This window comes from Coriobacteriaceae bacterium, from assembly GCA_025757745.1.
Classification (GTDB): domain Bacteria; phylum Actinomycetota; class Coriobacteriia; order Coriobacteriales; family Coriobacteriaceae; genus Collinsella.
Genome location: CP107217.1, coordinates 346,029 through 403,699 on the forward strand (window position 1 = coordinate 346,029; position 57,671 = coordinate 403,699).

General features: G+C 60.5%; 47 protein-coding genes, 1 tRNA gene and 1 pseudogene (2 of these 49 cut by a window edge). 36 read left to right on the top strand and 13 right to left on the bottom strand.

Annotated elements, in window-relative coordinates:
* The 8 genes from OGM60_01365 to OGM60_01400 form a co-directional block, all read left to right on the top strand.
* Positions 1–252, top strand: partial view of a PTS system mannose/fructose/sorbose family transporter subunit IID gene (locus OGM60_01365; GenBank protein UYI99470.1) — the end only. Its footprint begins 582 nt before the window's first position; 252 of the gene's 834 nt are visible here — the last part of the coding sequence; the start codon falls outside the window, past its left edge; its stop codon occupies positions 250–252.
* Between the two features lie 200 nt (positions 253–452).
* Positions 453–1,436: an SIS domain-containing protein gene (locus OGM60_01370; protein UYI99471.1), complete on the top strand. Its 984-nt coding sequence runs from the start codon at positions 453–455 to the stop codon at positions 1,434–1,436.
* Positions 1,437–1,596: 160 nt separating this feature from the next.
* Complete coding sequence (locus tag OGM60_01375; protein UYI99472.1) at positions 1,597–2,226, top strand: HAD family phosphatase; 630 nt, start codon at positions 1,597–1,599, stop codon at positions 2,224–2,226.
* Between the two features lie 354 nt (positions 2,227–2,580).
* Positions 2,581–3,588 (top strand): YitT family protein, encoded by a 1,008-nt coding sequence (locus tag OGM60_01380; protein ID UYI99473.1) that lies wholly within the window; start codon positions 2,581–2,583, stop codon positions 3,586–3,588.
* Between the two features lie 219 nt (positions 3,589–3,807).
* Complete coding sequence (locus OGM60_01385; protein ID UYI99474.1) at positions 3,808–4,527, top strand: GntR family transcriptional regulator; 720 nt, start codon at positions 3,808–3,810, stop codon at positions 4,525–4,527.
* A gap of 358 nt (positions 4,528–4,885) precedes the next feature.
* Entirely contained in the window at positions 4,886–6,868 is a 1,983-nt protein-coding gene (locus OGM60_01390; GenBank protein UYI99475.1) for an ATP-dependent DNA helicase, read from the top strand.
* A 2-nt stretch (positions 6,869–6,870) separates the two neighbouring features.
* Positions 6,871–7,626, top strand: coding sequence for a GntR family transcriptional regulator (locus tag OGM60_01395; GenBank protein ID UYI99476.1), 756 nt, complete (start codon positions 6,871–6,873; stop codon positions 7,624–7,626).
* A gap of 144 nt (positions 7,627–7,770) precedes the next feature.
* A complete protein-coding gene (locus OGM60_01400; protein ID UYI99477.1) occupies positions 7,771–8,739 on the top strand; it encodes an SIS domain-containing protein in 969 nt (322 codons plus the stop codon).
* Positions 8,740–9,117: 378 nt separating this feature from the next.
* On the opposite strand, the gene OGM60_01405 is transcribed toward OGM60_01400, so the two are convergent.
* Complete coding sequence (locus OGM60_01405; protein UYI99478.1) at positions 9,118–10,095, bottom strand: L-lactate dehydrogenase; 978 nt, start codon at positions 10,093–10,095, stop codon at positions 9,118–9,120.
* 211 nt (positions 10,096–10,306) lie between these two features.
* On the opposite strand from OGM60_01405, the gene metA reads away from it, so the two are divergent.
* Entirely contained in the window at positions 10,307–11,233 is a 927-nt protein-coding gene (gene metA / locus OGM60_01410) for a homoserine O-succinyltransferase (GenBank protein UYI99479.1), read from the top strand.
* Between the two features lie 513 nt (positions 11,234–11,746).
* Positions 11,747–12,649, top strand: coding sequence for a hypothetical protein (locus OGM60_01415; protein UYI99480.1), 903 nt, complete (start codon positions 11,747–11,749; stop codon positions 12,647–12,649).
* Between the two features lie 138 nt (positions 12,650–12,787).
* On the opposite strand, the gene OGM60_01420 is transcribed toward OGM60_01415, so the two are convergent.
* From OGM60_01420 to OGM60_01430, 3 genes are all read right to left on the bottom strand, one after another.
* Positions 12,788–13,384, bottom strand: a complete 597-nt coding sequence (locus tag OGM60_01420) for a 5-formyltetrahydrofolate cyclo-ligase (protein UYI99481.1) — start codon at positions 13,382–13,384, stop codon at positions 12,788–12,790.
* A 146-nt stretch (positions 13,385–13,530) separates the two neighbouring features.
* The gene (locus tag OGM60_01425; protein UYI99482.1) at positions 13,531–13,860 is read right to left on the bottom strand and encodes a type II toxin-antitoxin system HicB family antitoxin; all 330 of its coding nucleotides are present in this window, start codon (positions 13,858–13,860) and stop codon (positions 13,531–13,533) included.
* Positions 13,861–14,489: 629 nt separating this feature from the next.
* Positions 14,490–17,552 (bottom strand): insulinase family protein, encoded by a 3,063-nt coding sequence (locus OGM60_01430; GenBank protein UYI99483.1) that lies wholly within the window; start codon positions 17,550–17,552, stop codon positions 14,490–14,492.
* 622 nt (positions 17,553–18,174) lie between these two features.
* On the opposite strand from OGM60_01430, the gene OGM60_01435 reads away from it, so the two are divergent.
* The 3 genes from OGM60_01435 to OGM60_01445 all read left to right on the top strand — a co-directional run bounded on the left by OGM60_01435 (position 18,175) and on the right by OGM60_01445 (position 21,745).
* Complete coding sequence (locus OGM60_01435) at positions 18,175–19,641, top strand: putative DNA binding domain-containing protein (protein UYI99484.1); 1,467 nt, start codon at positions 18,175–18,177, stop codon at positions 19,639–19,641.
* Positions 19,642–19,922: 281 nt separating this feature from the next.
* A complete protein-coding gene (locus OGM60_01440) occupies positions 19,923–20,588 on the top strand; it encodes a PilZ domain-containing protein (protein UYI99485.1) in 666 nt (221 codons plus the stop codon).
* 5 nt (positions 20,589–20,593) lie between these two features.
* A complete protein-coding gene (locus OGM60_01445; protein UYI99486.1) occupies positions 20,594–21,745 on the top strand; it encodes a hypothetical protein in 1,152 nt (383 codons plus the stop codon).
* 48 nt (positions 21,746–21,793) lie between these two features.
* Here the strand turns inward: OGM60_01445 and OGM60_01450 are convergent, their stop codons facing one another.
* Positions 21,794–22,306 (bottom strand): hypothetical protein, encoded by a 513-nt coding sequence (locus tag OGM60_01450; GenBank protein ID UYI99487.1) that lies wholly within the window; start codon positions 22,304–22,306, stop codon positions 21,794–21,796.
* 396 nt (positions 22,307–22,702) lie between these two features.
* On the opposite strand from OGM60_01450, the gene OGM60_01455 reads away from it, so the two are divergent.
* Both OGM60_01455 and OGM60_01460 read left to right on the top strand, forming a co-directional pair.
* On the top strand, positions 22,703–23,482 hold the full coding sequence (locus tag OGM60_01455) for a hypothetical protein (protein ID UYI99488.1): 780 nt from the start codon (positions 22,703–22,705) through the stop codon (positions 23,480–23,482).
* 82 nt (positions 23,483–23,564) lie between these two features.
* Positions 23,565–24,515 carry a hypothetical protein gene (locus OGM60_01460; protein UYI99489.1) on the top strand — a complete coding sequence of 317 codons (951 nt, stop codon included), beginning with the start codon at positions 23,565–23,567 and terminating at the stop codon, positions 24,513–24,515.
* A 305-nt stretch (positions 24,516–24,820) separates the two neighbouring features.
* On the opposite strand, the gene OGM60_01465 is transcribed toward OGM60_01460, so the two are convergent.
* Entirely contained in the window at positions 24,821–25,519 is a 699-nt protein-coding gene (locus OGM60_01465) for a DUF5710 domain-containing protein (GenBank protein UYI99490.1), read from the bottom strand.
* Between the two features lie 321 nt (positions 25,520–25,840).
* Between OGM60_01465 and OGM60_01470 the strand changes: the two genes are divergently transcribed.
* The 3 genes from OGM60_01470 to OGM60_01480 all read left to right on the top strand — a co-directional run bounded on the left by OGM60_01470 (position 25,841) and on the right by OGM60_01480 (position 27,859).
* Positions 25,841–26,086: a helix-turn-helix domain-containing protein gene (locus OGM60_01470; protein UYI99491.1), complete on the top strand. Its 246-nt coding sequence runs from the start codon at positions 25,841–25,843 to the stop codon at positions 26,084–26,086.
* A gap of 162 nt (positions 26,087–26,248) precedes the next feature.
* A complete protein-coding gene (locus tag OGM60_01475) occupies positions 26,249–26,497 on the top strand; it encodes a PriCT-2 domain-containing protein (GenBank protein ID UYI99492.1) in 249 nt (82 codons plus the stop codon).
* Positions 26,498–26,782: 285 nt separating this feature from the next.
* Entirely contained in the window at positions 26,783–27,859 is a 1,077-nt protein-coding gene (locus OGM60_01480; protein UYI99493.1) for a DNA cytosine methyltransferase, read from the top strand.
* Here OGM60_01480 and OGM60_01485 read toward each other — a convergent pair.
* Together OGM60_01485 and OGM60_01490 are read right to left on the bottom strand one after the other, a co-directional pair.
* Positions 27,856–28,662 carry an MAE_28990/MAE_18760 family HEPN-like nuclease gene (locus OGM60_01485; protein ID UYI99494.1) on the bottom strand — a complete coding sequence of 269 codons (807 nt, stop codon included), beginning with the start codon at positions 28,660–28,662 and terminating at the stop codon, positions 27,856–27,858. The two genes, OGM60_01480 and OGM60_01485, sit on opposite strands and share 4 nt — an antisense overlap.
* 5 nt (positions 28,663–28,667) lie before the next feature.
* On the bottom strand, positions 28,668–29,726 hold the full coding sequence (locus tag OGM60_01490; protein ID UYI99495.1) for a DUF262 domain-containing protein: 1,059 nt from the start codon (positions 29,724–29,726) through the stop codon (positions 28,668–28,670).
* Positions 29,727–29,950: 224 nt separating this feature from the next.
* Between OGM60_01490 and OGM60_01495 the strand changes: the two genes are divergently transcribed.
* Positions 29,951–30,100 carry a hypothetical protein gene (locus OGM60_01495; protein ID UYI99496.1) on the top strand — a complete coding sequence of 50 codons (150 nt, stop codon included), beginning with the start codon at positions 29,951–29,953 and terminating at the stop codon, positions 30,098–30,100.
* A 228-nt stretch (positions 30,101–30,328) separates the two neighbouring features.
* Here the strand turns inward: OGM60_01495 and OGM60_01500 are convergent.
* Together OGM60_01500 and OGM60_01505 are read right to left on the bottom strand one after the other, a co-directional pair.
* A pseudogene (locus OGM60_01500) lies at positions 30,329–30,652 on the bottom strand (ATP-binding protein).
* Between the two features lie 78 nt (positions 30,653–30,730).
* Positions 30,731–30,805: transfer RNA gene (locus OGM60_01505), tRNA-Val, on the bottom strand.
* 230 nt (positions 30,806–31,035) lie between these two features.
* Here OGM60_01505 and OGM60_01510 point away from each other — a divergent pair.
* The 11 genes from OGM60_01510 (at position 31,036) to glmM (ending at position 45,124) form a co-directional block, all read left to right on the top strand.
* A complete protein-coding gene (locus OGM60_01510; GenBank protein ID UYI99497.1) occupies positions 31,036–31,866 on the top strand; it encodes a hypothetical protein in 831 nt (276 codons plus the stop codon).
* Between the two features lie 64 nt (positions 31,867–31,930).
* On the top strand, positions 31,931–32,767 hold the full coding sequence (locus OGM60_01515) for a hypothetical protein (protein UYI99498.1): 837 nt from the start codon (positions 31,931–31,933) through the stop codon (positions 32,765–32,767).
* A 13-nt stretch (positions 32,768–32,780) separates the two neighbouring features.
* Positions 32,781–33,767 (top strand): hypothetical protein, encoded by a 987-nt coding sequence (locus OGM60_01520; GenBank protein UYI99499.1) that lies wholly within the window; start codon positions 32,781–32,783, stop codon positions 33,765–33,767.
* 2 nt (positions 33,768–33,769) lie between these two features.
* On the top strand, positions 33,770–34,597 hold the full coding sequence (locus OGM60_01525) for a hypothetical protein (GenBank protein UYI99500.1): 828 nt from the start codon (positions 33,770–33,772) through the stop codon (positions 34,595–34,597).
* A gap of 60 nt (positions 34,598–34,657) precedes the next feature.
* Positions 34,658–35,404, top strand: coding sequence for a signal peptidase I (locus OGM60_01530; protein ID UYI99501.1), 747 nt, complete (start codon positions 34,658–34,660; stop codon positions 35,402–35,404).
* A complete protein-coding gene (locus OGM60_01535) occupies positions 35,397–37,094 on the top strand; it encodes a hypothetical protein (protein UYI99502.1) in 1,698 nt (565 codons plus the stop codon). Before OGM60_01530 ends, OGM60_01535 begins: the two co-directional genes overlap by 8 nt.
* Before the next feature lie 99 nt (positions 37,095–37,193).
* A complete protein-coding gene (locus tag OGM60_01540; protein ID UYI99503.1) occupies positions 37,194–39,440 on the top strand; it encodes a DUF2357 domain-containing protein in 2,247 nt (748 codons plus the stop codon).
* The gene (locus OGM60_01545) at positions 39,440–40,144 is read left to right on the top strand and encodes a signal peptidase I (protein ID UYI99504.1); all 705 of its coding nucleotides are present in this window, start codon (positions 39,440–39,442) and stop codon (positions 40,142–40,144) included. Before OGM60_01540 ends, OGM60_01545 begins: the two co-directional genes overlap by 1 nt.
* A 125-nt stretch (positions 40,145–40,269) precedes the next feature.
* Positions 40,270–41,292, top strand: coding sequence for an EamA family transporter (locus tag OGM60_01550; GenBank protein ID UYI99505.1), 1,023 nt, complete (start codon positions 40,270–40,272; stop codon positions 41,290–41,292).
* 139 nt (positions 41,293–41,431) lie between these two features.
* Positions 41,432–43,789: a DUF4012 domain-containing protein gene (locus tag OGM60_01555; GenBank protein ID UYI99506.1), complete on the top strand. Its 2,358-nt coding sequence runs from the start codon at positions 41,432–41,434 to the stop codon at positions 43,787–43,789.
* Positions 43,790–43,792: 3 nt separating this feature from the next.
* Positions 43,793–45,124 carry a phosphoglucosamine mutase gene (glmM, locus tag OGM60_01560; GenBank protein UYI99507.1) on the top strand — a complete coding sequence of 444 codons (1,332 nt, stop codon included), beginning with the start codon at positions 43,793–43,795 and terminating at the stop codon, positions 45,122–45,124.
* A 217-nt stretch (positions 45,125–45,341) separates the two neighbouring features.
* Here the strand turns inward: glmM and OGM60_01565 are convergent, their stop codons facing one another.
* Positions 45,342–46,916 (bottom strand): carboxypeptidase M32, encoded by a 1,575-nt coding sequence (locus tag OGM60_01565; GenBank protein ID UYI99508.1) that lies wholly within the window; start codon positions 46,914–46,916, stop codon positions 45,342–45,344.
* A gap of 505 nt (positions 46,917–47,421) precedes the next feature.
* On the opposite strand from OGM60_01565, the gene pheS reads away from it, so the two are divergent.
* From pheS to OGM60_01595, 6 genes are all read left to right on the top strand, one after another.
* A complete protein-coding gene (gene pheS / locus OGM60_01570) occupies positions 47,422–48,498 on the top strand; it encodes a phenylalanine--tRNA ligase subunit alpha (GenBank protein ID UYI99509.1) in 1,077 nt (358 codons plus the stop codon).
* A 162-nt stretch (positions 48,499–48,660) separates the two neighbouring features.
* Complete coding sequence (pheT, locus tag OGM60_01575; protein UYI99510.1) at positions 48,661–51,114, top strand: phenylalanine--tRNA ligase subunit beta; 2,454 nt, start codon at positions 48,661–48,663, stop codon at positions 51,112–51,114.
* A 245-nt stretch (positions 51,115–51,359) separates the two neighbouring features.
* Complete coding sequence (cbiM, locus tag OGM60_01580; GenBank protein ID UYI99511.1) at positions 51,360–52,418, top strand: cobalt transporter CbiM; 1,059 nt, start codon at positions 51,360–51,362, stop codon at positions 52,416–52,418.
* 4 nt (positions 52,419–52,422) lie between these two features.
* Positions 52,423–53,259, top strand: a complete 837-nt coding sequence (locus OGM60_01585; protein ID UYI99512.1) for an energy-coupling factor transporter transmembrane protein EcfT — start codon at positions 52,423–52,425, stop codon at positions 53,257–53,259.
* A gap of 44 nt (positions 53,260–53,303) precedes the next feature.
* Positions 53,304–54,074 (top strand): energy-coupling factor ABC transporter ATP-binding protein, encoded by a 771-nt coding sequence (locus OGM60_01590; GenBank protein UYI99513.1) that lies wholly within the window; start codon positions 53,304–53,306, stop codon positions 54,072–54,074.
* A gap of 79 nt (positions 54,075–54,153) precedes the next feature.
* Complete coding sequence (locus OGM60_01595; GenBank protein UYI99514.1) at positions 54,154–55,002, top strand: hypothetical protein; 849 nt, start codon at positions 54,154–54,156, stop codon at positions 55,000–55,002.
* On the opposite strand, the gene OGM60_01600 is transcribed toward OGM60_01595, so the two are convergent.
* Positions 54,999–55,736 (bottom strand): endonuclease domain-containing protein, encoded by a 738-nt coding sequence (locus OGM60_01600; protein UYI99515.1) that lies wholly within the window; start codon positions 55,734–55,736, stop codon positions 54,999–55,001. The genes OGM60_01595 and OGM60_01600 overlap by 4 nt on opposite strands.
* Positions 55,737–56,490: 754 nt before the next feature.
* Positions 56,491–57,671 carry the 3' portion of a pyruvate kinase gene (gene pyk, locus OGM60_01605; GenBank protein UYI99516.1) on the bottom strand. It continues 280 nt past the right edge of the window, so 1,181 of the gene's 1,461 nt are visible here — the last part of the coding sequence; its start codon lies beyond the right edge, outside the window; it ends in the stop codon at positions 56,491–56,493.

The following is a 57,671-nucleotide window of genomic DNA, read 5'->3' on the forward strand; positions in this document are numbered from 1 at the left end:
TGCGGCATCGTGGGTCTTATGTCCGTGGGCGGCATGATCGCTACGCTGATCGGCGCTACTACCCCGCTGCAGTTCGCTGAGGGTACCGTCGTGATCCAGGACATCCTGGACGGCATGATGCCCCAGATGATCTCCCTCGGCCTCACCGGCCTTATGTACTGGCTCATCAAGAAGAACGTCAACACCGGTTGGCTTCTCGTGATCGCCATCGTGGGCGGCATCGCCCTCTCCGCGGCCGGCATCCTGGCCTAGTCGCGACTAAGCGCCTAACCGCTTTCCCCCGGGGGCCTGCCTGGCATCCCATACCCCAGGCAGGCTTCCATCCCCAATAATGTGACAAAGGGACAGTTCCTTTGTCGCATCCTCAACGGGCCGGCGACTCGGTCCAAACCACGGTAACCCTGCGAGCGCCCGGCAATGTGGCGCCGCAAAAATCGAAAGGAATGTGTCAGATGTACGAGATCGACCTTAACCTCCCTAAGCAGATCGTCGCTGACGTCCTGTCCAACCACGAGATCCACAGCGTCGCCTTCGTCGGCTGCGGCGCTTCCATGTCCGACCTGTACCCCGCCAAGTACTTCCTGGCCAACAACACGGACAAGCTGAACGTTCAGATCTTCACCGCTAACGAGTTCAACTACGACACGCCCTCCTGGGTCAACGAGCACACCTTCGTGATCACCTGCTCCCTCGGTGGCTCCACGCCCGAGACCGTCGAGGCCAACAAGACCGCCAAGAAGCACAACTGCCCGGTCGTCTCCCTCACCAACAAGGCTGGCTCCGCTCTGACCGTTGACGCCGACCACGTCATCGTTCACGGCTTCCACGCCAACTACGCTGCCAAGTGCGAGAAGCCCGGCTATGCTATCGCTCTTGCTCTCGAGATCCTTCAGCAGACCGAGGGCTATGACCACTACGAGGACATGATCACCGGCCTCACCAACATCTTCGATCTCTGCGAGAACGCCGCTCAGCACTGCAAGAAGCTCGCCAAGAAGTTCGCCGAGGACTTCAAGGACGACAAGATGATTTACTTCATGGCTTCCGGTGCCTCCGAGAAGATGGCTTATTCTCACGCCGCCTTCCTGTTCACCGAGATGCAGTGGATCGACGCCGCCGCCTACAACACCGGCGAGTACTTCCACGGCCCGTTCGAGGTTTCCACCGAGGGTAAGCCCTACGTCTTCTTCATGTCCGATGGCGCCACCCGTCCGATGGACGCCCGCGCCCTCACCTTCCTTGAGCGCATGGGCGCCAAGGTCGCTCTGATCGACTCCAAGGACTACGGCCTGGCTGACGCCGTGCCCGCGAGCGTCATCACCTACTTCAACCCGCTGCTGCACCTCGCCGTTATGCGTGAGTACGGCAACCAGATCGCCGAGGCCCGTCAGCACCCGCTGACCATGCGTCGCTACATGTGGAAGCTTTCCTACTAATCACAAGTAAGTAGACCTTACGGGTTGATTGAGAGGGGATGGGGTTTGTGCCCCGTCCCCTTTTTTGCTCTGGGGAGGGCGTGTTCGTCGTTCCATAAAACCCCAGATAAAACCTACCAAAATAAACCTGTCCCTTTTTGGCAGGTGGGAGGAGATGCGTATGATCAAGGCAGTGCTGTTTGACATGGACGGCGTGCTGGTCGATACCGAGTGGTTCTACAACCGTCGCCGCGTGGCGTTTATGGAAGAGAAGGGGTTCCACTTTGACGAGATTCCCGATCTTTCGGGGTCTAACGAGCCCGCCATTTGGGAGGCGCTGGTGCCCGACGATATTGAGCTGCGCGAGCGTTTGCGCGTGGAGTACAAGCAGGTCTATAGCCCGGACCATCCCGTTCCGTATGCCGAGCTGCTCAACGAGCAGACGGAGCCGGTGATGCGCGAGCTGCACGAGCGTGGCGTGAAGTGCGCTATCGCGAGCTCGTCCTATCGCGAGCTCATCGACGAGCTGGTGGAGATTGCCGGCATCGCCGACGTGCTAGACTACACCATCAGCGGTCACGAGTGCAGTGCGTTTAAGCCCGATCCCGAGATCTACCTGCGTGCCATGGAGGCGTTGGGGGTGGAGCCTACCGAGTGCCTGGTTATCGAGGACTCGCCTTTGGGTATCGAGGCCGGCAAGCGCTCCGGCGCCCGCGTCCTGGCGCTGCGCCCGCACGAAGGCGTCAACCTGGACCAGTCCGCCGCCGACGCTATCATCGACAACCTGACCGACATTTTGACTGCTCTGTAGCGTCGATTCACCGCAAGAAGCACGGGTTCAAACGTTTTTTGCGGTGGACTGGCTCAATTTGGTTTCGATTTTGATCTGTTTGGCTTCGATTCGGGCTAAGTGAGTAGACTTTTTGGCGCAGGCCGAGCACAAAACATATCTTCCTTTGTAAAACCGCAGGTCACAGGGGTGGCGGTTTTGGGTGTGCTCTGCAGGTCGCGTAAAGTCTACTCACTTGTAATTTGGGCCTTTGGTCGTGGGGCTGCTGGTCTCGTTTTGGTTGTCGAGGGAGGGTGAATTGAAGCGCCTCCTCTCGCTCCATGCTACAATCGCGGGCATGCCTCACAACTAGATCTGCCTTCGAAAGGAGCCTCCGTGGCGAACGCCATCGATCAGCTCACGGACCGCGTGCTCGTGCTCGGCCGCCTCACCATCGTCCGCCGCGCCATCACCGCCGTGGCGGTCACCATTTCCGCCGTTCTCCAGACATTTCTGATCCAGGCGTTCATTCGGCCCGCCGACCTGCTTCCGAGTGGTCTCACCGGCGTCGCGGTCCTGCTCGATCGCGTTACCTCGCTTGGCGGCGTTCACATCGACATCTCGCTCGGTATGCTTGCGCTCAACATCCCCGTGGCGCTCCTATGCTGGAGCGGCATTAGCAAGCGCTTCGTCATCTTCTCGATGATGCAGGTCGTGCTCTCGTCGCTGTTCCTCAACGTCTTTCACTTCGCCCCGTTTTTGGGCGACAAGATCATGCTCATCATTTTTGGCGGCGTGGTCTCGGGTCTGGGCGCTGCCATCGCGCTCAAGTCCGGCGCATCCACCGGCGGCACCGACTTTATCGCGCTGTGGGTCTCCAACCACACGGGCAAGACCATCTGGGGCGTCATCTTTGGTTTCAACTGCTTTATCCTGGCGATCTTTGGCTTTATGTTTGGCTGGGACAAGGCGGCGTACTCCATCGTGTTCCAGTTTATTTCGACCAAGACCATTGACAGCTTCTATCGTCGCTACGATCGCGTGACGCTGCAGATCACGACGCGCAAGGCGGACGAGGTCATGACCGCCTATGTTGACCATTTTCAGCACGGCATTAGCTGCGCCGAGGTCATCGGCGGATACAGCCGCGAAAAGATGTACCTGCTGCACGCCGTTGTCTCGACCTACGAGAGTCAGGACATTATCAAGCTGGTGTGCGACATTGATCCCGGCGCCGTGATCAATGTGTTCCACACGCTCAACTTTGTGGGCGGCTGGTGGGGCGGTCATGTCGACGAGCCCATGCCCACGGCCGTTCCCGATCCCGACAAGCCCGCACGCATGGCCAGCAGGCAGGCGCGCCTCAGCGAGCAGGACAGCCTGCAGCAGGACGACGGCAGGTAGGGTATTGGCATTTTGCCGGCCTGGCGCAACCCTTCCGAACGAGCCCCTCGAAAGCCTCGCTGCTTTCGAGGGGCTTTCGTTTTCCCAGATAAAACCTACCAAAATGAAGCTGTCGCTTTTTGGTAGGGAGGGTGTATCGTTTTATCATTATGAGGTAACATGAAACTAGACGTTATATACGTATTAGTTATTTCGATATTTCGATAAGAGTGATTAGATATGCCTGCGCCTAAAAATGCACCGCTTTACCAGCAGATTTACGACGAAATCAAGGATGCGATCGAGAAAGGTGTTTATGCGCCCAAGGAGCGTATTCCGTCCGAGCTTGAGCTGGCCGAGCAGTACGAGGTGAGCCGAATTACGGTGCGCCGCGCCGTCGAGGAGCTGTGCTCTGATGGCTACCTGGTTAAGCAGCAGGGCCGTGGCACCTTTGTTTCCACGCCGCACATCAATCGCCAGTTTCACGCCTCGACGCTGCAGACGTTTACCGCGCTGTGTGCCGATAATGGCATGAAGGCGGGCGCGCATGTGGTCGATCGCCAGATTGTGCCGGCACGTCAAAACGAGATGGAGTTCTTTGGCCTGCAAAAGGACGCGCTGCTGCTGCATATTAAGCGCGTGCGTACAGCCGACGGCGAGCCCATCTTTGAGGAGAACATCTTTGTGCCGTTTGATGCCTACCGTGAGCTGTTGACGGCCGATCTTGAGGACAAGTCGATTTTTGCCGAGGTCGAGCGTGTTGGCGGAACGCCGATTGTCTCGGTTGGCTACCGCACGGTCGAGGCCGTTCGTGCCAATACCGAGCAGGCGGCCGAGTTGGGCGTTGCTCCGCACGATCCGCTGCTCAACCTGCGTGCCAGCTTTACCGGTCCCAATGGCGAGCCGGTCCTGATGGGTAAGCAGTACTACGTGGGATCGCGCTACGTTATGGTGATGTAGGGTTGGTTCCGCCGTTCTGACGAACGGCGGACCGGCCGACGCTGCAAGCCCGCCAGAGCGGCAATCTGCCTTTCAACTTCGGCGGCATGACCAGAAGGTTCCGCCGTTCTAACGAACGGCGGACCGGTCGACGCTGTAAACGCCCCTAAGCGGCAATCTGCAGAATGAGCGTGGATAATCTCCCGTTTTTGGTTTGGTGACGGGTTCAAAGTGGGAGATTATCCACACTTATCCGGAAAGTGCCCAAAAATCCACACTCATTCGCCTTGGATTGCATCGCCCGTGGCCGACAGCCACGCGGCACCGGTCCGCGTGGCGGCGTATAATCGGCGGCAGATGACTTAGACGTTAGGAAACCATGACCGATAGCATGCAGCAGATGGCGCTCGACACGCTCGGCGCTTATTTTGGCTACACCTCGTTTCGCCCGGGACAGGACCGCATGGTCGATGCGATCCTTGCCGGTCGCGATGCGCTGGGTGTTATGCCCACGGGCGCCGGCAAGTCCATTTGCTACCAAGTTCCCGCGCTCATGCTGCCCGGCATCACCTTTGTGGTGAGTCCGCTGCTGTCGCTTATGGAGGACCAGACCCGTGCGTTGCTCGCGGCAGGTGCGCGACCCAGCTATCTCAACTCCAGCCTTACCCCGGCCCAGCAAAACACTGTGCTCAAGCGGGCGCGCGAGGGTCGCTATCAGCTTATGTACGTGGCGCCTGAGCGTCTGCTCGAGCCGCGCTTTTTAGCCTTTGCGCAGGAGGCCGCGGCGGACGGCGGCATTGGCGTGCCGCTCGTGGCCATTGACGAGGCCCACTGCGTGAGCCAATGGGGCCAGGATTTCCGCCCCGCCTACCTGCAGATTCGCGAGTTCATCGATTCCCTGCCGCAGCGCCCCATCGTGGCGGCCTTTACCGCTACGGCGACCGAGCGTGTGCGCGCGGACATTCAGCAGATACTCGGCCTGCAAAATCCCGCGACGGTGGTGACGGGCTTCGATCGCAAGAACCTCTACTTTGGTTGCGAGGAGATGGGCGACAAGGCCAAGACCGCCTGGGTGCGCGACTATGTGATTGCGCATTCGGGCGAGAGCGGCATCGTGTATTGCTCGACCCGCAAGACGGTCGATGCGCTGGCAGGCGAGCTTGCCGAGGCGCTGGGCCCCAGCGGCATTCGCGTTGGCCGCTACCATGCCGGCATGGGCAACGACGCCCGCCGCCAAAGCCAGCGCGCCTTTATCGACGACGATATCCAGGTGATGGTTGCCACCAACGCCTTTGGCATGGGTATCGACAAGCCCAACGTGCGCTATGTGATCCACAACAACGTGCCCGAGAGCATCGAGGCCTACTACCAGGAGGCGGGCCGCGCCGGCCGCGATGGCGATCCGGCCAGCTGCCATTTGCTGTGGAACGGCAACGATTTTCGTATGCGTCGCTTTCTGATCGACCGCGGCGATGCTGCCGATGAGGCACTCGACGACGAGCAGCGCGCGTGGGCGCTCCAGAATCGATATCGTCTGCTCAACCAGATGGAGGGCTACTGCAGTACCACCGGCTGCCTGCGCGAATACATGCTGCGCTACTTTGGCGACGAGGCCGCGGCCGAGCATGCTGCTTCGGCTGGTGCGGGCGCCACCGCCATGGATGACGCCGAGGGCTGCGGCAACTGCAGCAACTGCCTCACGCAGTTCGAGGTCGAGGACGTCACCGATATGGCCCGCGCCGCCGTGCGCTATGTGGCCGCGCGACCCATGCGCTTTGGCAAGTCGCTCATCGCCGACGTGCTTCACGGCGGCAATACCGAGCGCATTCGCCAGATGCATCTGGACGAGGACCGCGGCTACGGTGAGCTGTCGAGCGAATCGGTCGGGCGCATCAAGGGCATCATCGGCCAGCTGTGCGGCCGCGGTTATCTGGCCACCTCGCAGGGGCAGTACCCGGTCGTGGGACTGGGCCCGCGCGCCGGCGAGGTCGAGGACGAGGCGTTTGCCTTTACCGTTAAGCGTCGCGCGTCCAAGCGCAAGGCCTCGGCCCGCGCTCGCCGTGCGGTGGATCTGCTGCGCGAGGAAGCCGAGCTGGATCAGCGCCCGCGCGTGGGTGACGATGCCGAGCTGTTCGAGCGCCTGCGCGCCCTGCGCAAGGAGATCTCGACCGAGCTGGAGATGGCGCCGTACATGGTCTTTTCCGACAAGGCCCTGCGCGGCCTGTGCCGCCTACGTCCGCAGGCGCGCGACGAGCTTATCCAGGTCAACGGCATCGGCGAGAAAAAGGCCGACGCCTTTGGTGAGCAGTTTATGGCGGCGATTGAAGAGTTCGAGTCCGAGCATGCACGGAATGGAGCATAACGATGGCATCCGACGATAAAACCGAGCGCACTGAGGTGTCCGCTGTTCCGCTGTACCAGCAGGTTATGGACGACCTGAAGGGCGAGATCGCGCGTGGCGTGTACGCATCCGGCTCGCGCATTCCTTCCGAGATGGAGCTCGCGAAGTCTTATGGCGTGGGGCGCGTCACCGTGCGCCGCGCCATCGAGGAGCTGTCGCGCGCGGGGTATCTCAACCGCCAGCAGGGGAGGGGCACGTTTGTGTGCGCGCCCAAGCTCAAGCGCAAGATTGTCCAGAAGGGCGACGTTCAGAGCTTTTCTGAGGGTTGCGCTGCCAACGACATGGTGGCCGGAGCACGCCTGGTGTCGCGCACGGTGGTTGCGGCGACGCGCGAGGACGCGGCGTTTTTTGGGGCGGAACCCGGCTGCGAGCTCATCGTTGTCGAGCGCGTGCGCACGGCAGACGGCGTGCCCGTCATGCTCGAGAACAACGCCTTTGTGCTGGCCGACCATCCCTATCTGCAGACGCTTGCCGACAAGGACCTCACGGACAATTCCATCTTTGCGCTCGTTGCCGAGCATTCGGGCCGCGCGCCGCTCAAGTCCGACCCCTGTACTGTGGAGATTGCGCTTGCCGATGCTCAGGCAGCCCCGCTGTTGGAGGTGCCGGTCGGCGAGCCGCTGTTTTATATGGAGGCGTACTTTACCGATGAGGACGAGCGGCCCTTGCTGCTCGGGCGCCAAAAGATCGTGGGCTCGCGCTACGTGTTCGACATCTAACGTCCACAGATAGAACAATATAGAACAAATTTGGTGAAATGACTTCACGGGTGTCGTCGTGCGTGCTATATATAGGACAACATAGAACGACAGCAGGTACGAGCTGTCGTCGTTCTAAACCGCCACACAAGGAGGGGCACCACCATGAACGCACATGATCTGGTTCAGGAAATTATCGAGCGCAAGGGCAAGATCGAAAACGTCTTTTGGATCGCTTGTGGCGGTTCGATGATCGACCTGATGCCGGCCAACGAGCTGCTCAAGCGCGAGGCCACCACGTTTACCTCGACGGTCTACACGGCACGCGAGTTTTGCCTGATGGCCCCCAAGAGCTTAGGGCCGAAGTCGCTCGTTATTGCCTGCAGCCACAGCGGCAACACGCAGGAGGTCGTCGACGGCTGCGAGATGGCACTGGCCGCCGGCGCCGAGGTCGTCGCCCTCACCGACTGCGAGGGCTCCAAGATCGATAACGGCAAGTGGACTACCTGGGTCTACCCCTGGGGCGAGGGCGTGTCGCAGGCCGAGGTGCCGCAGGGCATCGGCGCCCTGATCGCTGCCGAGCTGCTCGACCAGCAGGAAGGCTACGAGGCGCTCGCCGACATGTACGAGGGCCTCAAGCAGATGGATGTGCTGCTGCCCGCCGCCCGCGAGAAGGTCAACGCCGAGCTGGGCGCCCGCTTTGCCGAGCTCTGCCAGCAGCACAAGTTCTTCTATATCCTGGGGTCCGGCCCCAACTTTAGTCAGACCTACGCCATGGCCATCTGCTCGCTCATGGAGATGCAGTGGCAGCACTGCTGCTATATCCACTCCGGCGAGTACTTCCACGGCCCCTTCGAGGCTACCGAGCCCGGCGTGTTCTACTTTGTGCAGCTCGGATCGGGCGAGTGCCGCCCCATGGAGGAGCGTGCACTCGCGTTCCTCAACACGCACACCGATACGGTCATGGTGCTCGATGCGCTCGAATACGGCGTGGGCGAGGTGCCCGCCAGCGTCCGTTCGTTCCTGGAGCCGATCTTCTTCTACGCGATGAGCTGCGAGCTGCGCGCCGCCCGCGGCAAGGTGTTCGACCACAGCCCCGAGATCCGTCGCTACATGGGCATCGAGCAGTACTAGGTAACGGGAATCATCTTTTTGACGGGGTCTGCGCTGCGCGCGGGCCCCGTTTTGCGTTGTGGCGGCCGGATTTGTGTTTGCGCGAAAACGAAGGTGAATACTTTTCCGCGATGTGAACGACCTATTTTGGACCCCCGAAGCATCCACACTTTTTGGCGGCAAAACTGCAGGAAAAACCCGACGGAACCGCAGGAAACAGCGCCTGAAAAATGTCGATGCTTCGGGGGCTCGATTTTACTCGTTCACTTCTCGGGAAAAGTATTAGACCTAAATGTGCGAGGGTGTTGCATGAGCAAAAAAAGCGGGCCGCGCCGGGGATTTCCGGCGCGGCCCGCTTAGTATCGCGCTTAGATTCGCAAGGTTGCGGCAGCCGGCGGCCTACTTCGCGTCGTATGCCTCGGCGTCCCACCAGTCGAGCTGGGCGATGTTGTCGCGAATGTGCTGGCAGCTCTTGTGGAAGCCCTCGAGCTCATACTCGGAAAGGTCGAGCGTGTAGACCTCCTCGACGCCCTCGGCACCGATCACACACGGCAGGGAGGTGAAGATGCCCTCCTCGCCATACTGGCCGGTCATGAGCGTGGAGGCGGAAAGCACGGCGTACTCGTTGTGAAGCACAGCGGCGCAGACGCGCGCGGCGGAGTTGGCGACGGCGTACTCGGTGCACTGCTTGCCCTGGTAGGTCACATAGCCGCCCTTGCGTGCAAGCTCCTCGACCTCCATGTGGTCGAAGGCGTACTTGTCGGGGTTCTCGGCCTGAAGCTCGTTAAGGCTCTTGCCGGCGATGGTCGCGGCCTTAAAGGCTGCAAGCTGGCTAAAGCCGTGCTCGCCGATCATATAGGCGTCGATGGACTTGGGGCTCACGCCGACCTTCTTGGAGATCTCGGTGCGCAGGCGGGCGGAGTCCAGGCCGCAGCCCGAGCCGATGATCTTCTTGGGATCGTAGCCGGTCAGGTGCCACAACTCGGTGCACACGACGTCGCAGGGGTTGGAGATGCTCACGAAGATGCCGTCAAAGCCGGCGTCGACGATGCGCTTGGCAAAGGTGCGGGCGGCATCGGTGGTAAAGAACAGCTCGCCGTCGCGGTTGCCGGCGGCCAGCGCGACCTTGCCGGCGGCGTTGACGATGACGTCGCAGCAGGCCAGCTCCTCGTAGTGGTCGTAGCAGTTGACGATTTTGGTATTGTACGGGACAAACGAAAGGGAGTCGCGCAGGTCCTGGACCTCGGACGTCACCTTGGCCTCGTTGATATCGCACAGGTACAGCTCATCGGCAATGCCCTGCATAAGCAGGCTGTTGGCGACATGTGCTCCTACGTGGCCCTGGCCGACCACACCGATCTTACGCGTCTGGTACATATACGTATCCTTTCGGCCGAGTTTTTCGCGTCGAACCATTGTAGCGTCCTGCCACCACTTTGCTAGACTAAAGCGCCGCAGATTTTTGGGACATGCCTTAATCTCTACTTTTGGAGTGATTTGGGCCGCTGACGGCATCGCTGGGCGATGCGCTCGCGCGGATGGGGCCGGTCGTTGTACCATAGCTGCAACTGACTCGTAAGGAGCATCCATGCCCATTCGCATTCCCGACGCCCTCCCTGCCGCCGCGCAGCTCGAGAGCGAGAACATCTTTGTCATGACCGAGTACCGCGCGCTGCACCAGGACATCCGTCCGCTGCGCGTGCTCATCCTCAACCTCATGCCCACCAAGATCGCCACCGAGACGCAGATCATGCGCAAGCTCTCCAACACGCCGCTGCAGGTGGAGGTGGACCTGCTGCGCACCAAGACGCACGAGGCCACGCACGTGAGCGCCGGCCATCTGGAGACGTTCTACCGCACGTTCGACGACATCCGCGACATCCACTACGACGGCCTGATCATCACGGGCGCGCCGGTGGAGCAGATGCCGTTCGAGGAGGTCGACTACTGGCCCGAGCTCTGCCAGATCATGGATTGGTCCACCACGCATGTGCACTCTACGCTGCATATTTGTTGGGGCGCGCAGGCGGGGCTCTACCATCATTACGGTATCCAGAAGTACGATCTGCCGGCAAAGGCGAGCGGCGTTTTCGAGCATTATCTGGTGAAGCCGCAAAGCCCGCTGGTCCGCGGCTTCGACGACCGTTTCTATGCCGTGCACTCGCGCAACACCGATGTGCGCCGCGAGGACGTGGAGGCCGAGCCGCAGCTTGAGGTCGTGGCCGTGTCCGACGAGGTGGGCCTGTATATCGTCAAGTCGACCGACAGCCGCCGCTTCTTTGTCTTTGGCCATCCCGAGTACGATACCGACACGCTGCGTTTGGAGTACGAGCGCGACGTGAAGCGCGGGCTTAACCCTCAGGTGCCGGCGCATTACTTCCCGAACGACGACCCCACCGCCGAGCCGCGCAACGTCTGGCGCAGTCAGGCTCAGCTGTTCTACACCAACTGGCTCAACTACTACGTCTACCAGACCACGCCCTACGACCTGGCCCGCGCCGGCGAGGAGCACTAGGCTGCGGCCGTGGCTGCGACTGTGGCTGTGCTCACGGCATGACGAGCGTGGATTATCGGACACGCGAGCGTGGATTTTCGGACGTTTACAAATCGAGCGTGGATAATCTCCCACTTTTGGCTTGAAACTAGGCTCAAAACGGGAGATTATCCACGCTCATTTTTTATATGTAGATGCCGATGGCTCGGCTAAGAGACGGTGCGCGCAGAGGCAAGTTCGCATTTGGCGTGGTCTTGAATCTCGACGGGTTTTTCTTTCTGATAATCCGATGGACCAAGGCATCAAATTGTGGAGACAGGGACCTCTCGACAACCGCCCTACCTGCAGATATAAGCCATCAGCCTAAAACGTCCAAAACCGTCAAGCATTTGGTCAGCGCCTGGACAGCATTTGGTCAGACTTCGCATGAAACCGTCTGGTACGTTTGCGCCGTTCCAAGATTTGGGAGGCGACATGGGAAACATGACGGCGAATCAAAGACTTGCAAGTCACATTAAAGCATGCGAACAGCAGATGAGCTGCGTGTACGCACGCACGGCGGCGGAGGCAAAGCAGATTGAGCGGCGTGTGGCGGCGGGAAGTCTAGAGGCGGTCATGCCGGGGCTGTATGCGCGTCCGGATTATTGGTCCGAGCTCAAGTTTCGGCAGCGTTATCTGCATCGGGTGCGGGCCCTTGCGCAAAAGCATCCCGACTGGACGTTTTGCTCCTATACGGCGGCTGTTATCTATGGCCTTTCGGTTTCGCATGCCAATTTGACGCACATCCATATCGCCGCGGCGCCGGCGCAATCGACGACGCCCGGCTCTCAGGTGATTCGCCATCGTTATGCTCGTCAAACACGGGCAATCCAGATGGATATTGCCGTGACCGATATCAATCAAACGATTACGGATTGCCTGGTCGATGCATCGTTTGTCGAGGGACTGATCATTGCGGACTCGGCGCTTCATGAGCAGCTGTTGTCGAAGGAGCATCTCGTTGAGGCAGTCGACAAGCTTGGCTTAAATCGTCGCGGTGTTGTGACGGCGCGAAGTGTTGCGCGGTGTGCCGATGGCCTATCGGAAAGCGGTGGCGAGTCCAAGGCGCGTGCTCTGATGATTGAGCGCGGCTGGCAGACGCCGGAGCTGCAAGTTGAGCTGTTCGACCCGGTTGAACCGGGGCGGCCGTATCGAGTTGACTACTTGTGGCGTGTGGGCGACCGGCTGATTATCGGAGAGTTCGACGGATTCGTTAAAAGCGAGAAGGCAGCGGAGGAGGGCAAGCTCGCGAAGGCGCAGTTTGATGAGCGCCAGCGCGAGTCGAGGCTTTCGCTGCTTGATAACTGCAAGATCGTGCGCTTGTGCTGGGATGATTTGAGGGACCCGTCAAAGCTCGATCGCAAACTCAAAGTTGCCGGCGTGCCGCGTGCGTGTTGAGGCGGTTGCAGGACGTTGAGCCGCACGAGCGCGGAAATCCAGACGGACGAGCGTGGATAATCTCCCACTTTTGGCTCGTAAGGGGGCTCAAAGCGGGAGATTATCCACGCTCATCTTGCGGGTGCGATACAGCGGCGATCAGGCGCTGATGATGTGGGGTAGCGGCAGGTCGTGGGCGTCGGTGGGAACGTGGTCGACACGCTGCTCGTCAAAGGCAATGCCGATGATTTGGCATGCGGGCGAGAGCGTGGGCAGATAGCGGTCGTAGCAGCCGCCGCCGTAGCCTAGGCGCGCGCCGGCGCGGTCGAAGGCTACAAGCGGCACGATGGCCATGTCGAGGGCCTCGGCAGGCACGATAGGGAAGCGGTCGTTGTCGATGTCCACGGCCGCAAAGACCCGCGTGGGGTGGGCGATAAACGGCGCCGCGGACGCATCGCCGGCGGCAACTGCCCGCATGCACATGCGCTGGCCACAAGCTGCGGCGTCTGTTGCCGAGAGCATGCACGGATAGGCCACGCGCCAGCCGCGTTTGGCGGCCGCTGCGGCAAACGCGGCAGGATCGACTTCGGAACCCATCGCGGCATAGACGGCAACGATGCGCGGCGCCGCGGCATCCGAGCGATCCAACAGCTCAACAAGTCGCGCACAGATAACGGCAGACTTCGCAGCACGCACATCCAAATCAAGAGCATCGCGCCGAGCAATCATCGCCCGTCGCAACTCAGCCTTGTCCATCCCAGCCTCCTCTAGCAAACCTGCCAAAAAGGGACAGGTTTATTTTGGCAGGTTTTATCTGGGCAAACGCGATATGGGCAGTAAAGCCACCGCAAATATGCCTGTGAACTGCGCCCTTTGTGGTTGTTTGGGCCTATGCGTTAATGCTATAACGCTGCAGCGATTGCTTCAGTCACAAACTTATTGAGTGACTCACCCTTCTTTGCCGCTGCCAGCGCCGCTTGTTTGTGGAGCTCAGAGCCCGTTCTTACGTTGAACGAGCCCTTAAAAGCCCGCTCGGGTTCCTTGCCTTTCTCGGCGCAAAACTCAAGGTAATCGTCGACGGCGTCGTGGAAGCACTGCTCCACCTCTTCAGCTGTGGAGCCTTCAAATACGATTGCGTCCCTAATGCCGGTGACCATACCTGTTAGCACATGCTGTTCGGCATCGAACTCGACTGGGGCGAAATAACCCTTGTATGCCAAAACGTTACTCATGACTACCTCCGACATCTTGCAGAAATCGAACGATGTTTCGAATGGTCCCCGCCGTCAATTCGTCAGATGGATGTGGCGCGTGCATTACGAACATCCTGCCATCTGATGGCCTGTAGAAGCGAATGCGCGATCCGGATGTCTTGCCTTTGTTGTCCATTTCAAAGCCATATGAAGCCATGACTTTTAAAAAATCGGTATACCGATACGTCGAAGGGCAGCTAAGCAGTTGGGCGATGAGTTTATCGGTCCGAGTCATCCCGCCTCACATTCTGCAACTATATCTTAGTTGCAATTTAAGTCCGATGCAAGCACCCCTAATATAGAACATGTGTACGTATAGAACAAGTGTTCGAACCAACGCAAAGGCACCTGCCCCTTCGTGGGGTTTTGCTGGGGGGGGGCGGGTGTCTGCAGCGGTTTGTCTCGATCTGTAACAGTAACTCGGCAAAATCGGACCTAGATGTTACAGATTGAGACAAAGGGCCGGCGTCATCCGGAAACGTCTCGATTTGTAACATCTGGATCCAATATTGCCGTCTTGGCGTTACAGATCGAGACAAACCGGCAGACTGCGGCAAAAGAAAAGGTAGATTTTCAGGCATGTCCCAAAAATCTACCTTTGCTGTGCGTTAGCCCATCAGGTCGACGACGTTAAAGCCGGCGTTGCTCTTGGCGATGACGTCGCGGCCACCAAAGACGCAGGTCGGCGACTCGGCTGCGATGCGTGTTACGTCGGCGCCGAGCGAGCGCAGCTCAGCGGGTGTGGCGGCGAGCATCTGAGCGCGACGCTTTTCGCGTGCATGCGGATCGAGCCCGGCCAGGTAGGTCGTGTTGCGGCGCTTGGTGAGCGCGTACGGCTTCACCGGCGCGTCCATGCCGCTTACGCAGCTCACAATAAAGCCCTCAAAGGCGGCCTCGTCGGGCTCAAAGCTGCCGAGCCATTCGCCCGCGCGCGCCACGCGCTCAATCGAGGGGTCGATCGCTGGGTCGCGGTAGGTGTAGAACGCCGCCTGACGCTCGCCGGCCGCGCGGAATCCGCAGCCGTACGCACCGCCCTTCACGCGGATCTCGTTCCACAGGTAGTCGTAGGAGAGCGCGTTGGCAGCCACGGCCCAAGCGCCTGTCACGTCAATGCCCAAGCGACGCGGATCGCACGCGCGCGCGGCAAAGCAGATGTCGCTGGGGATCACGAAAGCCTCGTGGCGGTCGCACGGCGCCGGCACCACGAGCGCGTCGCTGCCAGCGCCGCCGTGGCCCGCGCCCAGCCCCAGGTCGCCCGCGGCGGCCCAGTACGCGTTAAAGTCATCATCACTGCCGGTAAAGCTCGCCATGCAGCCTTCGGCCACAAAGATGCGGCCCGCCAGCTCAGCAAGCTTGGCGCGCAGGTCGTCCAGTCGCTCGTCAAAGTGCTCGAGCAGATCGCGCAGGAACAGGTAGAAGTCCACGCCCGAGAGCTGCTCGCGCACCACGGCCGAAGGCGAGCTGTAGCTCATCGCGCGACCCAGCGCCGCCGAGTGGCCGTTGTTGATAAAGCCCTGCTCAAGCCCAATGCGAATCTGCGTGAGCACGTCGCGCACGCGGTCGGCGTCGGCCTCGAGCAACAGGCTCTGCGACCACACCTCGCGCGGCAGGCTCGCCAGCGCATCGATCTTCTCGGACAGGGCGCCGGCGCTCACCAGCAGGTAGGGGCGCACGCCGTCCACGTCGGGCTGGGTCATGACCTCGGTCGTAAAGCTCAAAAAGCCCAGCTTGCCGGCAAGCAAGTTGTCGAGCTCCTCGGCCGAGTGCTCGCTCGTGGGCAGCTGTTTGAGCAGGCGGCAGAGCAGCGTCACATAGGGCAGGTCCTCAAACGCGACGCAGCTCAGGTCGAAATACTGCATGGCGTAGGCCAGACGGTTGGTGGGAATGCCGTGGCGCAGGCAGGGGATGGGTGCGGTGGTGTCCACGACCAGTGGCGGCTCAGGGCGCGCCTCGCCAATGTCGGACACGCGCAGGCGCGGCAGCGTGGCCTTGTCCTCGGGCGTGTCCTCGGCCTCCTGCGCGGCACGCAGCGAGGCCGTGCGCTCGACCACGTCGGCCAGCTCGGCCTCGGTCATGGCATCGCGCTTGGCTGCCAGCTCGGCTGCCTCGGCGCCCTCCGAACCCTCGGCGGCGTCCACCGGCACCAGCTCAACGAGCGCCATGTGGTCGTTCTGCAGCACTAGCTCGCGCAGCAGGTCCTCAAAATAGCTGCCGTCCAGCTCGCCACGCAGCTCCTCGTACACCGGGCCGTACTTGAGCGCCAGCGTCGCGGCGTCGTCATCGTAGAGCCAGGTGCTCAGCGCGTCGCACGCAATGGCCACGCCGTCGGCGATGCCGTAGTCGCGCTGGCGCAGGTCGTACTCGTTGCTGCTGATGATGGCTTCCAGGCGCTCGCGCGGAACGCCGTGTTCGCACAGGTCGCGGCAGGCGTCCTGGAACACGCGACGCAGCTCGCGCGCCACGCCGGGCTGTGCGTTTTGCAGCATGATGAGCTCGTAGGGCTGCAGGCTCTCGGCCGCGGTGTAGCTCACTACGTTGCCGCCCAGGCCGGCGGCCAGAATGGCCTTCTTAACCGGCGCCTCGTTGGAGCCCAGCAGCGCCTCGAACAGGATATCCGCCGCGATCGTGCGCTTGCGGTCGAGCGCGGATCCCAGCACAAGGCCCAGGCCCACTAGGGCGTTCTCGGGCGTGGTTGCCATCTCGACGCGCTTATACTCGCAGGTCACGGGCGCCTGCACGTCCAGCGGATTGGGTGCCAGCGTGGACGGGTCCTCGCCGGCGGCGACGGCTGCGTCCATGCGGCGGCTCGCGGCGCTCGGCTGCGACAGATAGCGCTCGTCCAAAAAGGCCAGTGCGCGGTCCACGTCCAGGTCGCCGTAGAGCGTGATGTAGGAGTTGGAAGGATTGTAGTGGCGAGCGTGCGTGTCCAGGAACTGCTCGTAAGTGAGCGCGGGAATCGCGCGCGGGTCGCCGCCGCTCTCGTGCGCATAGGCGGTATCGGGATAGAGCACGGCGTTGACGGCGTCGTCCAGCACGCTCATGGGGTCGGACAGCGCGCCCTTCATCTCGTTGAACACCACGCCGTTATAGCGCAGCGTCCCCTCGCGTAGATTTTTGGGACATGCCTCAAAATCTACCTCGCCGGCGTCGCCTTCGGCCCCGGCGTCCTCCGGCAGGTCCAGCTCGTAGTGCCAGCCCTCCTGCTCAAAGATGGTGGGCTTGGTATAGATGGCCGGGTTGAACACCGCGTCCAAGTACACGTCCATCAGGTTATAGAGGTCCTGCTCGTTGGTGGTGGCAACGGGGTAGATGGTCTTGTCGGGGTAGGTCATGGCGTTGAGAAACGTCTGCATGGAGCTCTTGATCAGATCGACAAACGGCTCCTTGACGGGGAACTTGGCCGATCCGCACAGCACCGAGTGCTCAAGAATGTGGAACACGCCGGTGGAATCGGCCGGCGGCGTCTTAAAGCCAATGGCAAAGGCCTTGTTTTCGTCGTCGCACGCCAGGTACAGCAGGCGAGCGCCCGAGGCGGTGTGGCGCAGCACGTAGGCGTCCGAGTCGAGCTCGGGCACGGTCTCGCGGCGCTCGACGGCAAAGCCGTGGCAGGTGGTGCCGGGCACCAGCAGCGCGGCAGCAGCGGCGCGCGGGTCGGTTGAGGTGGTGGGCATATGCAGTCTCCTTTGACGCCCCAACGGGGGCGAATCGAGTCGAATCCACGTGAGTATACCCATATGGAGCCGTAGCCCTGCGACGAACTGCAGACGATGCCGGCGGATTGGGTAGCGCTTTCTGTGCGTCCGTCGCACGAGCAAGGATTTTCGGACGCCCGCTGCTCGAGAGTGGAAATCCGGACACACGAGCGTGGATATCCGGACGCCTGGAGCGCGAGAGTGGATTTTCGGACGAAATCAGCCTCAAAACGCTCAAAAACTGTCCGATAATCCACTCTCGTTTCCCGACCGTCCGATAATCCACGCTCACGCACCACTCACGTATCTCTCGTCTCTCACTCATCTCTCATGCGAGAGATAACAGAAAAATGAGAGATAATTATGAGAGATAACTGAGCAGCAAAGAGACGAGCAATCATGGTATTGTCTCAATACCGATTGTTCTACCAGCAGAAACATGTTTAAATGAAACAGATGGCAGACATCTTATCTTTTATCTCTCACTTATCTCTAACATGAGAGATAACAGAGAGACGAGAGATAATTATGAGAGACAACTGAGAGACGAAGGAAGTCTATCCATGGCATTCTCCGCAAGGTCGAGCGAAAGGACGTGCAGATGAACGAAAACGAGCTGACCGGTCTGCTCGAGTCTTTAAGGCGCATGGGCTCGGATGACCTTAGCGTCGAAGTGAAAGAGAGCGCCACGACGCTTTCCCGCGACGTATGGGAAACGGTCAGCGCTTTCGCGAACACCGCCGGCGGCATCATCGTGCTCGGAGTGAGCGAGCGCGCGGGCTTTGTCCCGGTTGAGAATTTTGAGACCGAGAAGGTGCTCAACCAATTCGTGGCAGGCATGGGCGATGCCGGCGGTCGCGGAAAACTGGCCAATCCGCCCAAATACACCATCGAGCGCGTGGAGCTCCAGGGCACCGTGGTTCTGGTCATCACGATTGAGGAGCTCGACCCGTCGAGCAAGCCTTGCTATGTCATAGAGCGGGGCGCCCAAGGCGGCAGTTACAAGCGCATCGACGACAAAGACGTGCCGCTTTCATCGACCGAGGTTTTGTCATTGGCGTCATACGAGCGGACGAGCCTTAGCGATCGCGATGCCGTGCCCGGTGCGGGCGTGGACAATCTTGACGAGGCCCTGGTCGACCGCACGATAGAGCGCGCCTTCTCGCTGACGCCCCGAGCTATGCGCGGTGCGACGGACAAGGAAACAAAGATGGAGCGCCTGAATTTCCTCGACTCCCAGGGCAATGTGACTAAGGCCGGGCTCTTGGCCGCGGGCGCCTATCCTCAGCAGTTCTATCCCAAACTCTTTATCGATGTGGCCTTTCATGCGGGGACTCAGAAAGGCGCGGCGGGATCGCTGAGGTTCGTGGACCGCACAATCTGCGAGGGAACGTTGGGCGAAATGATCTCGGACGCTGTCGCGGCTGTCGCCAAAAACCTGCGTCGCACCTCGACCGTTCAAGGCGTCTCGCGTATTGACTCGCTGGAGATTCCCGAGGAGGTTCTGCGCGAGGCGATCGCCAACGCCGCAATCCATCGAGAATATGGGGACCGGTTCTGTGGACAGTCGATCGCTGTCGACGTTTTCGACGACCGCATCGAGGTGGTGAACCCCGGTGGTCTTTATGGCGGAAAAACTCGCGAGAATCTGTTTGACGGTAGTTCTCGGTGCCGCAACGCGACGCTCGTGAAGCTCATGTCGCTTGTCCCGTTGCCCGACGGTGCGGGCTCTCCTGCCGAGGGCAACGGATTGGGCATCCCGATGATGATCGACGCCATGCGCGCTCACGGTTTGGCCGAGCCCCTGTTTTGCCCGGGCTTTGACCGGTTTAAGGTTGTCCTCTACCGCTCAAAGACTGAGCAGGTCGATCATGGTGGGGACTTAATCATGGCGGCTCTCAAGCGTTATGACGAGCTGGGAACTCGTGAGCTGGCAGAACGCACGGGACTTACCGTCACCCAGGTTAGGACGCGTGTTAATGCGCTTATTGCTCAGGGCGAGCTTGAGCCTACGGCAGCGGCAACGAGCCGCAATCGCAAGTATCGGCTAACGGGGCACGCAAGGTAGCTGCATTAGCGGACGCCCGCTGCTCGAGAGTGGAAAATCGGACGGAATCGGCCTTAAAACGGTCAAAAACCGTCCAATAATCCACTCTCGATTTCAAACAGTCCGATAATCCTCGCTCGTGCGGCGCCCGCTGCGCCCCCGCGCCGCGCCCGCCGCCCCCGCCGTCCCTCATCTCAGCATTTCACGCGCTGCACATCGAAACCTGCGGCAAAGCAGTTACAATAGCCCAATGCGCATCGCGCACGACGATGATATCGGCGCCCGCGACTAGGGGAGAATACATGGCAGAGCAACAGATAACGCCGGGGACTAAGCTTCAGGTGGCATTCGACGTGCCCATGGGCCAAAAAACCGACTTCAACATGCTCGCCACGTACAAAGAGAACCTGGACGAGGCGTACTTTCTTATGAGCGCGCCCATGCTCGCCGGCAAGCCGCTCATCATGGACGAAAACCAAAAGCTGCTGCTGCAATACAAAGTGGGCGAGGAGACGTTCGTGCTCGCCGGCTACCCCGAGTCGGTCGAGAAAAAGGGCATCCGCACCTACTGGAAAATGCGCAAAGTCGCCGAGCAGCGAACCTTCGTCAGGCGCCGCGACGAGCGTTTTAAGGTCGCCATGCGCCTGACCTACCAGCGCGACAACGCGCCGACCCCTGAGCCCGAGGACGCCATGACCATCGACGTCTCGGCCGGTGGCCTGGCCATCTACCTTAACGATTACCCCGACGTGGGCGAGGCCCTGGCCGTGCAAATGCCCACGATCCGCCTGCAGGGCGAGCGCCACGAGCTGCCCGGGCAGCTGGGCATCGTATGCTGGGTGCGCCGTGCGCCCAAGGGCAGCCTGTACCGCAACGTCTGCGGCCTGCAGTTCCGCTATGCCGACGACATGGAGCGCGAGCTCGTCAAAGAATACGTCGGCTACATCCGCACCAAATATAAGATCTGATCGCTATGGCTCTGTTCAAACGTAACGACAACAAAGATCAAGCTGCCGAGGATTTGGCCGAGGATTTCGTCGAGGACCAGGCCGAGGACACGTCGCAGAACGCGCCCGGCACCAATGCCGAGGACGCGCCCGGCGAGGACTCCGCGTTCGAGCAGGTTCCCACCTCCCGCAAGCGCTTTGGCAAGCCCAACCGCAAGCCCAAGCCAAAACGCAACCTCCGCGGCGTGGTGCGCATCGAAGAACTGGAGCAGGCACTGGCCGACCAGGACCTGGACGACATCGACCCCGACGCGGTCGTGTCCATGTATATGCCCAAGCGCCGCATGGAGCGCATCGGCGCGGCGCTGCTGCGCATGGACAAGCTGCAAAAGGCCCTCGTGGTGCTGGCGCTTGCCTTTGGCGTGTTGTTCGCCCTATCGTTTATGCAGGAAAACATGGGTAACTTCACCATCAACCTCAACCGCCTGGAGCTGTTCCGCCGTGGCGTGGCCATTGCCGACAACGGCGACTTTAACAACGCCACCGCGCGCCTGGCCGCCGACGCCTTGGACAACGGCACCAATATCGCTGCCGAGGACCTGCCCGACAACCTGGACGACATCGACGGCAGCCACAACGGCAAGAACTACGTGGCGTACACCTTCTATATCCGCAATGCCGGCAAGACCGATCTGGGCTATAGCGCCAAGCTCAAGGTGGTCAGCGCCAGCAAGGGCGTGGAGAAGGCCGCGCGCGTGCGGGTGTATCGCAACGGCGAGCCTACGACCTACGCGGCGGCAGCGACCGACGGCAACCCCGAGCCCAACACCGAGCCGTTTGCGTCCAAAGACGTGGTGACGACTATCAGCCACAAGAACTTCCGCGTGGGCGATGTGGACAAGTACACCGTGGTCATTTGGCTGGATGGCGACGACCCGGAGTGCGTGGACAAGATTATTGGCGGCGCGGTGGAGTTCGGTTTCGATTTTGATTCGTCCGAGACCGACGATTCGAGCCTGTTCGCTAAGTTCGTACAGGATATTGCCGATACCCTCACCGGCAATGACCCCATTAGCGCGAGCGGCAACGAGGCGCCCGATTACTACAAGGAACACAACGTGACTTGGAGTAACCGTCGCAACCAAAAGAACTCGCCCGCAGGGGACGGGGACAAGTAGAACGAACAAGCGCCGGGCCAGGATTGATTTCCCGGCCCGGTGCTTTTGTTATGCGGAGGCGTTGTCTGCGGGGGTAGCGCCGTTGCCGGCGGCGTCGCCCAGCAGGAACAGTCGCAGCACGAGTTTGATCGCGTAGCCCGGTTTGACCTGCGCCGCGTCTCCCATGCGTTCGCCCAGGTCGCTGCAGTAGGCGTAGAGGTCGCGGATGAGGTCCGCGCCCGAGAGCGTGAACATGTAGCCCGCGTCCGAAAGCGCGTTGGGTGCTGCGGGCAGCCCCGCAGCTTGGCAGAAGCTCGCAAGGTCGGGAGCCATGACGGCCTTGTAGTCAATCGCGGCGCCACGGTCCCGTGCAGCCTGCTCCTGCTTGCGGGTGTACGACAATGCCGCGGCCAGTACAAAGCTGGGCGTGGGCGCATTGACGTCGTCGGTGGTGGCGACGAGCTTGCCGGCCGCTTGCGTGACCAGCCAGGCGACTTCGCGCTGGCAACGAACGGCTTTGCGCGTCACCGGTTTGATCGATCCGGTGGAAACGCTTCCCTTGGGTTGATTGGCAAAAGCCATGAGGCCCTCCCAACAAATAGCCCGTTTAGCGGGCAAAAAAATGACACGTTCTGTGCCAGTATAGCGAGGGGGGGCTAGGGCGAAGCTCGGCAGAGGGTGAATGTATGCGATGGCGTGGCGCTGCGGTCGCAAGCCTTAAGAGGGACTTACGGCTTTGCGGGTGAGGGATTAAATAAGGTGAATAGTGTTCACATGGCCCCACATATAACCCGAGGTGGACCTATGAATCTGCCGGAATGTAGGCTGCCGAAAACTCATAAGGAAATCGTAAGAATTACGGTATTCTTAACTCCATGTCTAAAGGATGGGCAAGCAACATCCAACACGAAAGCGCGGGCTCCCCTTCCGGGCTTCTCGAGGGTCATCTGGGATGAATGGGGAAAGAAAGGGGTCCGTATGGATACCAAGGCATTAAAGAAGCAGATGGGCGCCGCCATCGCCATGGTGCTGGTAGCAGCCGTAGCGCTGGGCTCTGCCACGTTCGCATGGTTTGTGACGAACAATACCGTTAAGGCGACGACGAGCAGCATCAGCGCACAGTCGAACGCGTCGTATATGACGATTAAGTACAACGCCACTGCTGTGGGAGCGGACAGTACATTTGACGTTGCCGGCGATACAGAAGCAACCAAACTGTATCCCGCCACCTTTGGTGAGCAGGAGGGTTCTACCGAGGGTCAGTTTATGACGGGTTACGGCAATACTGTGGACGATGGAACTCTGTACGGAACATTGAAAACTGTTGGCACTGCAGGTACGCCCGATGAGGCCGTTACCAAGGGCTTTGCTAAGAAGAATGTTTTCAATATCAGTTCCCGCGGCCAGAACCTCTCCAACTTGAAGGTCGCTTCTGTCGAGGCGAAATCTGCTGACGGTAATGCGACGAACCTTGCTACCACATCTGACATCAACTCTGCGCTTCGTCTTTTGGTGAAGTGCGGGGACAGGTGGGTTGTTCTTGACAAGGATGGTACGTTCAAGCTTGGTTCCAATGGCATCACTGCTGCCGATGGCATTCTTGCTGACACTATTACTGCCGACAAGGATACCGAGGTCGATATTTACGTCTTCTTCGAGGGCAGCGATGCAAAGGTTTATACGAACAACCTCAAGAAGCTGACCGATTCTTCCAAACTGACCGTAACTTTTACTGCTGATAATCAGAATAAGAAATAAAGTAGTTCCATACACAGCTTGCGAAGGGCAGGTTCCCGGCCCGGGACCCTGCCCTTTTCCTTAACGAGGGGAGGCGACGGAGATGCACGATTCAGTTAAGAGGCTTAAGGTTCAGCTTGTTGGGGCGGCGTTGACTGTCGTCGTCTCGGCGGTGGCGCTCTCTGCAACCACCTACGCTTGGTTTGTCTCCAATAGTAGGGTTCATGCAACTACGAGCACCATTTCCGCTCAAGCGAATGGCATGGTACTCCAAATCGTTGAGGGCGACACGCCCGACCATGGCTCCGACACCTCCACGGTCGCTTCCGCAGCCGGTCACGAGATTAGCCCTTCATCGACGAACGATGCCAAAAACTGGTACGTTCCCCAAAGCTGGCAGGGCGTTAATGTGAGCACCTATCAAAAGGTCGACACATCCATTTCGGGTGAGAATCCCGGCAAGTACACTATTCAAGGCAACGATTACTATGCATTCACCGTTGCGAATTACACGCTGTATACCGTGGCGAACACCGGCGTTGCCGACGTGTATTTGGATGCGAGCAACGGCTCGCCCATAACGATTACGCAGCATGGCGGCACGCAGAAATGGTTCGACAAAATCAAAGACAGCCTGCGCGTGGGCATTGTAATTAACGGCGAGCTGCGCGTTGTCTATGCGCCAGCTGCTCCCTCGACAACCGATATGGGCAACGATGTGACTACCGTTGCAGGTTGGTCGTGTGTCAACTCTGAATCTCTGAACGAGGTTGTTGCCCCTACGTATTTGCATCTTTCTGGCACCGATTCGCTCGATCAAAACGGCAATAACTGGGGTGCCACGAAAGCGGGCGAAGTCTACATTAAGCCGATCGGCAACGCGCAAAAGGTCGCTTCGAACGTCGATTACAACGGCACGAACATGAAAGTTGTCGTTTGGATGGAAGGCACCGACAGCGATTGTCAGAATATGTCTGGCCTCGATGTGGGCGAAGGAAGCCCGACCTTTGACGTAACGGTCAGCTTGGTTGGCATCGTAGCTGATTCAAAGTAGTGTAAACGCTGCTAGCAACTTTCATCAAAGACGAGGGCCAGTTCAGGTTTGAACTGGCCCTCGTCTCGTTTATGTCAATATTGGTTCGGCTATAGCCCGTACACCTCAACCATGGCTTCGCCGATGCGGTGGGGTACGCCGGTGACATGACCAGGCAGTCGTTCTGGTTCAATAAGGGCTATCTGGAGCACATTCTGGGGCTGTAGCCTTCGAGTCGGCAATTCAACTACCTGTGCACACTCGATTTACGAGGATTTTCACACTCGATTTACGAGGAAGTCTGGACTCGATTTTCGAGCTTTGCCCTACAGGTAAATCCCCTCGAACAGGCTCTTGTGGAACTGAGTGTGGTGATCGCGTGCCCAGGTGAAGAGCGCCTGGTCAAAGTTGCCTTGGCTGGCGGAGATGCCATAAACGCCGGCGACTTCCACGCGCACGAACTCCAGCGCGGGCAGCTTGTTGATGGCCGTGAGCGCAAACGGCGACGTGGGCTCCTCGAACAGGTAATGGCTGCCTTGCAGCGCGCCGCAGCCTGTGCAGGTGCTGGCGAGCGATACGGTCTTGGTGGTGCGCGACGTTACGGGCTTGTAGCCGCAGCGCTCGCGTAGGTAGTCGCGGATTTCGGCCGGCACGCAGCCCAGCGCGGGGACGATGGCCACGGCGTTGGCGCGGGCTGTGTCGATCACGATGTGGCCCGCGTCGTCCATGGCGGGCGCAGCGCTGGGCGCAGCCTTGCTGCCCGAGTCCTCGGCCGCCCAATACGGAATGCCAAAGGCCGCGACCGTTGTCTGCTCGTGGCACTTCCAGCATTCGCGCTTGCCCAGCACCAGGTAGATGTAGGGCGCGCTGGGGTCGGAGCGATCCACGCCGGGCAGCCACGCGGCAAAGGGCTCGGGGTTGACGCCGTCGGGCACGTACCAGATCTTCTTGGTCCGGTCCCACTTGGCGCCCAGGGCCTTGGCCTCGTCTTTGTGCGAAAAGGGAACATCGAGCTCGGTGCGCATGGCGGCTCCTTTGTGCGGCTTGCGGTGCATGTGCTCCAAGGATACCCCAGCGGCGAACGTCCGATGCATGCCGACGGAATTGCTGATGTTCTTGCTGTTGGCCGCGGCTGTTTGCAAACGCGACGGTGCCGTTGGGGCATTGCTATAAGTCAGCAAATGAGCAATTTGGCCGTCCAAGCAGTCGCAAAGCAAAATGGAAGTCCCGCGCCGTCAAGCAGTTTTGCCACTGCTGCACTACATAACGACAGTTAAACGCGGCAATTCGCTCTTGTACAGTCTTAACCGTGATCACACGTCATTAGTAGCTCAGAGGTTAGGGCGGTGACTGAATGGCTCGGTACAAAGGCGAGAATAGGGCATGGGAAGGAGCCGCTCGGCTGCTCGCAAATCCGGCGCGCGGACGTGAAGGTGTGCGAGACCCCCAAGCACGTGGCCGAGATCGGCGGGTGGAGCCTGCGCCAAGTCCAGAAGTGGTGCGCGGACGGGACGCTCCCCGCGATGATGATCGGCGGCACCTGGGCGATCAGCGGGCAGAAAATCTGCGACATGCTCGGCATTGAGGACTAGCGATGCCTATGGAAGCATTCAAGGAAAATGACACCGGTGGCCGTATACTTGGCGGCGGGGCCACCGGCGGCGAGTGGACAGGACGGGGGCCTGTCGTGGCTGCATCTTACAGCTCGGTCACGGGGAGCGCCGCCTCGCAGCTCGATTGCGGGGTGAGCCAGCATGAACGATAAGGAGAAGGCCGACTTGGCGTTCCTCTCTATGGAGCCGTCCAAGAACTACGAGACTTGGAAGAACATCGGCATCAGCTACGAGGCCGCTGGAGGCGACCACGACACGTTCCTCAGCTGGTGCTCCCACGACCCCGAGAAGTACGACGAGGCCGTTACCCGCAAGCTCTTCGAGCATGTGGACGAGGGCGGTAGGATCACGGCGGGCACGCTCTTCTGGCATGCGGCGAACGCAGGCTGAAAGAGCACGGGCGACCATACAAGCGGAGCGCTTTGCACGGCCTCCGGCGGCCAGGACCTCTCCGGATTGCCGTACTTGGAGCAGGCGATCAAGCAAATCGAGGCCAAGGCGTTTTACCTGCACTTCTGCTGCTTACGGGAAGCAAACAGCCGTTCGGTGACGTTTTCAAGCTCAGGTCTCCAATCCCTCTGATTGCTGCTAATCTATAAAGTTAGCGAGTTGAATTCTTTTCGAGTTTGTGACGCTCGCATACGGTCATTCTAGGACGCCGAAGGGGTGATTGCGATGAGCGTTGATAGTTCCACAGAGGATAAGGCTCAGAGCGCCTCCATTGGTGCTGTGGATTTGTTTTGCGGGGTCGGGGGCCTGACCTACGGTTTACGCACCGCTGGCATCGATGTGGTGGCTGGGTTTGACCTCGATTCCTCTTGCCAGTACGCCTACGATGCGAACAACGGCAAGGACAAGTTCATCTGCAAGAACATCGCCGAGGTCACCGGGGAGGAAGTCAAGGAGCTCCTGAAGGACTTTGACATCAAAGTCTTGGTAGGGTGCGCTCCTTGCCAGCCCTTCTCGAAGCACCGCAAGGACAAGAAACATCGCGAGAAGCACAAGGACTGGGGGTTGCTTGCGCAGTTTGGGAGGCTTGTACGTGAAGTGCAGCCAGATTACGTGTCCATGGAGAACGTGCCCGAGCTCGAGAAGGAGAGCATCTTCTCTGGTTTCTTGAATACGCTTAAGGAGTCCGGATACTCGGTGGAATACAGCGTCGTAAAGGCTGAGGAGTACGGTGTGCCCCAGCATCGGCGGCGATTGATTCTGCTAGCTTCTAGAAATGGGTCCATCAGCTTGATTGACCCTACGAATGATAACGCTCATGCTGTTACGGTTCGGCAGGCAATAGGTGCGCTGCCTGCCGTGAGCGCTGGCGGCTCTTGCAGGGGGGACTCTCTGCAAACGGCGTCGGCGCTATCAGAACTAAACTTGAAGCGCATTAAGGCTTCGACGCCTAATGGCACGTGGCGAGATTGGCCTGAGGACCTGAGGCTTGATTGTCATAAAAAGGCTGCTGGCCAAACGTACCCTGCGGTCTACGGGAGGATGGCTTGGGACGAGACGTCCCCAACTATAACTACGCAGTTCTATATGTACGGTACGGGCCGGTTTGGGCATCCAGAGCAAAATCGAGCCCTAACCTTGCGTGAGGGTGCCGTCTTGCAGAGCTTCCCGCAGGATTACAAGTTCATTAGGCCTGGCGAGAAGATCAGCAAGAAAGCTGTGGCACGGCATATTGGAAACGCCGTGCCACCAAAGCTCGGCGAAGCGGTTGGCAAAAGCATAATTGCCGCTTGCGTACACTAGCCCTCTTCTGATTCGGTCATACCGCGCCGATATTCACCGGCGTTGAGGTAGGTCGAAACATCCTTGCGGAGCTGCATCAAAAATGAGTCAACATGATTGACTAGCTCCGCAAGCTCCGATGTTGTCACCTGATTGCTTGCTTCTGCAAACGAAATTGATCCATGAGCTAGGTCATTCCGTCGATTCTTGATGTCTTTAAGCTCGCTCTTAATCTCATCCCTCTTGCAGTTCGCTATATCATCATGAATCGATATTCCGTGGTCATCAAAGAGCTTGAGGATTTTGTCTGCATCTAGATTTCCACCGGCGATGGTGTTCCGAACGCTGAATTGAAGTACGTTATTTTTAACAGCATGATCAAGCAACCTCTTGCTTATGGACTCGGCGGTACTATTGCTGGCTTTTGGGTCGCTCAACCCGTTATACATTTGGGTATGGTGCCAAATCGATTGAAGCTTTTCGGAAACCTCAGCGTAGCCGCAACCCTCGTCCTTTACTCTGTCGTAAATCGCCTGCATGAGATTAGTGACTGAGTACTCAATGATGTTGTAGATCATAAGCTTGACGTTGGAGCGGATGACACTGGAAACGAGGGTCACATCTGGTGTCGATGAGGGCAGGCCACTGGGATTTGCCTTTTCAGCGATTTCGTACGCTCCTCGCATTACAGCATTGTAGCGCACGCCCTCTGCACCTTGGTCAAGCGAATCGAGCAGGGTCGCGAGCGTAATCATGCTCTTGGTCTCACCAAGGCGGTCGTTGTAGACCTCTTCGTACCCCAAGTTAAAGTCATTGGAATCCATAAGGTTTACCGCTCCGCCTTCAGCTTGTTGGCAACGAAATCAATGCGAGCTTTCAACTTGGCCTTTACGTTTGCCGAGTCTGACCGCACAAGGGTCTGGAACTCTTCGCAATCAACCCAAGACATGTCTTTGCGCGAAAGGTCCTTGTCCTCCGACAACGCCACGGCAACGCCGACCGCAATAGCTTCGAAACGCGCATGAGGAGTCGTTTTTCCTGTCGGTGTCTTTTTGAAACCCCTGTCTCCCAAGCACTTCTCAACGTATTCCAACATTTCTTTGAAGCGAGCGACGAGTTCATTGCGCTTGTCAGGTGACTTGGCAAGCTCGATGTTCATGCGATTCGTGTATTCATCCAGGTAACTAGCAACGCGGTCTTTGTAACCCTCGAAATCTGGGTAGCCGTCTGCATAGGCGAAGAAACGAGTGACAAGTTCCATGTCATCGTAGTGTTTGCGCGCCGTCTCGCTTAACGGGGCAAGTTTTATAAAGAGCGGATCTTTGGAGAGCTCGCTTACTAGTTTTGTAAAATCGCCGCCCATGGAGCCACGGCGAATTTCTTGCGATTTGAGCTGCTTGCCCGATGAATTGATACGACGAAAAATCTCCTGTCGGACGTCAAAGGTGGTCCCTTCCTCAAGGTAAACCACTCGAAAGCTCGCGTTATCGAATCTTCTTTGTACTTCTATGGGAAGTTCTGAATAGGTCTTTCCGTTGACAGATGTAAGGATGTCTAGATTGCACAAGGTTAAATCGCCTCTGGCAAAGTTCACCAAGGCGTTCATCCTTTGCGCTCCATCAACGATTTCCGTTCTGCCATCTTCAGCATCGGCAAAGAACATGTAGGGAATGGGCAGGCCAATTAGCACAGACTCAATAAAGTAGCTGCAGTCAACGTCCGTCCAGACGAAGTTCCGTTGATAGTCAAGCGGAATGTAGAATGCATCAGCATTGAACTTATTGATGAGGTATTCCGCAACGTATTCGCGAGTGCTGAATCGCACATCCTTTTTCTTGTCGCGAATCTGTTCGGAAATCTCGATCGTCTCACTTTGTTGATCAGTCAATCGCCTTCACCTCAATCTATAGCAGGACGAAGCCAACTTAGGTCTGACTGGCTGTGGGATGTGAAGTCCTTTCCCATAACCAATGCTGCACTCTAATGATACCAGCAGATGCCTGGCATTAGAGTCGTGCCCCTCTGCCTCTTTGTGACGCCCGTCTAGGCTGCTCGTATCGAGTAACTGGGCGGGCGCCTTGTTGTGCCTGCCGCGATTTGAAAGCAGGATACATGGACGGTGAGACTCATGGCGACGAGGCGGCGAAGGTCGAGCTCGCGGAAGGGCAAGAGGACGCGAGGTCGGCAGAGGTGGCGGACACCCTTCGCTCGGAGATCGAAGCGGTGGAGGGCGCAGCAGCCGACGAGCGCGTGGAGTACTGAGCTCAGGCTCGCTGGGGTGCGGAGCGTCAAGGCCGCGCGTGCCCTTCTCGACGAACACGGGGGCGACGTGGGCGCGCTCAAGGAGGCGGAGCCCTGGCTCTTCTCGGTCCCCCCGCGCCCGCTGGGACCACGGGGCTGCCAAACGCGGGAGCCGCTGTTTGTGTCGACGACAAACTGAACATTGTGGCGCGACCAAATTGAGCACTTTGGCAAACACGCCGCGTTAACCTATCCCACCGCCTTGCCGAGCATGAGCGTCGCCTCCATACGGCGACTCGTGCCGGTGAACTCGACCAGGCGGCCGTGGTGGACGATGCGGTCGATCATCGCCGCCGCCATCTTGTCGTCCCCCAGGACCGTGCCCCACTTGCTGAACTCAATGTTTGTGGTGATGACCAGGCTGTGTCTCTCGTAGCAGTCCGACACCCCCTGGAACAGCAGCCTCGCGCTGTCGAGGTCCAGCGGCACGTGGCCGAACTCGTCCAGGATGACCAGGTCGTTTCTGGCGATGTCCCTCATCGCCGCCTCCAGCGAGTGCTCGCGCGCCGCCTTTTGGGATACATTTGGGATACAGCGCTATATACAAGAAACCGGTCTACCGCATTTTCGCAGGTAGACCGGTTGAACATTTGGTGGGCGTTAGAAGATTTGAACTTCTGACCTCTTCCGTGTCAGGGAAGCGCTCTCCCCCTGAGCTAAACGCCCGATCAAGGGTGCGCGAGTGCGCAGGAAATAATATAACGGAGATCCCGCCCAGTGGCAAGAACTATTTTTTAAAAAGCGGCGATTTGCGACCCTATCCGCCCCGATGTAGCGCGAACAGCACGCGGAAAGTCGCGTTTGTACCCCCGACGAACAGCACATTCGCGTAGAATAACTCCATTATGGGCAAATGGTGTCCAGGCAGTTTACAACACGGCATCTGGGGGAGGGGCATGTCGGACGCGCGTTCGCTGCAAAAACAGTTCAATCGCATGCTCGCCACGTTGCTGGTGGCCCTTGCTGCTGCCGGAGCCGTAACGTATGCCTGGTACATCTACAATGCCAACCGCCATATCACCGACGTCAAGATGGCCGCGGGCACGGGCGTAACCTTCCTCATCTCCAACGAATACGACGGCGAGTACAAGACCAACGCCGGTCTGAGCTTTGCGGGCCTGCTCGATCCCGTCTCGACCGACAACGTGCTCAACGGCTTTCAAAAGGTAACGGGCTTTACCGGTGGAACCACACAGGACTCGCTGTTTGCCAACATGTTTGGCGCGGCCGGGCATTCCGACTATTACAAGACCTCCCTGTACCTGGCCACCAACTCGGCCGCAACCGACGTGTACCTGTCGGGCATCGACTTTACCGAGCAGGACTCGGCAAACCCCATTTCCACTGCCCTGCGCGTGGGGCTGGTCGCCTATGCTCCAGGGCAGGGCGACACCGTTACGGGTCAGTACGTCTTTGAGGTCTCGGGCGAGCACAACCCCCAGGCGCGCTACAACACGTTCGACGGCAAGGATGCCGGCGAAAGCGAGCAGAACCACCTGGTGCTCGACAGCAGCCGCTCCGATGGCGCCACTGTCCATTTTGACCAGCTGACCAGCGCAAACTTCTGCGACTACAACGAAGACACCGGCATCGTGGGCCTCAAGGAGGCTACGACCAAGATCTGCAGCCTGCCAGCCGCCGCCAAGGGCGCCGACCGTAGCACGCCCGTGCGCGTGGATGTGTACGTGTGCTGGAAGGCTGCGACCCCGACTGCACCAACAACCTAGCCGCCACCAGCCTGCAATCGCTGGCGCTGCGCTTTGCCGGCAAACGTTCGTAAGGGGGCTAGGGATGAGTGCATCGAACACCAAAGATATCCTAGGTTCGCGCCGTCGCATGGTTGCCGCGGCCGCATGGATGTTGGTGCTGGTAGCTGCCCTGAGCGCCGCCACCTACGCCTGGTTTAGCAACTCGCGCTACACCAACGTGACGCCCGTGGCACACACGGTAAGCGACGAGGGCTCCGATCTGCAGATTGGTCTTTCGGCCAACGGACCCTGGGACACGACGGCCGCGCTTGCCGCGGCCGACAAGACGCTCTATCCCATCTCGACGTCAGACCTTTCCCGCTTTTGGCGCGGCACGTTCCAAAACGCCGCGGGCATCACGACCGACTACGCCGACTGCACCGCGCAGCTGGACGGCTATGCCCTTTCGGGCACGCTGTACCTTAAGGGCGGCGACAGCGCGCTCAGCGTGTACCTGTATCCGGGCCAGATGAGTGTGACGAGCGACCCGCAGCTGCTGGCCGCGCTGCGCCTGGGTCTGGTAATTACGACCCAGTCGGGTACGCAAACGCATATCTTTACCTGCGACGACCTGGGCAGCACAGCGGGTGCCACCAGCAGGCGCACCACCGCGCAAGACGGCGTGGTTGTGGCAGCGGGCGCCTCGGGCTGGACCTACACCGCCGACCCTGCGCGCTCCATAAGCGCCTACAGCATGGACGGCACCGGCGACACGCCCACGGCGCGCGCGGGTGCTACGCCCATCTGCATGCTGGCCGCCAACGAGGTGGCAAGCGTTCGCTACGTTGTGTACATGGAAGGCTGCGACGCCAATTGCATCGACGAGGCCCAGGCCCGCGATGTGGTGCTGCAGCTTGCCTTTGCCGCGGCCAAGGCATAAGGGGGCGAGCGACATGAAAGATCAGAAGCACATGCCAGCAGATAACCACAAGGCCAAAACCCAGAGTGAGAGCCCCGCGAGCCCCTCCAGCGCAGCTGCCGAGTGTTCACACCTCGAGGGCGTCGTCACCCGCCGCCACGCCCGCCGCGCGCGTGCCTACATCGCGCTCGTTATGGTGGCGCTCGCCGCCACTTTGGGCGCCGCGACCTACGCATGGTTTACCAACAACATGAAGGTCAACACCAACTCGGTGAGCGTGCACAGCGACACGTCCAAGCTGGTGCTGGAGCTGGGTGACGCCGACCGCAGCAGCTGGTCGCAGCAGGGCGACGTTTCCCTAATTTCCACCGCGAGCGGCGCCGTGACGCTCTACCCGGTCTCGACCTTTGACCTCAAAGGCTTTGCTGCCTGTGCGCAAAACAACTCTGCCGGCGATGCCACAGTGTTTGAGCAGGCAAAAGACAACGGCTCCGCGTTCTACCACGGCTGGATCGACCTGCGCCCCACCATTACCGGAACGGGCGCCAGCAAAGTAAGGGGCAAGGTCAACCTGTATCTGGCCGAATCGCTGGTCCCGCAGGGTGCCGATGCCGAGCTGCTGCGCGCAGCCCGCGTGGGCATCAAGATTTCGAGCGGCAACCAGGTGCTTGCCACCAACATTTTTGAGCTCGACAGCTCTGATAGCGGCCATCGCGACGAGCATCCCGCGACCGCGCCTTCGGGCCTGGCGGGCTACACCGAGGGCATGCTTCTGGGTTGGCAAAACGGCCAGCTTGCTTGCGGTGCCAACGTAACGCAGGACCCAGCCGCCTTTACGCTGGACACGAGCGAGACGGCCGCGCGTCCGCAAAACGCGCTTGCCACGCTTGGGCTTGGCCAGACCTATCGTTTGGATATCTATTACTACATCGAGGGCACCGATCCCGATAGCGCCGACTATCTCTATCAGGATCCGGGCACCTTGCACCTGGCGCTCTTTGCGACCTTGGACGGTGAGTAGCAATGGCACGCGTTGAATCAGACGACCGCCGCTCGGCTACCGGCGACCGCCGTCCAGTCGCCGCCACCGGCAAGCCCAACGCCGCCGCGCCCACCGACACCGACCTTCGCCGCAAGCTCACCACCACCATGGTGCTGGTGCTGTTTGCGCTGGTGGCGATAGCCATGGCAACGTTCGCCTGGTTCTCCATCGCCGATAGTGCCAAGACCCGCATGCTCATGATCGACGCCAACGCCGATGGCTCGCTGCGCTTTGACCTGGACGAGCACGCTACGTTCGACGAATACGTGCACAGCCTGGGCTTTGACCAGATCTCGGCGCGCATCGCCAGCGAAAAGGGCGTGGACATCGATGTGTCCAAGCTCAAGCCCGTCACCACGAGCGACTACCAGACCTTCACCTTCGAGGACGGTTACACCGCCGATCCCGCTACCGGCGCCTACCTGGAGTTCACGCTGCACTTTATGAGCAGTACGGACCTGCGCGTTCGCCTGACCGGGCAGGATGGCGACGGCGGCGTGTCCGGGACGCGGTTTAGCTCCGACACGCAGGGCATGGCCAGCGCCATGCGCATGAGCTTTACCGCCGACGGCCACACCTGGGTCTACAACCCCAACGGGGGCGGGGGCTCATCCGGCGCGGCCACTGTCTTTGGACTCGACTCGGGCGCTGCCACCGCGGCCAGCGATATGTTCGACCTGATAAAAGATACGGATAAGCCGGTAACCGTTCGCATATGGCTCGAGGGAACGGACCCAAATTGCACTAATATGCTAAAGGGAGCTAACTATTCAGTATCGATTCGCTTTGAAGGCATCGAGGAACAGTAGATATGCACGGCGGCCACCGGGCCGCGCACGACCTAGACAGACACGGTAGTAAGGGACATCATGCAATCTGTTAAAAAAGTCGCATCCATCGCGCTTAGCGTCGTCATGTGGATCATCATCCTGGTGGCGGCCCTGTATGCGTTTACCACGCTCGCCACGCGCGAGGACGGCAGCGTCTCTGACATCGCCGGCTTCACCCCGCTCGCCGTGCAGTCCGACTCCATGGCGCCCACGTTTAACAAGGGCGACCTTATCTTCATCAAAAAGTGCGACACCTCCAAGCTCGAGGTGGGCGACATCGTGACATTCCATACCATCATCGACAACGAGTACGCGCTCAACACGCACCGCATCGCCGCGATCGACGAGGTCAACGGCATGCGCAGCTTTACCACCAAGGGCGACAACAACGACGTGGCCGATACGCACATCATCAGTGACGGCGACATCGTGGGCAAGTACCTGTTCGCGTTGCCGCAGATGGGCAAGGTCATGGACTTCCTGTCCAGCTCCATGGGCTTCCTCATTGTGATTGTGCTGCCCATGCTGCTGTTCTTTATCTACCAGGTGTATCACCTCATCGTGGTGGGCATGAACCTCAAGCGCGCTATGGCCGAGGAGGACCGCCTTGCCGCCGCGGCTGCCATCGTGGACGCCGAGGGCAAGGGCGACACTGCCGTCACGGCCGATAACGCCGCCGAGCAGCTCGCCCAGGCCGAGGCCAAGCTCGAGGAAGCCCGTCGTCTGAAGGCCGAGGCCGAGGCGGCGATGAACGCGACCAAGCAGGAGGATACCGACGGTGAGTGAGTTTCTGGGATTTGCCTGGGAGCTGCTGGCAAAGGTCGTCTACAACGTCGTTGCCGTCGTGAGCTCCATCCTTAACCTGTTGGTGTTTGGCTGGGTCGAGTACTTCAACATCTTTATGACCTACTTCACTACGTTTGACCTGGTGGGCAAGATCGGCGCGGTCATTCTGTTTGCCATGCTCATCGCGGTCCCCGTGCTGATCGTGGCCATCCTGGTCCACCGCTACCGCATCAACCGCCGCCTGCATCGCGACGACACGTCCAACAAGGCGCTCTATCGCGAGATCGGCCGCCTGAACAAGCAGGTGCTCGACCTCATGGACGAGAAGAACAAGCTGCTGGCGCTCAAGGTCAATGCCATGGGCGGCACCAAGCAGATTCCGTACGTGGGCGCCTCGGCCCTGGCCGACGACCATCTGCCCACGGTGGGCAACGTGGTGGGCGCCGCTGCGGGCGCCGGTGCGCCTGCGGGCGAGGGCGCCACGGCCGCCGTGGTGTCGGGCAACGCGTCGCTCGCGCTCGATGGCGATGGCGTCAAGGATGCCGCGGCCGCCATGGCCAAGGCCACCGTCGAGGCCAAGACCCTTGCCGAGGAAAAGGAAATCGCCCAGGCCAACCGCTTCCCCAAGCTGTCCCTTGTGGACCTTAAGTACCGCGACTGGGAATCGCCGGCCTACGACGATGCCATCTCGCTGGAGGACTTTGTCGACAGCTTCCGCGCGTTCGCCTGCAGCCAGATGAAGCTCTACTACACGCCCGAGGTCATCCGCCGCTTTGTGGCCGGCATGGCCGCCTCCAAGCTGCTGATTCTGGAGGGCATTTCGGGTACCGGTAAGACGTCGCTGCCCTACAGCTTTAGCCGCTATCTGGACAACCCCGCAACCATCGTGTCGGTGCAGCCGAGTTTTCGCGATCGCACCGAGGTGCTGGGCTACTTCAACGAGTTTTCCAAGCGCTTTAACGAGACCGAGTTTCTCCGCGCCGTGTACGAGGCCGGCCTTCGCCAGGACCCGTCCATGATCGTGCTCGACGAGATGAACCTCGCCCGCGTGGAGTACTACTTTGCCGAGATCCTGTCGGTGCTCGAGATGCCCAGCCACGACGAATGGGTGCTCGATCTGGTCCCCACCCAGTGGGCGGCCGACCCCAAGGGTCTGCACGACGGCAAGCTCACCATTCCCGACAGCCTGTGGTTTATCGGCACGGCCAACAACGACGACTCCACCTTTACCATCACGGACAAGGTGTACGACCGCGCGATTCCCATCGAGCTCAACGAGCGCGCCGACGCGTTTGAGTGCGAGCCGCACGAGCGCGTGCATGTGACGGCCGACCACCTGCAGTATCTGTTCCAGAAGGCCAAGGTCGAGTACGTGATCGATGACGAGCTGCTCCAGAAGATGCACAAGCTGGACCAGTACCTGCAGACCCGCTTTAAGCTGGCCTTTGGTAACCGTATCATCAAGCAGATGTACGACTTTATTCCCGTGTACGTGGCGTGCGGCGGCACCGAGCTGGGCGGCATGGACTACATCATCGCCCGCAAGGTGCTCAAGAAGTTTGAGTCCATGAACGTGAGCTTTGTGCGCGACGAGATGAAGGGCCTGATCGAGTACATCGAGAAGACCTTTGGCGAGGGCGGCCTGCCCGATTCCGTCATGTACCTGCAGCGGATCCAGAACTTCTACTAATGCCGTAAGCGCGGGGCGTGGGACAAGACAATCAGTAGCGTTTGCCCTGTGTGGTGTCGCCACGCCCCTTCCCGATCGATCCAACCTATGGAGCAACCCATGTCCGAGACCATTCAGGACCTCTATACCAGCTTCTCCGAGCAGATGGAGCCCATCCAGGAGGACAGCCGCTACTTCCGCTATCTGTTTGAGATGGCGCAGGCCTCGGGCACCACGATCGAGCAGCAGCGCGAGGAGCTCGTCAAGGTGGTGGACGAGGAGTGGATCAGCATGATCGAGGACTCGCTCGATGCCATCAACACTATCATCGAAAATCCGCGCCGCTTCATCACCACCGAGGAAGAGGTGGTGCCGGTCTCGCTCGCCAAAAAGATCAGCGCCGATAGCGTTCGCCATCTGTGCCAGAACACGCAGTTCCTGGCGCCGAGCGACGATGGTGGCGTCCACCCCACGCGCATCCTCAACGTCAACACCGTCGAGACGTACGACTTGTACGAGAACCGGTTTATCTACCACCTGATTCAGCGCCTGCTGACGTTTGTGGACAAGCGCACCGACGTGATCTTTTGGTCGACGGGCAACGAGATCCGCAACCGCTTTAAGATGCACAGCAAGATCGACGATGCGTACGAAGAGATCGAGTACAGCGTCGAGATGACGGTCAAGAACCGCCAGAGCTTTGCCGAGAACGACGCCGACAACATGGACGTCTTTATGCGCATCGACCGCGTGCGCCGCCTGGTCATGGCACTGCGCGGTGCGTCGTTCTGCCAGATCATGAACGGGTGCAGCGCGGTCCGCAGCCCCATTCAGCGCACCAACCTCATCATGAAGGATCCCAACTACCGCAAGTGCTACCAGCTGTGGCAGTTTATGGAGCGCTACGACAAGGTGGGCTACAACATCGACGTGCAGCAACAGGCGCTGGCGTTCGATGACGAGTACATGGTGCAGATGTACACCAACCTCATCAACAACTACACCGTCTTTAAGAGCCTGACCGACGACGAGCGCAACCTGCAGGAGCTCGAGAGCGTGCAACACGCGCCGGTGGCGCCCAAGTTTATTAAGGAGATTAAGGAGGTGCAGGTCGATAGCCCCGACCTGCCCGATGTCGAGGTCCGTCGCGTGTTTGTGGAGGAGGTCACGCAGGCCCAGCTGGATGCCGAGCAGGCGCTGGCCGAGGCCCGCGAGCAGATCGAGGAGCTGCAGGGACAGGTCAAGTCTTGGAAGGTGCAGGCACACGCGCTGACCGACGAGCGCGACGACCTGGCCGACGAGCTGGACGAGGCAAAGACACGTGAGCTGGCGTTGACGCAGCGCGCACAGATTGCCGAGGCCGATGTCGAGGAACTGCGCGCCTCCCTGGAGGATGTCGAGGCGGGCAAGAAGGCTGCCGAGGCTGACGCTGTCGAGGCGCGTGAGACCGCGGCGGCACAGCTTGAGCAGATGCGCGCCGAGGCTGATGCCGAGGTCGCGGCCGCTCGCGCCGATGCCGATGCCAAGATTGCAGCCGCCGAGCAGGCCGCTGCCGCTCAGGTCGCGCAGGTCAAGAGCGACGCTACTGCGGCCCTGGCTACCAAGACGGCGGCCGATGCCGCCGAGCTGCAGGCCGCCATGGACGCCGCCGCGGCCGAGCTTGCCGGCGTGCGCGAGGCTTCTGCCAAGGAGGTGGCCGAGCTGCATGCCAAGCTGGACGCCGCCCAGCTGCAGATCGAGGAAGTGCAGCTGACGGCCGAGCACGATGCCCGTGCCGCGGCCGAGGCGGCCGACGCCGCTGCTGCTGTGGCGGAGCAGAAGCTCGCCGACACCGTCGCCGCGGCCGAGGAGAAGGTTTCCGCTGATCAGCAGGCAGCCGATGCTGCGATCGATGCCGCCCGTGCGGCCGCCGACTCTGCTGTGGAGCAGGCTACGGTGGACGCCAGCGAGAAGGTCGCCGCTGCCGCTGCCGAGCGCGATGCCGCCGCGCGTGCCGTCGAGGAGGCCCGTGCCGACGCCGATGCGCGTATCGCTGCGGCCGAGTTCGAGGCGGGGGAGCGCATTGAGCAGGAACTCGCCGCCGCCAAGGCCGCACACGAGCTCGAGCTCGAGGCCGCCCTCGCGGAGATGCAGCAGCGCTTGGACTCGTTGGCGCATGAGCTGGAGCAGGCCGAGCGCGATCGCGCCCGTGCCGAGCGCCGTGCCGAGGGCAACAGCCTGTCACGCTATCTGCTGGCTCGTCTGCGCGGCGAGGCTGGCGAGGGCGTGGCCGCAGCGCCTGACGAGGATGGCGCTTCTGCGGCGGATGCCACCGAGGCCGAGGTCGCTGCCGACCCCGAGACTTCCGCAAAGGACGACGACAAGTGATGAAGCACGTGCTTCGCGTGATCAACGTGTTGGCGACCGTGGTGATCCTGGTCGCCTTTGTGGTGCTGCTGCGCACGGTGTTCACGCCCGCCGGCGAGATTCCCACCATCATGGGCCACGGCTTTATGCGCACACTGACCGGCTCGATGGAGCCGGCGATTCCCGTGCATTCGTTTATCGTCGTCGATACCGACAACAGCCAGGTCTACGAGGTGGGCGATATCATCACCTTCCATTCGTCCGATGACGTGCTGGAGGGTTCGCTCAACACGCATCGCATCGTTGCCGTAGAGGATACGGCCGACGGCTCGCCGGTCTACCACACCAAGGGCGACGCCAATCCGGTCGAGGACGCCGCGCCCGTGCCCGCCGCTGACGTGGTGGGCCGCGTGGTCTTTGTCTCGGCGGGGCTGGGCGTGGTAGTCTCGTTGCTCACCAACCCGCTGCTGTTCTTCCCGCTTATCGTGGTGCCGCTGATCGTGCTGCTGGTGCTCGAGATTCGCCATATGGTCAAAACCACACAAGAGGTGGCACGCGCCGAGGACGAGGCCGCCCTGCGTGCTGCCGTGGAAGAGATTCGTGAAAAGCGCCGTCGCGAGCAGGAGGAGCAGGGCGACGCCAAGGACCAGAACGACGCCGACCATACCGATGAAAATGCGAAAGCCGACCCCGGCGCCCTAGACGATTCCAACCGCTCGGCATAGCGTGTCTGCGCCTTTCGTCCCTGCAATTTGGACGCCCATAGATGTTCCGAATCATCTGCTTTTTCATGCCGATATTCGTGCTACAGTTTGAGCGCTTTGTTGCCAATTGATTTCGGGGGAGTGGAATGGAGCAGGAGCGCACAGCTCAGCGTGCACGCGAAAAGGCTTCGGTACCGATGACGGCGGCGTCCGACTTTGTCGTGCCCGAGGGAACTGACGAGCTTAGCCGCAGCACCCGCCGTGCATGGCGCGAGCGCCTCAACGATGCGTCGTCGCGCAAGATGATTACGGGCGTTCTGGCCACGCTGGCGGGCGGTTCGTTTTGGGGTTTTTCGGGCACCAGCGCGAGCTTCCTGTTCGATACTTATCACGTTGATACCCTGTGGCTTATGAGTGTGCGCCAGATTCTCGCCGGCCTGCTCTTTATGGCCGTGGTGGTCACGCGCGATCGCGAGCGTCTGGTCAGGCTCTGGACCACGCCCGCCGACCGTAGGCAACTGCTGCTTTTTACCGCTTTTGGCCTGCTGTTCAACCAGTTTTGCTATCTTTCGGCCGTGCGTCTGACCAATGCCGGAACCGCGACGGTGCTCCAGTGCCTGCAGCTGGTCATCATCATGGGTTACGCCTGCGTGGTCGATCGCCGCATGCCGCGCGCACGCGAGACGATCGGCATTGGTCTGGCCCTCGGTGGCACCTTTTTAATCGCTACCGGCGGTGACCCCACCAGCCTGAGCATTTCGCCGCTCGGCCTGGTTGCGGGCCTTATGTGTGCGGTCAGCGCCACCTGCATGGCGGTGATTCCCGCCAAGATTCTGCCCGAATACGGCAGCCCCATCGTTACAGGCTCTGCCATGCTCGCAGCGGGCGTGGTCTCGTGCGTCTTCGTGCAGCCGTGGGCTCATATGCCGGCGCTCGATGCTGCCGGTATCGAGGCGCTCGCGGTGTTTGTGGTCATTGGCTCGTTTTTTGCCTACATGCTGTATATGCAGGGCGTTAAGGACATCGGCTCGGTGCGTGCGAGCCTCATCGGAACTGTGGAGCCGGTTTCGGCGACCATCACCAGCGCTGTTATGCTGGGCACGGTGTTTTTGCCGACCGACCTTATCGGCTTTGCCATGATCATCGTGATGATGTTCCTGACGGTATAGCTCACGCCGCTGCCTAGACGGACGCGGTGTTGCACCACAATTCCGCGAATTGGTGCCTGCATCTGGAGTTTAACTGACGATGCCAAATATGTCATAAACTAATAGCGTTATTGACTTTTAGTATTGCGAGGACTCCTCTATGGCTGGTAACCACTTTAAGAACGGCGACGGCGAGCGCTCTGCAGTTCCGCCGCGTTCAAATGGGACTGGAAACGCTGGCGTACCGAGTGGATCCAGCCAAAACGGTGCTGGCAACCGTACGTCTCCGGGCGAAACGGCGATGTTTGCTGCTCTGTACGAACAGTCTCAAAAGGCAAAACAGGCTGGTCGCGTAGGCAGGCAGGCATTTCCGGGCGGGTCGGGCTCTGCGGCTTCGTCGGCCGGGGTCCGTCCGGCGCCAACGGGCGGTGCAAATGTCGCCGGCTCCACTGGCCCCGCTAACAACGCTCATCGCGCCCACAACGCCAGCCCCATCAGCTCTGCCAATCCCGCCAATAGTGCTTCTTCTGCTGAAGACGCAGAGCTTACGGGTAACCTAGGCACTATCTATACGGGCGCTTCCGAAACCGGCACGTTTGCCCGTCTCGATGACGACGGTGCCGAGTTTAAGGGCTCGGGCTCTAAAGAAGATTATTACGATTTTGGCTTGAACTACGGCGGTGATTCCTCGACGAGCCCGACCTCGAACGGCCTGGTTCGCCATCGCCATCGCAAGGGCGAGCGCAAGAAGCGTCGCGTTGCAGCCGTTGTCGCTGCCATCGTCGCGGTGGTTCTTGTCGCTTTTGGCGTGAGTGGCTTCATGCTGTTTAACTCGGCAAAAACCGTGAAGAGCCAGGCAAAGGAAACTGTCGAGATCGTCGGCGGCCTTAAGGACAAGGTCACGTCGGGCGATTTTTCGACCCTGCCCGATGATGCGAAAAAGATCGACGAGCTCTGCAGCAGCATGAAGAAGGAGACCTCGAGTCCGGTGTGGACGATGGCTTCGTTCATTCCGGTGTACGGCGGCGATATTAACGCCGCCCGCACCATGGTCGACGCTCTGTCCGATGTTTCGAGCGGCGCGCTGGTCCCCATGGCCGATAATCTCGCTCAGGCAACGCCCGGCAAGCTGTTCCAGGACGGGACAATCAACGTGTCCGCGCTGCAGGCGGTCGCCGATTCGCTCTCCGATAGCTCGAAGGCGTTCAAGAGCGCCAACAAAAAGGTGCAGGGTATTGGCGATACACATATCGCCCAGGTGACCGAGCTGGTCGATAAGGCAAAGGACGGCTTTGCCACCCTGAACGGTGTAGTCGACGCGGCAGAGAAGGTCGCTCCCGTTCTGCCCCAGATGCTTGGCGCCAACGGCCAGACGCGCCATTATCTTGTGCTCGCGATGAGCAATGTCGAGATCCGCGCCTGCGGCGGTTTCCCCGGTTCTCGCGGCGTGATGTCAGTGACTGACGGTAAGCTCGAACTGGGCGATTTTGTCAAAGTCGACATGATGAAAGAGCCTTTGAGTCCGCTTCCCATCACCGATGAAGAGGCAAACTTGTTCACGACCGGATGGGGCTTGACCGGTTTCAACACGCTCGGATACACGATGGGCGACGTTACGATGACGCCTGATTATCCGCGTGCGGCTCAGCTTGCCAGCGATATGCAGAAGGCCATTGTCGGAGATGACATCGACGGCGTATTTGCAGTCGATCCGGTATTTTTGCAGTATATGCTCGGCATTGTAGGTGGCACGCAGCTTCCCGACGGCACCGTCGTCGACGGAAGCAACGCTGCAAAGGTGCTGCTGCACGATATTTATTGGAATTACCCGGTAGAGGAACAGGACGCCATTTTTGCGGCGGTTGCCGGATCGGCTTTTAACAAGATCGTGGACGAACTGGGCTCCAGCGATATTACTAAGATCGCTGCCGCCATCGAAAAGGGTGCTTCCGAGGGTCGCATCCTCATGTATTCGAGAAACGATGACGAGGAAAAGGCCGCGAAGGCTCTTGGAATATCGGGCGCCCTCCAAGCCGATGCGTCGGAGGCTCCGATCTTGGGCGTCTATGTGAACAACTACAGCTATTCGAAGATGGATTGGTTCCTTGATAAGCGAGTCACCATCGATTCTTCGGTTGAAAATGCCGATGGCTCGACGACGTATCGAGTAACCACTACGCTCAAGAACACGATGACCCCCCAGGAGAAGGCCGAGATGCCTGGTTATTTCCAGGGCCATAACGGCATTAGCCAGGATATTGATGACGAGGTGCTGAGGCTCTATCTCTACGCTCCCGCGGGAGGCAGCATTTCGGACATTAAGACTTCGGGCTCCGGTTCTATCGAGATGAACGAAGCGACGCACGATGGCCTGAAGGTTGCATGGGGCGGCGTCCACATGCTTCTTGGACAAGACATAAAGGTCGAGTACACGGTCACGACTTCGAAGGACTCTGGGCACAAAGCGCTTAAGGTTCGCACCACGCCAACCGCTCAAACGTTTGAACAGGATAAGTAAGATATGAAGTACTTTGGCACCGACGGCTTTCGCGGCGAGGCCAACGTTGGGCTGACGGTGGAGCACGCTTATAAGATCGGCCGCTTTGTGGGCTGGTATTACGGCGCCAACCGCGGGGCCAAGGCGCGCGTGATCGTGGGCAAGGACACGCGTCGCTCGAGCTATATGTTCGAGGCGGCGCTGGTGAGCGGCTTGGTCGCGAGCGGCGCGGACGCCTACATGTTGCACGTGATCCCGACGCCGGGCGTGGCGCATCAGACCGTGGAGGGCTGCTTCGATTGCGGCATCATGATCAGCGCGAGCCACAACCCGTTTTGCGATAACGGCATTAAGCTCGTCAACAGCGACGGCTTTAAGATGGACGAGGACGTGTTGGAGCTCATCGAGGACTATATCGATGGCAAGAGCGAGGTGCCGCTGGCTACGGGCAACCACATCGGTGCCACGGTTGACTACATGCAGGGTCGCAACCGCTATATTGCCTCGCTCATTGCCAGCGCGAACTTTTCGCTGCAGGGCGTTAAGATCGGTCTCGACTGCGCCAACGGCTCGGCGTCCTCGGTGGCCAAGCCGGTGTTCGACGCGCTGGGCGCCGATGTGCGCGTGATCAACGCCGCGCCCGATGGCTTTAACATCAACGTCGATTGCGGCTCCACACATATGGAGCGCCTACAGCGCCACGTGGTGGAGCAGGGCCTGGACGTGGGCTTTGCCTATGACGGCGATGCCGATCGCTGCCTGGCCGTGGACGAGCGCGGTCGCGTGGTCGACGGCGACCAGATCCTGTACGTGTGCGGCGTGTATCTAAACAAGCACGGGCGCCTCTCGGGCGGCACCGTGGTGCCGACGATCGCCAGCAACTTTGGCCTGGTCAAGTCGCTGGAGCTTGCCGGTCTGAGCGCCGTGACCAGCGGCGTGGGCGACCGTCACGTGTATGCAAAGATGCGCGAGGGCGGCTACAGCCTGGGCGGCGAGCAGACGGGCCACACGATCTTTGGCGATATCGAACGCACGGGCGACGGCATTATGACCTCGCTGCGTGTGATGGAAGTGATTCGTGCCGAGCGCGAGACGCTCTCGCAGCTCACGGCTCCGTGCAAGCTGTTGCCGCAAGCGCAGGTTGCCGTGCACGTGACGGACAAGGACGCCGCGCTGGGTAACATGGGCGTGCAGGCCGCCATTGCCGAGGCCGAGGCGTCGCTGGCGGGCGAGGGCCGCGTGCTGGTGCGCAAGAGCGGAACCGAGTCGGTGATCCGCGTGCTGGCCGAAGCCCCTGACCAGGCAGCTGCCGACGCCGCCATGAAGCGCATTGCCAACGCGCTGGAAGCTCTGTAGTTACGCGGTTTTACCAAACCGCGTAACTGCTCGACGCTGCAAACGGCCCCAAGCGGCAATCTGACGTTCAATTTCATTTTCCGGCACTTGGGGACGTTCCTATCGTGCCGGCAAAAAAGGAACGTCCCCAAGTGCCGGGTCTCTGGCTTAGGTGGAAAAGGGGGCGCCGCGGGATAGATCCTGCGGCGCCCCTTTGCGTTGGCGTGTTGCCTAGGCTTTACAGCTCGTAGAGCGTGGTGAACTTGTCCTGCAGGTAGCTGCAGTAGTAGCGGGCATCGAACGCCATGCCGCATGCGCCCTTGATGAGCTCCGGCGCGTCCTTGGCACGGCCCCACTGCCAAATGTGCCCGCCCAGCCAGGCGCGGACGGGCGCCAAATCGCCGCTCGCACAGGCGCCGTTGAGGTCGACACCGTCGCGGCACATGGCCGGCACAAACATGGCGTCGTAGGCGCTACCCAGCGCATACGTGGGGAAGTAGCCAAACGAGCCGCCGCTCCAGTGCGTATCCTGCAGGCAGCCGCGCGTGTCGTCGGGGACGGGAATGCCCAGGTACTCGTCCATAAAGCGATTCCAAAGCGCGGGGATGTCCTTGGCCGTGGCCTCGCCGGCAAACAGCATGCGCTCGATCTCGTAGCGCACCATAATATGCAGCGGGTAGGTGAGCTCGTCGGCCTCGGTACGGATCAGCGACGGCTGCGCGATGTTCACGGCGCGGTAGAGCGTGTCCTCGTCGACGTCGCCGTAGACCTCGGGCGCATGGCGGCGCAGCACCTCGAGCAGCGGCCCCATAAAGGCGCGGCTGCGACCCACGGTGTTCTCGAAAAAGCGGCTCTGGCTCTCGTGGATGCCCATGGAGGTGCCGCCCTCCAGGCAGGTGCGCGCATAGGCAGGATTGACGCCCAGCTCGTACATGGTGTGCCCCGCCTCGTGGATGATGCTGTAGACGTTGGAGATACAGTCGTCCTCGTAGATGTGCGTCGCGATGCGCGCATCGCCCACCGAGAAGCCCTCGCTAAACGGGTGCTCGGTAAAGGCAAGCGTGGTGTCGTCCAGATCCAGGCCGACGAGCTTCATAAGATCGAAGCTCATGGCACGCTGGGCAGCCTCGGGCACGCGGGCGTGCAAAAAGTCGGCAGCGGGCTGCTGGCCGCGCTCGCCGATGGCGTGCACGAGCGGCACGACCGTAGCCTTGACCTCATCGCAAAACGCATCGAAGCTCTTGGTGGAAAGGCCGCGCTCGTACTGGTCGAGCCAAACGTCGTATGGGTCGCGCTTGGGGTCCATGAGCTCGGCTTGATGCTTAAGCTGGGCGACGATTCTATCCACATAGGGCTCAAAGCTCGCCCAGTCATTGGCCGTCTTGGCCTTGTGCCACACGGCGTCTGCCTCGCAGGTGAGCCTGGTCCAGGCCTCGGCCTCCTCGGTGGGGATGGCGCTCGCTTCGCGCTGGTCGCGGCCGAGCACGCGGATCTCGTCGAGCAGCTGCGGGTCGTCGATCTTGCCGTCGGCGACGGTCTCGCGTGCCAGCGAGCGCACGAGCTCAACGGACTTTTCGCTGGTCAGGAGCTTATGATGCTCGCCGGCAAGGGTGCCCATGGCGTCGGCGCGCGCTGCGGCGCCGTTGGCGGGGGCAATGGTCGCGCCGTCAAACTCGGCAATCTTGAGCAGGTACTCGCGGGTCCACAGCTTGCCCTCGAGCTTGCGGAATTTTTTTACGGCCTTATCGACCTTCATGCCTTTGGGCGTCTTGCCCGCTGCGGGCTCGGCCTTCTTATCGTGCTTCTTTCCCATACCATATCCTTGATCTCGCGAGCCGAGCGCCACGGATGGGCGCACGGCCAGTTTGCACAGCTACCTGTCTTGTACCCAGCACGAACAAAACGGAACGCGGCGATACGCTCACACAATGTGGTATCCTGTAGCCCAATGCGTTGACGGAGAGGGTTTTGCCCGCCGCGTCGCCGGCAAGAGAGGGAAGGTCATGGGCTGCAAGCCTTCCTGCGGTGACAAGGGCCAAGCGTTCACTCCCGAGCAGCGACCTCAACGGGCACGCGGCCAGCGGCGGCGATGTCCCCAGTAGGGAAGCCGTGAGCCTCGCGACAAGGGGCAAAGAGTGGGCGCGGCGGGCCAGACATCCGCCGGGTCAAACAAGGTGGTACCGCGGAATTCAACCGTCCTTGGGCAATGCACATGCCCGAGGGCGGTTTTTTGTTACCGGATCGGGCCGCGTTTTCGCAATGTCAGGCGGCGGCAGCCGCCTCGGCAAGCGGGGAGCGCGAGAGACGAAAGGGAAGACATGAGTCTGATTGATGATCTGGTCAAACTCGAGGAAGAGGCCAAGGAGCTCGTCGCAGGCGCCGACGACGCCGCAAAGCTCGAGGCCGCGCGCGTTGAGCTGCTCGGCCGCAAGGGCCGCATCACCGGCCTGATGCGCATGATGGGCAAGCTCGCCCCCGAGGATCGTCCCATGATGGGCAAGCGCGCCAACGAGATGCGCCAGCTGATCGAGGGCATGCTCGACGAGCGCACCACCGAGATGAAGGCCGCCGCCCTCAAGCACGCACTCGAGCACGAGGCCGTCGACATCACGCTGCCGGGCATCCGTCCGCAGATCGGTCACCAGCACCTGATCAAGCAGATCATCGAGGAGGCCGAGGACATCTTTAGCGGCATCGGCTACACCGTCGAGTCTGGCCCCATGGTCGATACCTCCTACTACAACTTTACCGCGCTCAACGCGCCCATGGATCACCCGAGCCGCTCGGCCCGCGATACCTTCTATGTGGTCGACAATAACCCCGGCAGCGTTGCGCACCCCGAGGCTCACGCCCACGGCGAGTCCGACGTGCTGCTGCGCACCCAGACCTCGGGCGTGCAGATCCACACCATGGAGTCGCAAAAGCCGCCCATCTACATGATTTGCCCGGGCACCGTCTACCGTCCCGACACGGCCGACGCCTGCCACCTGCCGCAGTTCAACCAGATCGAGGGCCTGGTCGTCGACGAGGGCATCACCTTTGGCGACCTCAAGGGCACGCTCGACTACTTTGTTAAGTGCATGTTTGGCGAGGACCGCAAGACGCGCTATCGCCCGCACTTCTTCCCCTTCACCGAGCCTTCCTGCGAGGTGGACGTGAGCTGCCACGTCTGTGGCGGCAAGGGCTGCAACTTCTGCAAGCATAGCGGCTGGATCGAGATCCTGGGCTGCGGCATGGTCGATCCCAACGTCCTGATCAACTGCGGCATCGACCCCGAGAAGTACACCGGCTTCGCCTTTGGTATTGGCGCCGAGCGCGTCGCGGCCCTGCGCTACGACCTGCCGGACCTGCGTACGTTGATGACAGGCGATATGCGTTTCCTGAACCAGTTTTAGGCTTGCCCAGGCACCCCATCTTGGCGTTCAAACCGTCGCTCGCGTACCTTTAGTACGCGTCGCTCCTCTTTCACGCCAACCTGGGGCACCTGGACAACCCTAAGGCGAACGTCTTCATTTGATATTCCTCCCTTTGCGGAGATTAAGAACTAGGAGAGCTACATGCGCGTTTCTTACGACTGGCTCAAGACCATGATCGATATTCCGGAGGATCCCAAGACCCTTTCGGACGAATATATCCGTACCGGCACCGAGGTCGAGGCGATCGACACCGTGGGCGAGTCCTTCGACCACGTGGTGACCGCCAAGGTGCTCACCAAGACCCCGCACCCCGATAGCGACCATATGTATGTGTGCTCGGTCGACGTGGGCGACAAGAACCTCGACGCCGACGGCAACCCCGCTCCGCTGCAGATCGTCTGCGGCGCGCAGAACTTCGAGGCCGGCGACCACATCGTCACGGCCATGATCGGCGCAGTTCTGCCCGGCGACGTCAAGATCAAGAAGAGCAAGCTTCGCGGCGTCGTGTCCATGGGCATGAACTGCTCTGCGCGCGAGCTCGGCCTGGGCGGCGACCACTCCGGCATCATGATCCTGCCCGAGGACACGCCCTGCGGCATGCCGTTTGCCGAGTATGTGGGCTCGAGCGACACCGTGCTCGACTGCGAGATCACGCCCAACCGTCCCGACTGCCTGTCCATGATCGGCATGGCCCGCGAGACCGGCGCCATTTTCGATCGCGATTTCCACGTTGAGCTGCCCGCCATCAAGGCCGAGACCGGCCGCGCGACCGACGACGAGCTTTCGGTCGAGATTGCCGACGAGGGCCTGTGCGACCGCTATGTCGCCCGCATCGTGCGCAACGTGAAGGTCGGCCCCTCGCCCGACTGGATGGTCAAGCGCCTCAACGCCCTGGGCGTGCGTCCGCACAACAACATCGTCGACATCACCAACTACGTGATGATGCTCACCGGTCAGCCGCTGCACGCCTTTGACCTGGACACCTTTGCCGAGCGCGAGGGCAGGCGTCGCGTGGTGGTTCGCGCCGCCCAGCAGGATGAGAAGTTCACGACGCTCGACGGCGAGGAGCGCGTGCTCGACGCCGGCATGGGCCTCATCACCGACGGCGAGCGCCCCGTGGCGCTGGCCGGTGTTATGGGCGGTATGGATTCCGAGATCGAGGACGACACCGTCGATGTGATGGTCGAGAGCGCCTGCTTCAACGCCGGTCGCACCTCGCACACCAGCCGCGACCTGTCGCTGATCTCCGACGCCTCCATTCGCTTTGAGCGCCAGGTTGACGAGACCGGCTGCGTGGACGTCGCCAACGTTACCTGCGCTCTCATCGAACAGATCGCCGGCGGCGAGGTCGCTCCCGGCTATGTCGACGTGTTCCCCGCGCCCAAGACCATCGATAGCATCAAGCTGCGCTTGGCCCGCGTGCACGCCATCTGCGGCGCCGACATCGAGCCCGACTTTATCGAGCGCTCACTCACCCGCCTGGGCTGCACCGTCGAGCGCGACGGCGAGGACTTTATGGTCACCCCGCCGAGCTTCCGTCCCGACCTGCCGCGCGAGATTGACCTGATCGAGGAGGTCCTGCGCCTGTGGGGCATGGGCCGTGTGACGGCGACCATCCCGGCTGCCAAGAACCACATCGGCGGTCTGACGCGCGAGCAGAAGCTTACCCGCAAGGTCGGCGAGATCCTGCGCGCCTGCGGCCTCAACGAGACCACGACCTTTGGCTTTGCCGCCCCGGGCGACCTGGAGAAGATCGGCATGTCCACCGAGGGCCGCGGCTGCCCCGTGGTGCTCATGAACCCGCTGGTGGCCGAGCAGACCGAGATGCGCCGCTCGCTGCTGCCGGGCCTGCTGCAGTCTGTGGCCTATAACGAGGCCCACGGCACGCCCAATGTGCACCTGTACGAGGTCGGCAGCCTGTTCCACGGCCGCGAGAACGCCAGCCTGCCCAAGGAGACCAAGTCCGTGGCGGGCGTGCTCTCGGGCCAGTGGAGCGAGCAGTCTTGGACCATGAAGTACCGTAAGCTGCGTTTCTTCTTTGGCAAGGGCATCGTCGAGGAGCTGCTCGCCCAGCTGCGCATCGAGAAAGTTCGCTTCCGTCCTGTCGAGGGCGAGGGCTATGCCTTCCTGCAGCCGGGTCGCGCCGCCGAGGTCCTGTCCGGCGGCACCGTGCTGGGCTGGGTCGGCGAGATTCACCCCGAGGCGCGCGAGGCGATGGGCATCGATGAGGTCGTTGTTGCCTTTGAGCTCGATCTGGACAAGCTGATCAAGGGCGCTCGCAACCAGGAGAACTACCGCGAGTTCTCGCAGTATCCGGCTGTTGAGCACGACCTGGCTATCGTGGTCGATAACTCCGTGACCTGCGAGGATCTTGAGCGCCGCATTACCAGCGCCGGTGGCAAGCTGCTCGAGGGCGTGCGCCTGTTCGACGTCTACCGCGATCCCATCCGCATCGGAGCGGGCAAGAAGTCCATGGCCTTTGCGCTTACGTATCGCTCCGACGACCACACGCTCACCAGCGAAGAAGTCGAGAAGGCACACCAGAAGATCGTCACCAAGGTGTGCAAGGGCGTAAACGGCGAGGTCCGCGGCTAGGATTTGCGCTGGGTATAGGCCAGCGGTGGCTGCCGCCGAGTCCTACGTGACTGCTATGCTCGATATAAGGCGCTGCTGAGCCTGCATATATGACACGCGCATTACATAACGGCGTGCTGCTTTGTCGGCAGTGCGCCGTTTTGCTATGATAGCCCGCGGCGTGTTACGAATCTGACATTACGTAACACTGACAAGGTGATTTTAGCGGCGTTGCAATTCCGCGCGCCGATAACCGGGAGGCGTATATGCACATTCCAGACAACTACCTGTCCCCGCAGACCGATGCCGTCATGGCGGTGGCGATGGTGCCCGTATGGGTTCACTGCATCAAAAAGGTGCGCGCCACGCTCGATCGCGAGCATATGGCGTTCCTGGGCATCTGCGCCGCATTCTCCTTCTTGCTCATGATGTTCAACGTGCCGCTGCCCGGCGGTACCACGGGTCACGCCGTTGGCGGCGCGCTCATCGCGCTGCTGCTTGGCCCCGAGGCCGCTGCCATTGCCGTCTCGGTCGCGCTAGCGCTGCAGGCGCTGCTATTTGGCGACGGCGGCGTTCTGTCGTTTGGCGCCAACTGCTTTAACATGGCCTTTGTGCTGCCGTTTGTCGCTGCTATCGTGTTTCGTGCGCTCAACAGCCGTCTGCACGACAAGAGCTGGGGCACCTCGGTTTCTGCCATCGTAAGCGGCTGGGTCGGCCTGTGCCTGGCGGCCCTGTGCGCGGCAATCGAGTTCGGTATTCAGCCGATGCTCTTCACGAATGCTTCGGGCGCTCCGCTGTACTGCCCCTTCCCGCTGTCCGTGGCTATTCCTGCCATGTTGATCCCGCATATGCTGGTTGCCGGCGTGATCGAGGGCGTGGCGACGGCCGCCATCTACGGCTTTATCAAGAAGACGGCGCCGAGCATTATCGTCGGGCCCGGGGCCATCGATGGCCAGCTTGCTGCCGAGGGCGCTGCTGTCAAGAAGACCTCGCTGGTTCCCACGCTCATTTTGGTCGCCGTGCTCGTGGTGGCCACGCCGCTGGGATTGCTTGCCACCGGTGACGCCTGGGGTGAGTGGGACGCCGAGGGCGCCGCAACTGCCGTTCAGGAGGCTGGCGACGACAGCCTGCAGGCTTCGGTCGGCCTCGATACTCCGACCTTTGCCGACGCGCTGCCCACGGGTGATTACCTGCAGGCCTATTCCGAGGAACAGGGCCTTGGCTTTGCCGGCCAGGCTGCCATGTATATCCTTTCCGGTGTGATTGGCGTGGCGGTGCTCACCATCGCATTCCGCCTGATTTCGCTGACGGTTAAGGAAAGCTGAGCGCATGCAAATGGTCGAGCTGCCTAGCTGGCTTGCGGCCGAGGAGCGATACGAGCCCGCGGGGGCTCGGCATCGTGTGATGCAAAAGAATGTCCTGCACCTGGCGAGCCTGCTTGAGCGGGTTCGCCTGGGTGGAGGTGCGCACGAGGGCGGGTCGATGGTCGACCGCGCCCTTTCTTGCGTTTCGGCTCCGGTGCGTCTGGTGGGGATGTTCGTTTGCGTCCTGTGCGTGTGTCTGACGCAAAGCCCGCTGTACCTCATGTTGATGGCGGCTATCGTGTTGGTGCTCGTTGCCGTACGCCCCGTACGCGGGCTGCGGGCAACCTTTGTGCCGGCGCTTGGCGCTGCGGGGCTCGCGGTGGTTCTGGCACTGCCTGCCCTGCTGCTGGGCGCGTCTGCCACGGGCGCCATGCTCAAGATCGCGCTCAAGACGTTTATTAATGTGTCGCTGGTGCTGGGTGTTTCGTGGACGCTCACCTGGAGCCGCATGTCGGCGGCGCTCAAAATGCTGCACCTGCCCGATGAGGTTATCTTTACGTTTGATATGGCACTCAAGCATATCGAGGTGCTGGGACGCACGGCGCACGATCTGTGCGAATCAGTCATGCTGCGCAGCGTCGGTTCCGCGCCTGCGGGTTTTTCGCGCACCGATTCGCTGGCGGGTATCATGGGCATGACGTTTATCAAGGCGATGGAATGCAGCCGCGCGATGGACGAGGCCATGCTCTGCCGCGGCTTTGCCGGTGCGTACCCGGCCCCCGCGCGTAGCGGCTTTGGCTGGCGCGATGCCGTTTACGCGGCCGTTGTGGCTCTGCTCGCCGTATTGTGCGCGGTGCTGTAGCGCGGGCGGTCGAACCGTCGATGTGAGTAGGGAAGGGCGACGTTTTGACAAACGATACAAATGGCGCGATGGGCGCGAGCGGTGCTGCTGGCGTCGAAACAACGCCGCTCATCGAGTTTCATGACGTGGTGTTTTCCTATGCGGGCCATACGGTGGTCGACGGCGTTTCGCTGCAGGTGGACCGTGGAGAGCTCGTTGCCCTGCTAGGTCCCAACGGCTGCGGCAAGACGACGATCATGCGCCTTATTAACGGCCTTGAGCTCGCGGACGCGGGTGCGTACCTGTTCGACGGGCATGCGGTCGATGCGGCATATCTCAAGGATTCCGCGACGGCCCAGCGGTTCCATCAATGCGTGGGCTTTGTGTTCCAAAACGCCGATGCGCAGCTCTTTTGCGCTACGGTGGGCGAGGAGGTCGCGTTTGGCCCGGCTCAAATGGGACTGCCGGCAGACGAGCTCGAGCGCCGCGTGCGCGATGCCATGGAGCTGTTCCAGGTTGCCGATCTTGCCGACGTCTCTCCCTATCAGCTCTCGGGCGGGCAAAAGAAGCGCGTTGCGCTGGCTGCGGTGGTGTCGATGAACCCGGATATCCTGGTGCTCGACGAGCCTACCAACGGACTTGACGAGGACTCGTGCGACATCGTGGTCAACTTTCTACTGGCCTATGTTGCTGCCGGCAAGACGGTCTTGATGAGCACACATCATCAGGATTTGGTGCGGCGCCTGGGTGCCCGCGCCATCTATATCGATCGATATCACCATGTGGTCGAGGCGCCGGTGTCGTCGTATGGAACCGAGAGCGGCGCTGCGGAATAGTTGCTGCGTAGAGCGTGCGTAGCCGCCCGCGCGGCTTTGCCGTGATGGTATAGTTATCCAGGTTTTTATGGGGGTGGCTATGCCAAGCTGGAACATTCATATCGCTCAGACGGAGCGTTTGCTGGAGCGCAGCGGTGCGCTTGCCAATAGCGTGCGCGACCGCAATGCCTTTTTGTTTGGCTGCGTGGTTCCGGATATCTTCGTGGGCTATATGGTCCCTGGCATCGCTGATCCCATTCCGTATCGCATTACGCACTTTGCAAAGCCCGAGCCTATCCCTAAGCCTCGTGAGCATGAGTTCTGGGATACCTATGTGGCGCCGCTGCTTAAAGGCGCACCCGCGGGCGAACCTGCTGAGGCCACCTCGATTGTCGAGGAACGCGAGCGACTCAATCGGGTGCATTATCCCCAACGTTACAAGGACGCCGAGCCGGTTGCCGGTCCCGGCGCCTGTGAGTTTTCGCTCGCGCCCGATGACGTGGCGCAGTCGCTGCTCGATCTGACGCTGGGCGTTTGGTCTCACCTTGTGGCCGATACTGTGTGGAATACCCGCGTGAACCAGTACCTGGAGGCGCACGGCGGCAAGCCGTGCGAGGAATTCCGCATTAAAAAGCAAGGCGACTTTGACTGGTTTGGCAAGACGCTCAGCATTGTTTCGATTCCGCGCGCGACCGATCGCCTCTATACTGCGGCGACGCGTTTTGGTCAGTATCCCATCCATAAGGAGTATGTGCTCAAGACCATCGGCGTTATGCACGAGATTGTACGCGAAAACCCCGGCGAGCCCGATCATCCGCCGTATCGCTTGCTAACCGAGGAGTTTTTCGATGCAACGTTTACCGAGGTCGTCGAGCTAACCGAGGCGGGTTTTGCCGCCCGTGTCGAATCGCCCGATGTGTCTGCGCTGCCCCTGATTGCTAGCTGCTAGCTGGCCGGCCCGGCAGTGAATAGCTCAACCCAATCGACAAGTAGCTCTTGCCGCAGGGCATCTTCGGCAGTGCGCTCCTGTTTAGTCTTTGGGGTGTAGGGAAGCCCAGCCTTTTTATGGATGAGCTCGGCTATGTGGTTGAAGCTCTTCTTCTCCTTGATCTGGTCATAGGTAATTTGGATGACGTCGTAGCCCATGCTTGTGAGTGCGGTGGCGCGCTCGGCATCGGAGAGGCTCGCGGCTTCGCTGTCGTGGGCGGAGCGGCCTTGGCATTCAAGGATGACGCCCATGCTGTCGGTGGCGCTTTCGATGAGGATATCGGCGTAGCAGCAGGTTTTGTCATACAGCGAACGCGCGGCTTCGCTGAGCGGGATGCGCGCGTTATTGGTGATGTCGATGCCCAGACCGCCCTCATCGCGGGGGAGCGAGATGAGAATTGACGTCTGGACTTCAAAGGGCGAGGCGGTCTGTCCTGTCATGCGTTCGGCGGCCCAGCGGAGCTGCTTAACGCCGCGCAGGCCTGCGGCCTGCTTGGCGAACGCGGCGATATCCGCTGCGGTAAGAAGCGGCGTGCGCTTCCACAAGTTGGTGTCATTGCCCTTGGTGTCGTTAGCTCGCTCCCAGCCGCAGCTGGGCGGAATGAGCTTAAGCGAAATAGCTTCATCGAGTTGTTGTTGCGTTCGCTCGCAGGGCTTAAACACTGCAAAGGAGCCGCACATCTCGTAGCAAGCCATGAGTAACTGGCTGCGTGAGACCTGCGTGGCAAGGCTGAGCAGCGTGAACTCCGGTGAAGTGACATCAAACCCATGCTCAGTCTGCCTAAACGACCCAGGAGGCGGCTCTTGGGTTAGCAGACGGCTATGAAATAGCTTTCCGTTCGCGCGCTGTTTTCTTTCGCCCACGAATCTCCAAACTGGTGTGCCGAGCAAGTCTTTAAATACTGGTTGTTTTGAGTAGTGTACCAAGCGATGGTCATGGTCGGGCGGCAGGATTGCCGGATAGAGTCCCAGTATCTGGGGCGGGATGCGATAGTACTGAAAAGCCGTGGGTCCGCAGGCAAGAAATGACATGGCGATCCGATCGTTTGAGCGTAGTTTGGGCTAGAAAAGCTATCGGTTTCGGAAGTGCGGGGAAAAAGACAAACAGGCAAACCACAAGCGGTATTTGAGCGAACTTTATCAGGGGTTTTGTTGAAATAAAAGGGCTTGTACTCGGAGGTAAGCAATTTTTCCCCGCACTTCCGAAAACCAGGTCGATCTGGCTCTTGCTAAAACGATTTATTAGCGTCGGTTAAGGTGTGGGTTTGCCACCGGGCGAACACTTTTAGCGCTTGGGACTTTATTCATTGGGCCTCGAAGGGTGGATTTCGCACTTTTGGTAAAGAAATGAGTGCGTGTTTTGCTGTGCGCCGGCATTGGCATAGAAAAAGGGCCCGGAAGGCTTTGCCTTCCGGGCCCTTTGCAATGCAAGTGTGCTTGCAAGTACGACTTAGCGCACCTGAGCGACGTAAGCGACGTTGGTCGAGGAGACCTTGTCCTCGAGCTGGACGCTCATGCGGGGATCGCCAGCGGTAGCGACGGTCAGGTCTCCGGCCTCGACGTAGCCGAGCTCCTTAGCGGTCTCGATCGCCTTGACGATCGTGCCGTTGACGGTGCCCTGGGTAATCTCGGCCTGGTGCGGGATAACGCCCCAGTACATGATCATCTGCTGGACGGCCCACTCGTGGCGGGAGAACGCGCAGATCGGCATGTTGGGACGGAAGTGCGAGATCAGGCGAGCGGTGCGGCCGGTGGTCGTCGGCACGGTGATGCACTTGGCGCCAACGGTGGTAGCCATGTTCACAGCGGACATACCCACAACGTTGTTGACAACACGGGTGCCGTGGGCATCGGCCGGAACCTCGAGCGGAGCGTGAGCCGGGAGGTACTTTTCGGTCTCGAGAGCAATGCTGGCCTGCATCTTAACGGCCTCGACCGGGTACTTACCGGCAGCGGACTCGCCAGAGAGCATAACGGCGTCGGTGCCGTCGTAGATGGCGTTAGCAACGTCGGCAACCTCGGCGCGCGTCGGGCGCGGGTTCTGCTGCATGGAGTCGAGCATCTGCGTAGCGGTGATAACGGGCTTGTAGGCCGCGTTGCACTTGGCGATGATCTCCTTCTGGATGTGGGGAACGAGCTCGGGCTTGATCTCGATGCCCAGGTCGCCACGGGCAACCATGATGCCGTCGGAAGCCTCGAGGATCTCGTCGAAGTTCTCGACGCCCAGGGCGCACTCGATCTTCGGGAAGATCGTCACGTGCTCGCCACCGTTCTCGCGGCAAAGCTCGCGGATGCCGCGGACGGACTCGCCGTCACGGATGAAGGAAGCGGCGATGTAGTCGATGTTCTCGGTCAGGCCAAAGAGGATGTCCTGACGATCGCGCTCGGTGATAGCGGGCAGCGAGATGTTGACGTTGGGCATGTTGACGCCCTTGCGCTCGCCGATCAGGCCGTCGTTCTTGACGACGCAGGTCATGTCCTGGCCGTCGACGGACTCGACCTCGAGGGCAACCAGGCCGTCATCGATCAGGATGAGGGAGCCCTTCTCGACCTCGGAGGGCAGAGCCAGGTAGTCGAGGGAGATGTGCTCAGAGGTGCCGTGGAAATCCTCGGACGTGGGCTGAGCGGTGA

Bases quoted from the DNA above. Each gene is read 5' to 3' on its own strand.
- OGM60_01515 (UYI99498.1), top strand. From the start codon at position 31,931: ATGAGTGCATCGAACACCAAAGATATCCTAGGTTCGCGCCGTCGCATG.
- OGM60_01395 (UYI99476.1), top strand. From the start codon at position 6,871: ATGGCATCCGACGATAAAACCGAGCGCACTGAGGTGTCCGCTGTTCCG.
- OGM60_01455 (UYI99488.1), top strand. From the start codon at position 22,703: ATGGATACCAAGGCATTAAAGAAGCAGATGGGCGCCGCCATCGCCATG.
- OGM60_01385 (UYI99474.1), top strand. From the start codon at position 3,808: ATGCCTGCGCCTAAAAATGCACCGCTTTACCAGCAGATTTACGACGAA.
- OGM60_01435 (UYI99484.1), top strand. From the start codon at position 18,175: ATGAACGAAAACGAGCTGACCGGTCTGCTCGAGTCTTTAAGGCGCATG.
- pheT (UYI99510.1), top strand. From the start codon at position 48,661: ATGCGCGTTTCTTACGACTGGCTCAAGACCATGATCGATATTCCGGAG.
- OGM60_01440 (UYI99485.1), top strand. From the start codon at position 19,923: ATGGCAGAGCAACAGATAACGCCGGGGACTAAGCTTCAGGTGGCATTC.
- OGM60_01465 (UYI99490.1), bottom strand. From the start codon at position 25,519: ATGCGCACCGAGCTCGATGTTCCCTTTTCGCACAAAGACGAGGCCAAG.
- OGM60_01480 (UYI99493.1), top strand. From the start codon at position 26,783: ATGAGCGTTGATAGTTCCACAGAGGATAAGGCTCAGAGCGCCTCCATT.
- OGM60_01460 (UYI99489.1), top strand. From the start codon at position 23,565: ATGCACGATTCAGTTAAGAGGCTTAAGGTTCAGCTTGTTGGGGCGGCG.
- OGM60_01600 (UYI99515.1), bottom strand. From the start codon at position 55,736: ATGGCTTGCTACGAGATGTGCGGCTCCTTTGCAGTGTTTAAGCCCTGC.
- OGM60_01525 (UYI99500.1), top strand. From the start codon at position 33,770: ATGGCACGCGTTGAATCAGACGACCGCCGCTCGGCTACCGGCGACCGC.
- OGM60_01495 (UYI99496.1), top strand. From the start codon at position 29,951: ATGGACGGTGAGACTCATGGCGACGAGGCGGCGAAGGTCGAGCTCGCG.
- OGM60_01485 (UYI99494.1), bottom strand. From the start codon at position 28,662: ATGGATTCCAATGACTTTAACTTGGGGTACGAAGAGGTCTACAACGAC.
- OGM60_01370 (UYI99471.1), top strand. From the start codon at position 453: ATGTACGAGATCGACCTTAACCTCCCTAAGCAGATCGTCGCTGACGTC.
- OGM60_01390 (UYI99475.1), top strand. From the start codon at position 4,886: ATGACCGATAGCATGCAGCAGATGGCGCTCGACACGCTCGGCGCTTAT.
- OGM60_01555 (UYI99506.1), top strand. From the start codon at position 41,432: ATGGCTGGTAACCACTTTAAGAACGGCGACGGCGAGCGCTCTGCAGTT.
- OGM60_01375 (UYI99472.1), top strand. From the start codon at position 1,597: ATGATCAAGGCAGTGCTGTTTGACATGGACGGCGTGCTGGTCGATACC.
- OGM60_01510 (UYI99497.1), top strand. From the start codon at position 31,036: ATGTCGGACGCGCGTTCGCTGCAAAAACAGTTCAATCGCATGCTCGCC.
- metA (UYI99479.1), top strand. From the start codon at position 10,307: ATGCCCATTCGCATTCCCGACGCCCTCCCTGCCGCCGCGCAGCTCGAG.
- OGM60_01425 (UYI99482.1), bottom strand. From the start codon at position 13,860: ATGAGTAACGTTTTGGCATACAAGGGTTATTTCGCCCCAGTCGAGTTC.
- OGM60_01445 (UYI99486.1), top strand. From the start codon at position 20,594: ATGGCTCTGTTCAAACGTAACGACAACAAAGATCAAGCTGCCGAGGAT.
- OGM60_01520 (UYI99499.1), top strand. From the start codon at position 32,781: ATGAAAGATCAGAAGCACATGCCAGCAGATAACCACAAGGCCAAAACC.
- OGM60_01405 (UYI99478.1), bottom strand. From the start codon at position 10,095: ATGTACCAGACGCGTAAGATCGGTGTGGTCGGCCAGGGCCACGTAGGA.
- OGM60_01415 (UYI99480.1), top strand. From the start codon at position 11,747: ATGAGCTGCGTGTACGCACGCACGGCGGCGGAGGCAAAGCAGATTGAG.
- OGM60_01400 (UYI99477.1), top strand. From the start codon at position 7,771: ATGAACGCACATGATCTGGTTCAGGAAATTATCGAGCGCAAGGGCAAG.
- OGM60_01540 (UYI99503.1), top strand. From the start codon at position 37,194: ATGTCCGAGACCATTCAGGACCTCTATACCAGCTTCTCCGAGCAGATG.
- OGM60_01530 (UYI99501.1), top strand. From the start codon at position 34,658: ATGCAATCTGTTAAAAAAGTCGCATCCATCGCGCTTAGCGTCGTCATG.
- OGM60_01475 (UYI99492.1), top strand. From the start codon at position 26,249: ATGAACGATAAGGAGAAGGCCGACTTGGCGTTCCTCTCTATGGAGCCG.
- OGM60_01430 (UYI99483.1), bottom strand. From the start codon at position 17,552: ATGCCCACCACCTCAACCGACCCGCGCGCCGCTGCTGCCGCGCTGCTG.
- OGM60_01565 (UYI99508.1), bottom strand. From the start codon at position 46,916: ATGGGAAAGAAGCACGATAAGAAGGCCGAGCCCGCAGCGGGCAAGACG.
- OGM60_01585 (UYI99512.1), top strand. From the start codon at position 52,423: ATGCAAATGGTCGAGCTGCCTAGCTGGCTTGCGGCCGAGGAGCGATAC.
- OGM60_01595 (UYI99514.1), top strand. From the start codon at position 54,154: ATGCCAAGCTGGAACATTCATATCGCTCAGACGGAGCGTTTGCTGGAG.
- glmM (UYI99507.1), top strand. From the start codon at position 43,793: ATGAAGTACTTTGGCACCGACGGCTTTCGCGGCGAGGCCAACGTTGGG.
- OGM60_01545 (UYI99504.1), top strand. From the start codon at position 39,440: ATGAAGCACGTGCTTCGCGTGATCAACGTGTTGGCGACCGTGGTGATC.
- cbiM (UYI99511.1), top strand. From the start codon at position 51,360: ATGCACATTCCAGACAACTACCTGTCCCCGCAGACCGATGCCGTCATG.
- pheS (UYI99509.1), top strand. From the start codon at position 47,422: ATGAGTCTGATTGATGATCTGGTCAAACTCGAGGAAGAGGCCAAGGAG.
- OGM60_01420 (UYI99481.1), bottom strand. From the start codon at position 13,384: ATGGACAAGGCTGAGTTGCGACGGGCGATGATTGCTCGGCGCGATGCT.
- OGM60_01550 (UYI99505.1), top strand. From the start codon at position 40,270: ATGGAGCAGGAGCGCACAGCTCAGCGTGCACGCGAAAAGGCTTCGGTA.
- OGM60_01450 (UYI99487.1), bottom strand. From the start codon at position 22,306: ATGGCTTTTGCCAATCAACCCAAGGGAAGCGTTTCCACCGGATCGATC.